This window comes from Serratia sarumanii (assembly GCF_029962605.1).
In the GTDB taxonomy this organism is placed as follows: Bacteria; Pseudomonadota; Gammaproteobacteria; order Enterobacterales; family Enterobacteriaceae; genus Serratia; species Serratia sarumanii.
On record NZ_CP124750.1, the window covers coordinates 4,317,744 to 4,373,363 of the forward strand.

General features: G+C 60.7%; 57 protein-coding genes, 1 tRNA gene and 1 riboswitch (1 of these 59 cut by a window edge). Of the genes, 15 read left to right on the forward strand and 43 right to left on the reverse strand.

The genetic code is table 11. From position 1 onward, the window contains the following. Positions 1-15 precede the first annotated feature (15 nt). Positions 16-2,289 (reverse strand): DNA topoisomerase IV subunit A, encoded by a 2,274-nt coding sequence (parC, locus tag SSARUM_RS20440; protein ID WP_039569308.1) that lies wholly within the window; start codon positions 2,287-2,289, stop codon positions 16-18. Between the two features lie 315 nt (positions 2,290-2,604). Here parC and SSARUM_RS20445 point away from each other — a divergent pair, with 315 nt between their 5' ends. Together SSARUM_RS20445 and SSARUM_RS20450 are read left to right on the forward strand one after the other, a co-directional pair. Further along, on the forward strand, positions 2,605-3,186 hold the full coding sequence (locus SSARUM_RS20445) for an NAD(P)H-dependent oxidoreductase (RefSeq protein ID WP_039569311.1): 582 nt from the start codon (positions 2,605-2,607) through the stop codon (positions 3,184-3,186). Positions 3,187-3,219: 33 nt separating this feature from the next. Continuing rightward, on the forward strand, positions 3,220-3,528 hold the full coding sequence (locus SSARUM_RS20450) for a putative quinol monooxygenase (RefSeq protein ID WP_033638602.1): 309 nt from the start codon (positions 3,220-3,222) through the stop codon (positions 3,526-3,528). 5 nt (positions 3,529-3,533) lie between these two features. On the opposite strand, the gene SSARUM_RS20455 is transcribed toward SSARUM_RS20450, so the two are convergent. The 6 genes from SSARUM_RS20455 to nudF all read right to left on the reverse strand — a co-directional run bounded on the left by SSARUM_RS20455 (position 3,534) and on the right by nudF (position 8,970). Further along, positions 3,534-4,448, reverse strand: coding sequence for a LysR substrate-binding domain-containing protein (locus tag SSARUM_RS20455; RefSeq protein ID WP_039569315.1), 915 nt, complete (start codon positions 4,446-4,448; stop codon positions 3,534-3,536). A gap of 83 nt (positions 4,449-4,531) precedes the next feature. Continuing rightward, positions 4,532-6,427, reverse strand: a complete 1,896-nt coding sequence (parE, locus tag SSARUM_RS20460) for a DNA topoisomerase IV subunit B (RefSeq protein ID WP_025304305.1) — start codon at positions 6,425-6,427, stop codon at positions 4,532-4,534. Positions 6,428-6,473: 46 nt separating this feature from the next. Then, a complete protein-coding gene (gene yqiA / locus SSARUM_RS20465) occupies positions 6,474-7,058 on the reverse strand; it encodes an esterase YqiA (protein ID WP_025304306.1) in 585 nt (194 codons plus the stop codon). Continuing rightward, entirely contained in the window at positions 7,058-7,885 is an 828-nt protein-coding gene (gene cpdA, locus SSARUM_RS20470; RefSeq protein WP_033636061.1) for a 3',5'-cyclic-AMP phosphodiesterase, read from the reverse strand. The genes yqiA and cpdA overlap by 1 nt, the downstream gene beginning before the upstream one ends. A 27-nt stretch (positions 7,886-7,912) precedes the next feature. Beyond that, the gene (locus tag SSARUM_RS20475; RefSeq protein ID WP_004937244.1) at positions 7,913-8,338 is read right to left on the reverse strand and encodes a DUF1249 family protein; all 426 of its coding nucleotides are present in this window, start codon (positions 8,336-8,338) and stop codon (positions 7,913-7,915) included. Then, complete coding sequence (gene nudF / locus SSARUM_RS20480; protein ID WP_060430982.1) at positions 8,338-8,970, reverse strand: ADP-ribose diphosphatase; 633 nt, start codon at positions 8,968-8,970, stop codon at positions 8,338-8,340. The genes SSARUM_RS20475 and nudF overlap by 1 nt, the downstream gene beginning before the upstream one ends. 347 nt (positions 8,971-9,317) lie before the next feature. On the opposite strand from nudF, the gene hasF reads away from it, so the two are divergent. Next, positions 9,318-10,835, forward strand: a complete 1,518-nt coding sequence (gene hasF, locus SSARUM_RS20485; RefSeq protein ID WP_060430980.1) for a multidrug efflux transporter outer membrane subunit HasF — start codon at positions 9,318-9,320, stop codon at positions 10,833-10,835. 150 nt (positions 10,836-10,985) lie between these two features. Further along, complete coding sequence (dhaR, locus tag SSARUM_RS20490; protein ID WP_060430978.1) at positions 10,986-12,935, forward strand: dihydroxyacetone kinase operon transcriptional regulator DhaR; 1,950 nt, start codon at positions 10,986-10,988, stop codon at positions 12,933-12,935. Here dhaR and dhaM read toward each other — a convergent pair. From dhaM to SSARUM_RS20510, 4 genes are read right to left on the reverse strand one after another with little or no spacing between them, the layout of a single operon-like run. Next, entirely contained in the window at positions 12,932-14,362 is a 1,431-nt protein-coding gene (gene dhaM, locus SSARUM_RS20495) for a dihydroxyacetone kinase phosphoryl donor subunit DhaM (protein ID WP_060430976.1), read from the reverse strand. The two genes, dhaR and dhaM, sit on opposite strands and share 4 nt — an antisense overlap. Before the next feature lie 11 nt (positions 14,363-14,373). Continuing rightward, positions 14,374-15,006, reverse strand: a complete 633-nt coding sequence (gene dhaL / locus SSARUM_RS20500; protein ID WP_033636066.1) for a dihydroxyacetone kinase subunit DhaL — start codon at positions 15,004-15,006, stop codon at positions 14,374-14,376. A 9-nt stretch (positions 15,007-15,015) separates the two neighbouring features. Further along, positions 15,016-16,086 carry a dihydroxyacetone kinase subunit DhaK gene (dhaK, locus tag SSARUM_RS20505; protein WP_033649064.1) on the reverse strand — a complete coding sequence of 357 codons (1,071 nt, stop codon included), beginning with the start codon at positions 16,084-16,086 and terminating at the stop codon, positions 15,016-15,018. Positions 16,087-16,137: 51 nt separating this feature from the next. Next, entirely contained in the window at positions 16,138-17,238 is a 1,101-nt protein-coding gene (locus tag SSARUM_RS20510) for a glycerol dehydrogenase (protein WP_033649063.1), read from the reverse strand. 353 nt (positions 17,239-17,591) lie between these two features. Between SSARUM_RS20510 and SSARUM_RS20515 the strand changes: the two genes are divergently transcribed. After that, positions 17,592-18,254 carry a DUF1190 family protein gene (locus tag SSARUM_RS20515; RefSeq protein ID WP_015379087.1) on the forward strand — a complete coding sequence of 221 codons (663 nt, stop codon included), beginning with the start codon at positions 17,592-17,594 and terminating at the stop codon, positions 18,252-18,254. 3 nt (positions 18,255-18,257) lie between these two features. Next, positions 18,258-19,418, forward strand: a complete 1,161-nt coding sequence (locus tag SSARUM_RS20520; protein ID WP_033649062.1) for a glutathionylspermidine synthase family protein — start codon at positions 18,258-18,260, stop codon at positions 19,416-19,418. Between the two features lie 46 nt (positions 19,419-19,464). On the opposite strand, the gene ygiD is transcribed toward SSARUM_RS20520, so the two are convergent. Next, a complete protein-coding gene (gene ygiD, locus SSARUM_RS20525) occupies positions 19,465-20,247 on the reverse strand; it encodes a 4,5-DOPA-extradiol-dioxygenase (protein ID WP_033636069.1) in 783 nt (260 codons plus the stop codon). Positions 20,248-20,570: 323 nt separating this feature from the next. Between ygiD and SSARUM_RS20530 the strand changes: the two genes are divergently transcribed. Continuing rightward, a complete protein-coding gene (locus tag SSARUM_RS20530; RefSeq protein WP_043148023.1) occupies positions 20,571-22,103 on the forward strand; it encodes an alkaline phosphatase in 1,533 nt (510 codons plus the stop codon). Positions 22,104-22,156: 53 nt separating this feature from the next. On the opposite strand, the gene ribB is transcribed toward SSARUM_RS20530, so the two are convergent. Next, complete coding sequence (gene ribB / locus SSARUM_RS20535) at positions 22,157-22,810, reverse strand: 3,4-dihydroxy-2-butanone-4-phosphate synthase (protein ID WP_033636071.1); 654 nt, start codon at positions 22,808-22,810, stop codon at positions 22,157-22,159. A gap of 109 nt (positions 22,811-22,919) precedes the next feature. Then, positions 22,920-23,080, reverse strand: a riboswitch (FMN riboswitch). A 147-nt stretch (positions 23,081-23,227) separates the two neighbouring features. Here ribB and ubiK point away from each other — a divergent pair. Continuing rightward, on the forward strand, positions 23,228-23,503 hold the full coding sequence (gene ubiK, locus SSARUM_RS20540) for a ubiquinone biosynthesis accessory factor UbiK (RefSeq protein WP_033654817.1): 276 nt from the start codon (positions 23,228-23,230) through the stop codon (positions 23,501-23,503). A 58-nt stretch (positions 23,504-23,561) separates the two neighbouring features. Here the strand turns inward: ubiK and hldE are convergent, their stop codons facing one another. From hldE to SSARUM_RS20555, 3 genes are all read right to left on the reverse strand, one after another. Beyond that, positions 23,562-24,992, reverse strand: coding sequence for a bifunctional D-glycero-beta-D-manno-heptose-7-phosphate kinase/D-glycero-beta-D-manno-heptose 1-phosphate adenylyltransferase HldE (gene hldE / locus SSARUM_RS20545; RefSeq protein WP_060388244.1), 1,431 nt, complete (start codon positions 24,990-24,992; stop codon positions 23,562-23,564). 77 nt (positions 24,993-25,069) lie between these two features. Next, entirely contained in the window at positions 25,070-27,907 is a 2,838-nt protein-coding gene (gene glnE, locus SSARUM_RS20550) for a bifunctional [glutamate--ammonia ligase]-adenylyl-L-tyrosine phosphorylase/[glutamate--ammonia-ligase] adenylyltransferase (RefSeq protein ID WP_060388245.1), read from the reverse strand. Between the two features lie 45 nt (positions 27,908-27,952). Further along, the gene (locus tag SSARUM_RS20555) at positions 27,953-29,260 is read right to left on the reverse strand and encodes a CYTH domain-containing protein (protein ID WP_060430974.1); all 1,308 of its coding nucleotides are present in this window, start codon (positions 29,258-29,260) and stop codon (positions 27,953-27,955) included. A gap of 278 nt (positions 29,261-29,538) precedes the next feature. Between SSARUM_RS20555 and SSARUM_RS20560 the strand changes: the two genes are divergently transcribed. Both SSARUM_RS20560 and SSARUM_RS20565 read left to right on the forward strand, forming a co-directional pair. Then, complete coding sequence (locus SSARUM_RS20560; RefSeq protein WP_019453078.1) at positions 29,539-30,159, forward strand: TIGR04211 family SH3 domain-containing protein; 621 nt, start codon at positions 29,539-29,541, stop codon at positions 30,157-30,159. A 122-nt stretch (positions 30,160-30,281) separates the two neighbouring features. After that, positions 30,282-31,526 (forward strand): multifunctional CCA addition/repair protein, encoded by a 1,245-nt coding sequence (locus SSARUM_RS20565; RefSeq protein WP_033649056.1) that lies wholly within the window; start codon positions 30,282-30,284, stop codon positions 31,524-31,526. Between the two features lie 39 nt (positions 31,527-31,565). On the opposite strand, the gene bacA is transcribed toward SSARUM_RS20565, so the two are convergent. Both bacA and folB read right to left on the reverse strand, forming a co-directional pair. After that, positions 31,566-32,390, reverse strand: a complete 825-nt coding sequence (gene bacA, locus SSARUM_RS20570; protein ID WP_033649055.1) for an undecaprenyl-diphosphate phosphatase — start codon at positions 32,388-32,390, stop codon at positions 31,566-31,568. 136 nt (positions 32,391-32,526) lie between these two features. Next, positions 32,527-32,886, reverse strand: coding sequence for a bifunctional dihydroneopterin aldolase/7,8-dihydroneopterin epimerase (gene folB / locus SSARUM_RS20575; RefSeq protein WP_033636077.1), 360 nt, complete (start codon positions 32,884-32,886; stop codon positions 32,527-32,529). A 107-nt stretch (positions 32,887-32,993) separates the two neighbouring features. Between folB and plsY the strand changes: the two genes are divergently transcribed. After that, complete coding sequence (gene plsY, locus SSARUM_RS20580) at positions 32,994-33,632, forward strand: glycerol-3-phosphate 1-O-acyltransferase PlsY (protein ID WP_033636078.1); 639 nt, start codon at positions 32,994-32,996, stop codon at positions 33,630-33,632. Positions 33,633-33,662: 30 nt separating this feature from the next. Here the strand turns inward: plsY and tsaD are convergent, their stop codons facing one another. Beyond that, positions 33,663-34,676 carry a tRNA (adenosine(37)-N6)-threonylcarbamoyltransferase complex transferase subunit TsaD gene (gene tsaD, locus SSARUM_RS20585; protein ID WP_033654813.1) on the reverse strand — a complete coding sequence of 338 codons (1,014 nt, stop codon included), beginning with the start codon at positions 34,674-34,676 and terminating at the stop codon, positions 33,663-33,665. A gap of 325 nt (positions 34,677-35,001) precedes the next feature. Between tsaD and rpsU the strand changes: the two genes are divergently transcribed. From rpsU to rpoD, 3 genes are all read left to right on the forward strand, one after another. Further along, a complete protein-coding gene (gene rpsU / locus SSARUM_RS20590) occupies positions 35,002-35,217 on the forward strand; it encodes a 30S ribosomal protein S21 (protein ID WP_001144069.1) in 216 nt (71 codons plus the stop codon). Positions 35,218-35,353: 136 nt separating this feature from the next. Next, complete coding sequence (gene dnaG, locus SSARUM_RS20595) at positions 35,354-37,102, forward strand: DNA primase (RefSeq protein ID WP_025304325.1); 1,749 nt, start codon at positions 35,354-35,356, stop codon at positions 37,100-37,102. A gap of 157 nt (positions 37,103-37,259) precedes the next feature. Beyond that, positions 37,260-39,101 (forward strand): RNA polymerase sigma factor RpoD, encoded by a 1,842-nt coding sequence (gene rpoD, locus SSARUM_RS20600; RefSeq protein WP_033636080.1) that lies wholly within the window; start codon positions 37,260-37,262, stop codon positions 39,099-39,101. Between the two features lie 74 nt (positions 39,102-39,175). On the opposite strand, the gene mug is transcribed toward rpoD, so the two are convergent. Beyond that, positions 39,176-39,664: a G/U mismatch-specific DNA glycosylase gene (gene mug / locus SSARUM_RS20605; RefSeq protein WP_049234205.1), complete on the reverse strand. Its 489-nt coding sequence runs from the start codon at positions 39,662-39,664 to the stop codon at positions 39,176-39,178. Positions 39,665-39,810: 146 nt separating this feature from the next. Here mug and SSARUM_RS20610 point away from each other — a divergent pair. Then, positions 39,811-39,886: transfer RNA gene (locus tag SSARUM_RS20610), tRNA-Ile, on the forward strand. Positions 39,887-40,044: 158 nt separating this feature from the next. Here SSARUM_RS20610 and SSARUM_RS20615 read toward each other — a convergent pair. From SSARUM_RS20615 to SSARUM_RS20725, 23 genes are all read right to left on the reverse strand, one after another. Continuing rightward, positions 40,045-40,275 carry a DNA-binding transcriptional regulator gene (locus tag SSARUM_RS20615; protein ID WP_071998163.1) on the reverse strand — a complete coding sequence of 77 codons (231 nt, stop codon included), beginning with the start codon at positions 40,273-40,275 and terminating at the stop codon, positions 40,045-40,047. Positions 40,276-40,365: 90 nt separating this feature from the next. After that, positions 40,366-41,514, reverse strand: a complete 1,149-nt coding sequence (locus tag SSARUM_RS20620) for a phage late control D family protein (RefSeq protein ID WP_140926690.1) — start codon at positions 41,512-41,514, stop codon at positions 40,366-40,368. Beyond that, positions 41,511-41,996, reverse strand: coding sequence for a phage tail protein (locus SSARUM_RS20625; RefSeq protein WP_015379102.1), 486 nt, complete (start codon positions 41,994-41,996; stop codon positions 41,511-41,513). Before SSARUM_RS20625 ends, SSARUM_RS20620 begins: the two co-directional genes overlap by 4 nt. A gap of 4 nt (positions 41,997-42,000) precedes the next feature. Continuing rightward, entirely contained in the window at positions 42,001-44,847 is a 2,847-nt protein-coding gene (locus SSARUM_RS20630; protein ID WP_033649050.1) for a phage tail tape measure protein, read from the reverse strand. Beyond that, positions 44,840-44,962 carry a GpE family phage tail protein gene (locus tag SSARUM_RS20635; RefSeq protein WP_023456045.1) on the reverse strand — a complete coding sequence of 41 codons (123 nt, stop codon included), beginning with the start codon at positions 44,960-44,962 and terminating at the stop codon, positions 44,840-44,842. Before SSARUM_RS20635 ends, SSARUM_RS20630 begins: the two co-directional genes overlap by 8 nt. A gap of 32 nt (positions 44,963-44,994) precedes the next feature. After that, positions 44,995-45,276 (reverse strand): phage tail assembly protein, encoded by a 282-nt coding sequence (locus tag SSARUM_RS20640; RefSeq protein ID WP_033639350.1) that lies wholly within the window; start codon positions 45,274-45,276, stop codon positions 44,995-44,997. Between the two features lie 55 nt (positions 45,277-45,331). Continuing rightward, positions 45,332-45,841: a phage major tail tube protein gene (locus SSARUM_RS20645; RefSeq protein WP_023447563.1), complete on the reverse strand. Its 510-nt coding sequence runs from the start codon at positions 45,839-45,841 to the stop codon at positions 45,332-45,334. 15 nt (positions 45,842-45,856) lie between these two features. After that, positions 45,857-47,026, reverse strand: a complete 1,170-nt coding sequence (locus SSARUM_RS20650) for a phage tail sheath protein (protein ID WP_140926691.1) — start codon at positions 47,024-47,026, stop codon at positions 45,857-45,859. 276 nt (positions 47,027-47,302) lie between these two features. Then, entirely contained in the window at positions 47,303-47,848 is a 546-nt protein-coding gene (locus SSARUM_RS20655) for a tail fiber assembly protein (protein WP_033649048.1), read from the reverse strand. Position 47,849: 1 nt separating this feature from the next. After that, the gene (locus SSARUM_RS20660; protein ID WP_050438975.1) at positions 47,850-50,468 is read right to left on the reverse strand and encodes a phage tail protein; all 2,619 of its coding nucleotides are present in this window, start codon (positions 50,466-50,468) and stop codon (positions 47,850-47,852) included. Between the two features lie 9 nt (positions 50,469-50,477). After that, positions 50,478-51,011 carry a phage tail protein I gene (locus SSARUM_RS20665; RefSeq protein WP_033649047.1) on the reverse strand — a complete coding sequence of 178 codons (534 nt, stop codon included), beginning with the start codon at positions 51,009-51,011 and terminating at the stop codon, positions 50,478-50,480. Beyond that, positions 51,004-51,912 carry a baseplate assembly protein gene (locus SSARUM_RS20670; protein WP_033649046.1) on the reverse strand — a complete coding sequence of 303 codons (909 nt, stop codon included), beginning with the start codon at positions 51,910-51,912 and terminating at the stop codon, positions 51,004-51,006. The genes SSARUM_RS20665 and SSARUM_RS20670 overlap by 8 nt, the downstream gene beginning before the upstream one ends. Positions 51,913-51,916: 4 nt before the next feature. Then, the gene (locus tag SSARUM_RS20675; RefSeq protein ID WP_033649045.1) at positions 51,917-52,267 is read right to left on the reverse strand and encodes a GPW/gp25 family protein; all 351 of its coding nucleotides are present in this window, start codon (positions 52,265-52,267) and stop codon (positions 51,917-51,919) included. Further along, the gene (locus SSARUM_RS20680) at positions 52,264-52,404 is read right to left on the reverse strand and encodes a hypothetical protein (RefSeq protein ID WP_154231760.1); all 141 of its coding nucleotides are present in this window, start codon (positions 52,402-52,404) and stop codon (positions 52,264-52,266) included. Before SSARUM_RS20680 ends, SSARUM_RS20675 begins: the two co-directional genes overlap by 4 nt. Positions 52,405-52,414: 10 nt before the next feature. Next, positions 52,415-53,044, reverse strand: coding sequence for a phage baseplate assembly protein V (locus SSARUM_RS20685; RefSeq protein WP_033649044.1), 630 nt, complete (start codon positions 53,042-53,044; stop codon positions 52,415-52,417). Positions 53,045-53,116: 72 nt separating this feature from the next. Next, positions 53,117-53,563: a phage virion morphogenesis protein gene (locus SSARUM_RS20690; RefSeq protein WP_033649043.1), complete on the reverse strand. Its 447-nt coding sequence runs from the start codon at positions 53,561-53,563 to the stop codon at positions 53,117-53,119. Continuing rightward, on the reverse strand, positions 53,550-54,023 hold the full coding sequence (locus SSARUM_RS20695; RefSeq protein WP_033649042.1) for a phage tail protein: 474 nt from the start codon (positions 54,021-54,023) through the stop codon (positions 53,550-53,552). Before SSARUM_RS20695 ends, SSARUM_RS20690 begins: the two co-directional genes overlap by 14 nt. Then, positions 53,995-54,225: an Rz1-like lysis system protein LysC gene (lysC, locus tag SSARUM_RS20700; RefSeq protein WP_230199994.1), complete on the reverse strand. Its 231-nt coding sequence runs from the start codon at positions 54,223-54,225 to the stop codon at positions 53,995-53,997. Before lysC ends, SSARUM_RS20695 begins: the two co-directional genes overlap by 29 nt. Then, the gene (gene lysB, locus SSARUM_RS20705; RefSeq protein WP_033649041.1) at positions 54,119-54,547 is read right to left on the reverse strand and encodes an Rz-like lysis system protein LysB; all 429 of its coding nucleotides are present in this window, start codon (positions 54,545-54,547) and stop codon (positions 54,119-54,121) included. The genes lysC and lysB overlap by 107 nt, the downstream gene beginning before the upstream one ends. Further along, on the reverse strand, positions 54,544-55,056 hold the full coding sequence (locus tag SSARUM_RS20710) for a lysozyme (RefSeq protein ID WP_033649040.1): 513 nt from the start codon (positions 55,054-55,056) through the stop codon (positions 54,544-54,546). Before SSARUM_RS20710 ends, lysB begins: the two co-directional genes overlap by 4 nt. Next, complete coding sequence (locus tag SSARUM_RS20715; RefSeq protein ID WP_031231709.1) at positions 55,040-55,249, reverse strand: HP1 family phage holin; 210 nt, start codon at positions 55,247-55,249, stop codon at positions 55,040-55,042. The genes SSARUM_RS20710 and SSARUM_RS20715 overlap by 17 nt, the downstream gene beginning before the upstream one ends. 4 nt (positions 55,250-55,253) lie before the next feature. Continuing rightward, the gene (locus SSARUM_RS20720) at positions 55,254-55,457 is read right to left on the reverse strand and encodes a tail protein X (protein ID WP_015379118.1); all 204 of its coding nucleotides are present in this window, start codon (positions 55,455-55,457) and stop codon (positions 55,254-55,256) included. Next, on the reverse strand, positions 55,457-55,620 hold the 3' end of the coding sequence (locus SSARUM_RS20725) for a head completion/stabilization protein (protein WP_033639340.1). Its footprint extends 325 nt past the window's final position; the window shows 164 of its 489 coding nt (coding positions 326-489); the start codon falls outside the window, past its right edge; it ends in the stop codon at positions 55,457-55,459. Before SSARUM_RS20725 ends, SSARUM_RS20720 begins: the two co-directional genes overlap by 1 nt.

Genomic DNA, 55,620 nt, shown 5'->3' on the forward strand with positions numbered 1-55,620 from the left:
CGCTGGCGCCAACGCTTACTCTTCGCTGTCGCCGCCCGACGCCCGCATCGGCGCATCCACTTCGACGCGATCGATGCGCTGCAGGCCGCGCGGCAGCTGAGTGCCCTTGCGCCCGCGCTCGGCGCGGAATTTCTGCAAATCCTCCGGCCGCAGCGTCAGCTTGCGTTTGCCGACGTGCAGCGTGACGGACGCCTGCGGCGGCAGCACGAACAGCCAGGCCAGCTTGTCGTCACCGGCCGCCGCCTGGGCTGCCGGAATGGAGACGATCTTGTTGCCTTTGCCCTTCGACAGCTGCGGCAGATCGGCGACCGGGAACATCAGCATGCGCCCGGCGGCGGTGATCGACAGCAGCATGTCGTCTGCGCCGTGGATTTCCATCGGCGGCAGCGCCCTGGCGTTGTCCGGCAGCGTGATCATCACCTTGCCGGCGCGGTTGCGCGCCACCAAATCGTTGAAGGTGCAAACGAAGCCGTAACCGGCATCGGACGCCATCAGCAGCTTCTGATCGTCGGCCGCCATCAGCACCTGCTCAATAGTGGCGCCCGGCGGCGGCGTCAGCTTGCCGGTCAGCGGCTCGCCCTGCCCGCGCGCCGAAGGCAGCGTCATCGGATCGAGCGCATAGCTGCGCCCGGTGGAGTCGATGAATACCACCGGCTGGTTGCTCTTGCCGCGCGCCGCGCCGCGGAAGCTGTCGCCGGCCTTGTAGCTCAGGCCGGCCGGATCGATGTCGTGGCCCTTGGCGCTGCGCACCCAGCCCATTTCAGACAGCACGATGGTCACCGGCTCAGACGGCACGAAGTCGTGCTCGCTCATCGCCTTGGCTTCCGCACGCTCGGTCAGCGGCGAACGGCGATCGTCGCCGTAGGTCTGCGCATCGGCCTGGATCTCTTTCTTGATCAGCGTGTTCAGCTTGCGTTCGGACGCCAGCAGCGCCTGCAGCTGATCGCGCTCTTTCGCCAACTCATCCTGCTCACCGCGGATCTTGACCTCTTCCAGCTTGGCCAGGTGACGCAGTTTCAGCTCGAGGATCGCTTCCGCCTGGGTATCGGAGATGCCGAAACGCTGCATCAGCACCGGCTTCGGCTCATCTTCGCTGCGGATGATGTGGATCACCTCGTCGATATTGAGGAACGCCACCAGCAAACCTTCGAGGATATGCAGGCGTTTCAGCACTTTCTCGAGGCGGTAGTTCAGGCGGCGGCGCACCGTGTCGCGACGGTAGGCCAGCCATTCGGTGAGGATCTCCACCAGCCCTTTGACCTGCGGGCGGTTATCCAGACCGATCATGTTCATGTTGATGCGGTAGCTGCGTTCCAGATCGGTGGTGGCGAACAGGTGGTTCATCACCTGTTCCAGATCGATACGGTTGGAGCGTGGCACGATCACCAGACGCGTCGGGTTTTCGTGGTCGGACTCATCGCGCAGATCTTCGACCATCGGCAGTTTCTTGGCGCGCATCTGGCTGGCGATCTGCTCCAGCACCTTGGCGCCGGACACCTGGTGCGGCAAGGCGGTGATCACCGCGCTGCCGTCTTCTTTCTTCCACACGGCGCGCATGCGCACCGAGCCGCGGCCGCTCTGGTAAATTTTGCGGATTTCATCGCGCGGGGTGATGATCTCGGCTTCGGTCGGGAAGTCCGGCCCCTGCACGAATTCGAGCAGATCGTCGAGCGAGGCGCCCGGCTTGTCGAGCAGCGCCACCGCCGCGGCGGCGACTTCGCGCACGTTGTGCGGCGGAATGTCGGTCGCCATGCCGACGGCGATACCGGTGGTGCCGTTCAGCAGGATGTTCGGCAGGCGCGCCGGCAACATCTTCGGCTCTTGCAGCGTGCCGTCAAAGTTCGGGATCCAGTCGACGGTGCCCTGCCCCAGCTCGGCCAGCAAGACTTCGGCATATTTGGAGAGGCGGGATTCGGTATAACGCATCGCCGCGAACGACTTGGGATCGTCCGGCGCCCCCCAGTTCCCCTGGCCGTCCACCAGCGGATAGCGATACGAGAACGGCTGCGCCATCAGCACCATGGCTTCATAACACGCGCTGTCGCCGTGCGGGTGGTATTTACCCAGCACGTCGCCCACGGTGCGGGCGGATTTCTTGAATTTGGCGCTGTTGTTCAGCCCCAGCTCAGACATGGCGTAGATGATGCGGCGTTGTACCGGCTTCAAACCGTCGCCAATGTACGGCAACGCCCGATCCATGATGACGTACATGGAATAGTTCAGATAGGCGTTTTCAGTGAATGTGTGCAGCGGTAAACGCTCTACACCATCATGAGTCAGATCACTCATTACTCAATTATCCTCAGACCGTGGCTTGGCAATCCCTGGACGACAATAAGGCATCGCTTGTCGATTCTGCCCGCGATAGTAACCCATCTGCGGGGTGGCTGTCACAGTTGGCGCAAGGATCGCCGGCCGAAGGCGCTGCCGCCGGGACGTTTAGGCAAAATTCCATCGCGATTGTTGATTAAGAATCAATACTGTTGTGTCTGTCGTCACGTTTTTACTTGCCTGGCCAGCGATTACACTCTCGTTCAGCAAGCTGTTTTTGCGCACCGCAGCGGAAAACGGCATCTATCTTAACTCTGACGGGAGACGCAAAAGATGAGCAATATCCTGATTATCAACGCTAAAAAGCAATTCGGCCATTCCAACGGCGAACTCAACCAAACCCTGAGCGACGTGGCGGAAAGCTTCCTGCGCGATCTGCAGCACGAGGTGCAGGTCACGGTGGTCGACGACGGCTATGACATCGAAGCCGAAGTGCAGAAATACCTGTGGGCCGATGCGGTCATCTATCAGATGCCGGGTTGGTGGATGGGCGAGCCGTGGATCCTGAAAAAATACATCGACGAAGTGTTCACCGCCGGCCACGGCAGCCTGTACGCCAGCGATGGCCGCACCCGCTCCGACGCCGCCAAGAAGTACGGCTCCGGCGGCCTGATTCAGGGCAAAAAATACCTGCTGAGCCTGACCTGGAACGCCCCGCTCGAAGCCTTCACCGATCCGAACCAGTTCTTCCACGGCGTCGGCGTCGACGGCGTTTACCTGCACTTCCACAAGGCCAACCAGTTCCTGGGGATGGAAGCCTTGCCGACCTTTATCTGCAATGACGTGATAAAACAACCGGATATCGAAACGGACATCGCACGTTATCGCGAGCACCTGGCGGGAATTTTTGCTTAACTGGCAGCGAAGGGCTTAACCAACGAGGTAATGATGATCACCGTAATCGCAGAAATCAAAGTCAAACCCGGCCACCGCGCCACCGTGTTACAAGCCATTGAAAAACTGGTGCCACTGGTGCTGGCGGAAGAAGGCTGCGGCGAATACACGCCGATGGTAGACAGCCACACCCAGGCCCCCTGGCAGAAACTGTCGCCGGACTCGGTGTTTATGCTGGAAAAATGGCAAAGCCAGGCGCATCTGGAAAAACACCTGCAGATCGACCATATGCTCAAGCACCGCGAGACCATCAAGGACTACGTGCTGGGCACCGAGATCTACGTGCTGGAAAACGCGCTGTAATCCCTTCAGAGGCCCTCTGCGGCCTCTGGCGGCTCTCCCTCAAGGCGGGCGCTGACGTAGTCGAGAAAACAGGTGAGGCGCGCCGCCAGCTGGGCGTCGTGGTAATACACCGCGTTGATCGGCTGGCGCACGTCCAGCGTCTCCCGCACCAGCAGCGGTACCAGCCGGCCCGCTTCCCGATCGCGGCGGGTCATGAAGTCCGCCAGTTGGACAATGCCCGCCCCGCGCAACGCCAACTCACGCAGCGTCTCCCCGCTGGAGGCCGAGATCGTCGGTTCGATGGCGAAATACCGCGCCTGCCGGTAACGCAGCGGCCACTGGTTCAGCGATTCTGGGTAGGTGAATCCCAACAGGCAATGGCGGTGCAGATCTTCCACGCCGCGCGGTTCGCCATGCCGTTGCAGGTAATCCGGGCTGGCGAGGATGCGCAACCGGCTGTGCCCCAGCAGGCGCGCATGAAGCGTGGAGTCACGCAGCGCGCCGATGCGGATCGCGATATCGGCGCGTTTCTCCAACAGGTCGATATTGCGATCGTCGGTGTCCAGCTCCAGCTCAATCTGCGGATAACGACGGCGGAACTCCGCCACCATCGGCACCAGCACGTGCGCCATGAAAGGGGCGGCGGCGTTGACCCGCAGCCGACCGGCGGGCAGCTGGCGCCGCAGCGCCATCAGTTCTTCGGCCTGATCCACCGAACGCAGTATTTCGCGCGCAGGCGCCAGGAAGCTCTGCCCTTCTTCGGTCAGGCTCAGGCGACGCGTGGTGCGGCGCAAGAGCGTAGCGTCGAGTTTCGTTTCCAGGCGGCTGAGTGCGCGGCTGACGCCGGAGGTGGTTTGGCCGAGCCGATCGGCGGCGGCGGTGACCGAACCGCTGTCGACCACCGCCGTGAACGCCAGCAGCTCTTCGAGGGTGATCTTCACGCGGTTCGCCCCAGGTTGACGGGCGCCGCATGCAACGCCCTGCGGGAAAGCAGGCCCGGCGTTTCACCGGGCCAGGGTCAGGCTCAGACCGCCAATTCGGCCATGTCGCCCTTGTCTTGCAGCCAGTTGCGGCGATCTTCCGAACGCTTCTTGGCCAACAGCATGTCCATCACCGCCAGCGTCTGATCGACGTCATCCTCTGCCACCGTCAGTTGCACCAGACGGCGGGTGTTCGGATCGAGGGTGGTTTCGCGCAGCTGCAGCGGGTTCATCTCGCCCAGCCCTTTAAAGCGCTGTACGTTCGGCTTGCCCTTCTTGCGCTTCAGCTGTTCCAGCACGCCGGCTTTCTCTTCTTCATCCAGCGCGTAGAACACCTCTTTACCGAGATCGATACGGTACAGCGGCGGCATGGCGACATAGACGTGGCCGCCTTTCACCAGCGAACGGAAGTGGCGCACGAACAGCGCGCACAGCAGCGTGGCGATGTGCAGGCCGTCGGAGTCCGCATCCGCCAGGATGCAGATTTTGCCGTAGCGCAGCTGGCTGAGATCTTCGCTGTCCGGATCGATGCCGATCGCCACGGAAATGTCGTGCACTTCCTGCGAGGCCAGCACTTCGTCCGAGGAGACTTCCCAGGTATTCAGGATCTTGCCCTTGAGCGGCATGATCGCCTGATATTCGCGATCGCGTGCCTGCTTGGCCGATCCGCCCGCCGAGTCCCCTTCCACCAGGAACAGTTCGGTCATGGCCAGATCCTGCGAGGTGCAGTCCGCCAGCTTGCCCGGCAGCGCCGGCCCGCTGGTCAACTTCTTGCGCACCACTTTCTTGGCGGCGCGCAGACGGCGCTGGGCGCTGGAGATCGCCAGCTCGGCCAGCTGTTCCGCCGCCTGAACGTTCTGGTTCAGCCACAGGCTGAAGGCGTCTTTCACCACGCCGGAAACGAAGGCCGCGCACTGGCGCGAGGAGAGACGCTCTTTGGTCTGCCCGGCGAACTGCGGATCCTGCATCTTCACCGACAGCACGTAGGCGCAGCGATCCCAGATATCCTCCGCCGACAGCTTCACGCCGCGCGGCAGAATATTGCGGAATTCGCAGAACTCGCGCATCGCGTCCAGCAGCCCCTGGCGCAGGCCGTTGACGTGGGTGCCGCCCTGCATGGTCGGGATCAGGTTGACGTAGCTTTCGGTCAGCAGCTCACCGCCTTCCGGCAGCCACAGCAGCGCCCAGTCCACCGCTTCGGTGTCACCGGCGAAATTGCCGACGAACGGCGCTTCCGGCAGGGTAATCAGGCCGTTGACCGCTTCCATCAGGTAGTCGGTCAGGCCGTCCTGGTAGCACCAGCGCTGCTCGGTGTTGTTCACCTTGTCGATGAAATAGATCTCGACGCCGGGGCACAGCACCGCCTTGGCTTTCAGCAGGTGAGTCAAGCGCGATACCGAGAAGCGCGGGCTGTCGAAGAACTGCTCATCCGGCCAGAAGTGCACGCTGGTGCCGGTGTTGCGTTTGCCGCAGGTGCCGGTCACCGTCAGATCTTGCACCTTGTCGCCGTTTTCGAAGGCGATGCCGTAGACGTTGCCGTCGCGGCGCACGTTGACTTCCACCCGCTTCGACAGGGCGTTGACCACCGAGATCCCCACGCCGTGCAGGCCGCCGGAGAACTGGTAGTTTTTATTCGAGAATTTACCGCCGGCGTGCAGCCGGCACAGGATCAACTCAACCGCCGGCACGCCCTCTTCCGGGTGGATGTCCACCGGCATGCCGCGGCCGTCGTCGATCACTTCCAGCGACTGATCGGCGTGCAAAATCACGTCGATGCGCTTGGCGTGACCGGCCAACGCTTCGTCGACGCTGTTATCGATCACCTCTTGGCCGAGGTGGTTTGGGCGCGTCGTGTCGGTATACATGCCGGGACGACGGCGCACTGGTTCTAGACCGCTGAGTACTTCAATGGCATCAGCGTTATAGCTGGATTGAGTCATCGTTGATTATTTTTTCGTGGTTAAAGGGAGGTGCCGGAACGGTCCGTCAGACCGCGTTTAGCCCTAAAAAATCCACAATCTGGGGGAAGTAGTGCTCGAAACCGACGAAGGCGTGGTTTCCACCCGACTCCACCGTTTGCCGACACGCGGTGTAATACGCCACGGCCTGGCCGTAATCGAGAATTTCATCGCCCGTTTGCTGCAGCAGCCAGATTAAATCCGGCGACTCCAAGGGATCGATCTGCATCACTTTCAGATCGTAAACGTGCCGAGACTCTAACACATATTGCTGGCCGGTGTAGGGGTTCTCGTTGGCGCCGAGATAGTCGACCAGCAGCTCAAACGGCTTGACCGCCGGGTTGACCACCACCGCCGGCAGCGAAAAACACTGCGACAGCCAGGTGGCGTAATAGCCGCCCAGCGATGAACCGACCAGCCCGAGCGTTTGGCCGGCGCGCTCCAGCACCATATTCTCCAGCATTTCGGCGGCCTCCGCCGGAAAGGCCGGCAGCTGCGGCACCAGCATCTCGATATCGGGATGGTGCTCGGCCAGCCAGGCCTTGAAGGCCACCGCCTTGGCCGACTGCGGCGAACTGTTGAAACCGTGCAGGTAGAGCAGTGTCGAAGGCATCAGTATCCATCCGAGTCCATATCGGGGCGGAAATCGTCGTTTTCCAGGCGGAACACCTGGGTCTCGACGCGGCCGTCCGGCAGCAGATCGAGGTAGCGCCAGCCGGGGGAGACGTCGTCAATGGTGAAGTTCGTGCAGTGCGGCTTGAATTGCACGCAGGTGGACGGCGTCGCCAACAGGCGTCGGCCCTGCCATTCCAGATCCAGATCCTGGTGAATGTGCCCGCACACCACGGTATTCACTTTCGGATAACGCAGCAGGATCGCGCCCAGCATATGCGGGTTGCGCAGGCTGTGCTGATCGAGCCAGGTGCAGCCGGAAGGCAGCGGATGATGGTGCAGCAGCAACAGCGTATAGCGCTCGGGGTGAGCCTGCAGGCAGCGCTCCATCCACTCGAGTTGGTATTCGCTCAATTCGCCGTGCGGCACGCCGAACACCTGGCTGTCCAGCATCAGCACCTGCCAGCTGTCGCCCAGCAGCACCTGTTTGGAAGGCGCGATGCCGGCGGCGGCCAACGCATCGACCATCGCCGGTTGAAAATCATGGTTGCCCGGCAGCCACACGCAGGGAGCCGGCAATTGCGCGATGCCGGCGGCGAAGTGGCGGTAGGCCTCTTGCGAATGATCCTGCGCCAAATCTCCCGTGGCGACGATCAAATCGACGTCGCGGCGCTGCGCCTGGATGGCGTCCAGCACCGCGTGATAGCTGCGATAGGTATTGATGCCGAGCAACGTCTCGTGTTCGCCGGCAAAAAGGTGGGTATCTGTTATTTGTAGAATCCTGACCGCGGCCCCACTCGCCACGGGCAGTTTAAACAGGCTTTCCAAATGGTGTCCTTTGTTATTTCAGTCTGTCTAACAAACCGGAACCGCCATCGCTCCATGCGCCAAACAGTAGCGCAGCCAATCAGCAAGAAACTGGTTAATTTGATGCTTTTCGTCGCGTTGATGCAACTTTTTATTAGGATAATCATAACGCGCTTTAAAGCGATAGATCTGCTGACTGGAACACACTTCCGCAACCATGGCGTCATGGTACAGCCGCACCGTCATCGCGGGCAGGCTCCAGTAGCTGACCGCCGGAAAGATCTGCTCGATCTCCACCAGCGACGTGTAACGCGTGGACTCAACGATGGTCAAACGATAGCCGGCGCCGTTCACCTGATAAGTCACCGTTTCGCCCGCTTCGTCGTTGCGCGGCAGCAAGCGGCGCAATTGCGCGAAGTTGGTTTCGCACAATCTCATCATTTCGGGGAAATCAGGGGTATAGCGCTGTTTCATTAGTTGGCCCACTCTTTTCTCAACGATTCATGGTGCAACGCCAGCCATTGCAATGCAATCACTGATGCGGCGTTATCGATCGCGCCCTCCTCCACCCAGCGGTAAGCCTGCTCGCGGCTGACCACGTGGACGCGGATATCTTCATGTTCTTCCGCCAGGCCGTGAATGCCCTCGGCGGTGCCGGCGTCCACCTCGCCGACCATGATCGACAGACGTTCACTGGTGCCGCCGGGGCTGGCCAGGTAGCTCAGCACCGGCTTGCAGCGCCCGACCATCACGCCGGCCTCCTCCTGCGCTTCGCGGCGGCACACGTCCTCGACGCTTTCGCCGGTCTCGATCATACCCGCCACCATTTCCAGCAGCCAGGGCGAATGGCTGGTATCAACCGCGGCGATGCGCAGTTGTTCAATCAGCACAACCTCGTCGCGCACCGGATCGTAGGGCAGCAGCACCGCCGCATGGCCGCGTTCGAAAATTTCACGCGTGATTACAGGGCTCATTTCGCCATTGAACAACCGATGGCGAAACCGGTATAAATTGAGTGAAAAAAAACCACGGTACAGCGTCTCGCGTGCAATAATTTCTACATCTTTTTTCTCGAAAGTAACGGGCGACGGCTGCGAACGGTTCATGCGCGAATTCTCCTGCTTGAGTATGCCGATAAAATAATCGGTTTTGATGACAGAAACAGCGGGACTCTCCGCCGCGGCTTTATGTTAGGCTGTTTTCCGCCGCCGGATGCGGCACGTTTGTGCGCTCGCAGGTAATAGCGGGAAACAATCCGGATTGTCAGCCATAATATCAGCTGCAGTCGACCCGGGCAGTACGCCAAGGTAAATGGGCGGTCTGAAAGGTAAAAGTTACGTGAGATGGCACATTCAGCCACCTGATGCGTACCCCAGACTCTGCTAGAATCGGCAACTATTTCGTCTATCGTCAGCGCTAACATAGCAATATTGCTGCACAACAAGGAATGCAAATGAAGAAACTGCTCCCCCTTCTTATCGGACTGAGCCTGGGCGGCTTCAGTGCAATGAGCCAGGCAGAGAACCTGCTGCAGGTCTACAAACAGGCCAGGGAAAGTAACCCGGATCTGCGCAAAAGTGCTGCTGACCGCGACGCCGCATTCGAAAAGATCAATGAAGCGCGCAGCCCGTTGCTGCCGCAGCTCGGTTTAACCGCAGGTTACGATTACACCAACGGTTATCGTGACAGCAATGGCGTTAACAGCAACGTGACCAGCGGTTCGTTGGCGCTGACGCAAACTATTTTCGACATGTCGAAATGGCGCCAGCTGACGCTGCAGGAAAAGACCGCCGGCATCTCCGACGTCACCTTCCAGACCGCTGAGCAGTCGCTGATTCTCAACACCGCCACCGCCTACTTCAACGTGCTGAAGGCGATCGACACGCTGTCCTATACCCAGGCGCAGAAAGATGCGGTATACCGCACGCTGGATCAAACCACCCAGCGCTTCAACGTGGGCCTGGTGGCGATCACCGACGTGCAGAACGCCCGCTCGAACTATGACACCGTGCTGGCGGCGGAAGTCTCCGCCCGCAACGATCTGGATAACGCGCTGGAAACGCTGCGCCAGGTGACCGGGGCCTTCTACCCGGAGCTGGCCTCGTTGAATACCGATCGCTTCAGTACCCAGCGCCCGGAAGCGGTGAACAACCTGCTGAAAGAAGCGGAAGCGCGCAACCTGAGCCTGCTGTCCGCCCGTCTGAGCCAGGACCTGGCGCGCGAGCAAATCCGCGCAGCCCAAACCGGCTATATGCCGACGATTGACGTCAGCGCATCAACCGGCATCAGCAATACCAAATACAACGGCTCCAACACCGGCGGCGCGAATGCCGCACGCTACAGCGACTCCGATGCGGGCCAAAATAAGGTCGGCATCAGCTTCAACCTGCCGCTGTACAGCGGCGGCGCGACCAACTCACAGGTCAAGCAAGCGCAGTACGGCTTCGTCGGCGCCAGCGAGCAGTTGGAAAGCTCACACCGCAGCGTGGTGCAGACCGTGCGTTCGTCGTTCAACAACGTTAACGCCTCGATCAGCAGCATCAACGCCTACAAACAGGCGGTGATCTCCGCGCAAAGCTCCCTGGACGCGATGGAAGCCGGTTATCAGGTCGGTACCCGCACCATCGTCGACGTGCTGGACGCCACCACCACGCTGTATAACGCCAAACGTCAGCTGTCCGACGCGCGTTATACCTATCTGATCAACCAGTTGAACATCAAGTCGGCGCTCGGCACGCTGAACCAGAACGATTTGCTGCTGCTGAACGGCGCGTTGGGCAAACCGGTGTCGACCGCACCTGACGCCGTGGCGCCGCAGAATCGCGCGCAGGACGCCTATGCAGACGGCTATCAGGACAATGCGCCGATGCAGCAAACCGCGGCGCCGGTACCGGCGGCCACTCGCGCATCCGCGCCGGCCGCGGCCACCAGCCAACCGGCTCGCAACAGCGGCAACCCATTCCGCAACTGATGCGCGCACATTGATAAACACGGGGTTCGGCCTGCGCCGCGCCCCGTTTTTTTTGCCTCGATTTCACCACTTCTGCCCGCCGTCTCACAGCCGCCGCCACGTCAGGTGGTATCATCGTCACTCTCGTTTTCGCAGTCTGGATGAGGTTCGATGGACAACGATTCACGCTGGCAACGGCTGATTAACGACGGCGAACTGCCGCCGCCGCTGCGCCCGGCACAGGCGGTTTACGCCTCCTGGCTGCGCTGCCGCAGCCTGATGCAGCCCGACGTCTGGCAAGCACCGCACCGCGCTCAGGGCGCCACCTTCGAATCGATTTGCCGCCGCAAGAACGATCTGCTGACGCTCGGCCAGGCGGCGCTGGAAGACGCCTGCGAGTACATGGAGCCACGTCGTTGTCTGTTGATGATCCTCGACGAGAGCGGCTGCATGCTGTGGCGCTGCGGCGACGCCCAAACCTGGGAGCATTTACAGCAACTGGGGTTCGCCCCCGGCGCTTACTGGGCCGAAGGGCAGATCGGCACCAATGCCCCGGCGCTGGCGGCAACGGAAGGCCACCCGGTGCGGGTGAGCGGCGGGGAGCACGTGCGCCGGGCGCTGCACGGCTGGTCGTTCTGCGCTACGCCGGTCTACGACAACAGCGGCCGCCAGCGCGGTTCGATCGCGCTGGGCTGCCTGCTGGCCGACTGCGCCGCCGGCGATCTGTCGCTGACGCTGGCCATCGCTCGCGAAATCGGCAATTCGCTGAACGCCGACGGCCTGCTGGCGGAATCCAACCGCCATCTTAACCAGCTTTACGGCCTGCTGGACGGCGTGGACGACGGCGTGATGGCCTGGGATCACCGTGGCTACCTGCAATATATCAACCAGCGCGCCGCCGCCCTGCTGAAGCTGGACGAGCAGCAGAGCCAGGGCAAACCGCTGGCGCAGCTGCTGACGCTGCCCGCCCTGCTCAAGCGCGCCATCGCCGACCGGCAGCCGCTGCAACACGTCGAAGTCACCTTCGAAAGCCAGCGGCAGTTTATCGCTGCCTTGCTGACGCTCAAGCCGATTTTCGACGGCGATCGCTGCAGTTTCATCGCCCTGCTGCACCCGCTCGAGCGGCTGCGCCAGTATGTCAGCAGCCAGTTGGGGCGCGTCAGCCACAGCTTCGAGCAAATGCCCTCCGCCTCGCTGGATATGCGGCGGCTGATCCGTTACGGGCAGCAGGCGGCCAAGGGCCAGCATCCAATCCTGCTGCGCGGGGAGGAAGGGGTCGGCAAAGAGCTGCTCAGCCAGGCTATCCACAACGCCGGCGAACGCGCCGCCGGGCCGTATATCGCCCTCAACTGCCAGCTGTTGCCGCAGGCACAGGGGCTGCGTGAACTGCTGGGCAGCGACGCCAGCGAAGAAGAGGCGGGCCAGCTGAGCAAATTCGAATTGGCCAACGGCGGCACGCTGTATCTCGAACAGATCGAATACCTGCCGGCGGAGATGCAGTCGGCGTTGCTGCAGGTGCTGAAAACCGGCGTGGTGATCCGCCTCAATTCCAGCCGAGTGATCCCCGTCGATGTGCGGGTGATCGCCGGCAGCGCCGCCGATCTGCCGCTGCTGGTGCAACAAAACCGCTTCCGCCGCCAGCTGTTTTACAGCCTGCAAGCCTTCGAGATCCAGATCCCGCCGCTGCGCCAGCGGCTGAGCGATATTCCGCTGCTGGTCAAACACCATCTGCGCGCGCTGGAGCAACACTTTCAGTGTCGCTTTCGGGTGGATGACGAAGTGATGGCCCAACTGGCGCTCTACCTGTGGCCGGGCAACGATTTGGAACTGAAAGGGGTGGTGGAGCGCGCGGCGATGATTTGCCACGGCCACCACATCCAGTTAGCAGATTTGCCGGCACACCTGCTCGGCCAGCCGTCGCTGCTGGAGAGCGATCCGCAGCCCGGCGCGCCGCTGTTGACGCTGACGGACATGGAGCGCCAGGCGATCCTGCGCGCGGCGACCGTCAGCCGTGGTCAGTTGACGGAGATGGCGCAGCTGCTGGGCATCGGCCGCACCACCCTGTGGCGGAAGATCAAACAGCATGGGATCGACATCCGCCAGTTCAAGCTGCGCGCCTAGTGGCTGAGCTGCAACACCCCGCGCGCGGCGTCCAGCATCGCCTTTTGCCCGCTGCGGGTTTTGCTCAGGCAATCCTGCATGCCGACCACCATCGGAATGCCCATCGCCTTCGCCAGAATGGCGCTGTGCGACAGGGCATTGCCACCGCTCAGGCAGATGCCGAGCACCAGCCGCCTGTCGAGCATCACCACCTCAGAAGGCATCAGCTCGTCCATCACCAGTATCGACGGCTCTGCCAGCGCGATGGCCGGCAGCGGCAGCCCCTGCAGATGGCACAGCGTGCGGCGCAGCATGTCGCGCACGTCCAGTTCACGCGCCCGCATGTAGTCGTCATCCAGCTCGCGGTACTCTTCGGCGATCGCTTCCAGCACCTGCCGCCAGGCCTGTTCGGCACTGCACAACTGCTGCGCGATGCGGGTGTACGCCGCCTGCTGCAGATCCGGATCGTCCAGCAGCATGCTGTGGGCGCCGAAGATCGCCGCCTGCGGCTTGCCGATCAGCGTGCCGGTGCGTTCCGCCAGCCGGTTCAGATCGCTCAGGGTGTGCTGCAGCGCCTCACGCAGGCGTTGCTGTTCGCCCAACACCTCGTCCGCGCCAATCCGTCGATCGGCGGTTGGCGGCCAGAAGCTGTGGGCCTGGAACACCGGCCCGCTGGTGACGCTTTCCGCCACCGGGATACCGTGCAGCGAAGGCTGCTGCCGCTCGGAAACCGTCTCGCCGAAATGCTGTTCCGCCAGCGCGTTGAACGCCGCCAGCGCCTCGTCCGCCTGCGCGCCGTCGGCGATCAGGCGAATAGTATCGCCGTGGCGCACCTGCAGCAGCGCCAGCTGATTGAGGCTGCGCGGATCGACGCACTGCCCCTGCTTTTCCAGCACCAGCTCGGCCTTGAACGGCGCCAGCGTCTCGACCAGCCGCGCCGCCGGGCGCGCGTGCAGCCCGTGCGGGTTCTGCACCGTCCAGGTTGCGCTTTTGCCCTGCGCCAGCGGCAAAGCCGCGCTTTTCGCGGCCGGCGAGCCTTCGCCCAGCTGCGCCTGTTTGGCCTGCAGCGCGCCCTGCGCCTCCGCCACCACCTGCTCCAGCGAGGCACCGGAGTTGGCGGCCACCACCGCCGCCAGCGTGCCTTCGACCAGCGGCGCCGCACACAGCCGCACTTTGACAGCCACGTACGGGTCCAGCAGATCGAGCGCGGTTTCGGCACTGAGCAGCGCGCTGCCCAAATCCATCAGCACCAGAACGCCGTCACCGTCGGCGACCGCTTCGATCGCCTCCATCACTTTGACCGCGTCGGTGCCGATCGGGTGCTGCTCGTCATCCACGCCCGCCGCCAGCGCCAGCTTGCAACCGTCGCCGCGCATCATCTGCCGCGCCAACTGCTCAACGCCACGCGCCAGCAACGCGCTGTGCGAAACCACCACGATATTAATCATCTCGCCTCCTGCTAGCTGCCGGCGACCTCGGCCAGCGTTTTCATCATCAACATCACCGAAGTGGCGCCGGGATCCTGGTGGCCGATGCTGCGCTCGCCCAGGTAACTGGCCCGCCCCTTGCGCGCCTGCATGGTAATGGTGCTCTCCACCGCCCGCTCGGCGCTGTCGGCGGCGCGCTGCAGCGCCTCCGCCACGCTCAGGTTCTGCTGCGCGGACTGCCCGAGGCTTTCCACCACCGGCCACCAGACGTCGCACATGGTCTTGTCGCCCGGCTCCGCCTTACCGCGCATCACCACGCCTTCAACCCCCTCTTGCATCATTTGATGCAGCTCCGCCAGATCCAGGCTTTGCTTGGCGTTCGCCGCCTGCGCCGCGCGGATGAAGAAGGTGCCGAACAGCGGGCCGCTGGCGCCGCCCACGCTCGACAGCAGCGTCATGCCGGTGTTTTTCAGAATGAAACCGATATCTTTGTCCGCCACCGACGGCAGCTTTTCCACCACCTTGTTGAAACCGCGATTCATGTTCAAACCGTGGTCGGCATCGCCGATCTCGGTGTCCAGCCGGGTCAGAAAATCGCGCTCCCGGCTGAACACCTCGCCGCAACGCATCAGCCAATCGACAACCTGTTGTTTGGTCAACGCCATGATTCCTCCTCAGCAACCCCAACGCAGCGCAGGCGTTTTCACCGGCGCATCCCACAAGGACAACAGCTCGTCGTCCACGTTCAACAGCGTGATGGACACGCCCTGCATATCGAGCGAAGTGCAGTAAGAGCCCACCAGATTGCGCTCAATGATGATGCCCGCCTCGGCGCAGCGCTCCGCCAGCCGATGGTATACGCCGTACAGCTCCGACAGTGGCGTGGCGCCCAGGTTGTTGACCAGCGCGATCGCTCGATCGCCGCGCGTCAACGGCTGCTTGGTCTGCATCTCGTCGCGCCACTCGCCCTGCTGACGATCCCAGACGCGGATCGTGCGCTGATAGTGGCCGTGGTCGATCAGCGTATGGAACATGTCGTCCACCGCCGCGTTGAGCGTGGTGAACGGACGGCGCGCAATGCCCGGCTCGCCGTGAATGCCGACGCCGAACTCCATTTCGTTCTCCGCCAGGGTAAACGACGGCTTGCCGGCGGCCGGCACGGTGCAAGCCCCCAGCGCGATGCCGATTGAGTGCCCGTGGTTGTTGATGCGATGCCCTAACGTCACCACGCTGTCCAGATCGTCGCCGCGCGCCGCGGCGGCGCCCAGCAGTTTCTCCATCAGCACGGTGTTAGCCACCCCGCGCCGCCCGGCGGTAAACAGGCTGTCTTTGACCGCCACGTCGTCATCCACCAGCACCGTCGCCACCGCGACGCCGCTGTCGTGCAGCAGCTCGGTGGCGGTTTCGAAGTTGAGCACGTCGCCGGTGTAGTTCTTGATCAGCAGCAGCACCCCGGCGCCGCCGTCGATCGCCTGGCCGCACTCGTACATTTTATCCGGCGTCGGCGAGGTGAAAATCTCGCCCGGACAGGCGCCGTCGAGCATCCCTTCGCCGACGAAACCGCAGTGCATCGGCTCATGGCCGCTGCCGCCGCCGGACAGGATCGCCACCTTGCCCGCCACCGGCGCGTCGGCGCGGGTCACGAACAGCGGATCCGCGTGCACCAGCAGCTCGGGATGGGCCTCCGCCAGCCCCTGCAACTGCTCTTCCAACACCGACTCGACCTGATTAATCAGTTTTTTCACGATGGTTTCCTCTGTAAGAACAGGGGCGCGGCGCACCGCGCCCCAACGATATCAATGACGCTGCAGCCAGGCGGCGCCCAGCCGATCCGCAGTCAGGATCGCCGCCTGCACGCCCGCGGGTGTAACCTTGAACGGCATGTTGTGAATGGTTTCGCCGGCTGCGCAGCTGGCTTCGGCCACCGCCATCATCTTCGCCGCCGCATCGCCGGTGACGCCCATCTGCGCCAGCGTGATCGGCAGGCCGATGCCATGACAAAACGCCAGCACGGTTTCAATCTGCGCCATCGGGCTGTTCTGCAGTACCAGCTGCGCCAGGGTGCCGAACGCCACTTTCTCGCCGTGATACAGGTGGTGGCACTCTTCGAGCACGGTAAAACCGTTGTGAATGGCGTGCGCCGCCGCCAGCCCACTGCTCTCGAAGCCGATGCCGCTCAGATAGGTATTGGCCTCAATGATGCGTTCCACCGCTTCCGTCACCACGCCGGCCTCGACCGCCAGTTTGGCTTTCACCCCTTCCGCCAGCAGCGTGTCATAACACAGCCGCGCCAGGCTGAGCGCCGCCAGCGTCGATTTGCCGCCGGCCATGCTGGTGGCCTGGGCGTCGAAGCAGGCCTGCGCCTCGAAATAGGTGGAAAGCGCGTCGCCCATGCCGGCCACCAGCAGACGCACCGGCGCTTTGGCGATGATGGCGCTGTCCATCACCACCATGTCCGGGTTGCGCGGGTAAATCAGGTACTCGGCGAATTCGCCCTGTTCGGTGTAGAGAACCGACAGCGCGCTGGTCGGCGCATCGGTGGAGGCGATGGTGGGAATGAGCACCACCGGCAGCTGTTGGTAGTGCGCCACGGCCTTGGCGGTGTCGAGCGTCTTGCCGCCGCCGACGCCGATCACGCCGCGGCAGCCGTGAGCCTGCAGCTCATGGCCGAGCCGGTCTATCTCCTTGCGGCAGCATTCGCCGTTGAAGCGCGCCGCATGATGTTTCACGCCGTGCTGCTGCAGGCTGCCCATTAGGGTGTCGCCCGCCAGCTGCATCACGAAGTCGTCGGCGATCACCAGGTAATGATCGGCGAGGGATTTGGCGTATTCGCCGACGGCGGCCAGCGCATTGGCGCCCTGAATATATTTGCCTGGTGACTGGATGATTCTCAACATAACCGGATCCTTGTAGGGAGTTGGCGATGGTAACGTTCAGATATCAGGTGATGACGCGCCGACTTCGCCGCCGGCTTGTTGTTGTGCTTCGACTATGAGCGCCCGCCGCCCGCCTGGCGAGCCTCGCGATTTTTGTTCCATTATGGAACATCATCATAGCGACAACGTTTCATGATGAAACGCCAACGCGCGTTTTTTCGCCGCGAAAGCGAACTGGCGCACACCCCAACGTATAACTGCGTAAAGAGTCGATTCTGCGGGCGTTTCAGCTTTAATTTTGACCATGTTTCCCCTATCCTTAGCGCCACTACTGGGAAAGGGCGAAAACAGCCCGCATGATGGGATTGATAACGATGAAACGGACAAAAAACATCAACCAAGAGACGTTCCGCAAATCCTGGCGCAGCTACCGTGTCGCGCCCGTGGCTTTGGCGATCAGCGCCGTCTTTATGCTGGCCGGCTGTGAGAAGAGCGATGAAACGGTCTCCCTGTATCAGAATGCTGATGACTGTTCGCGCGCCAATCCTTCGATGAGCGAGCAGTGCACCACCTCCTACAACAATGCCCTGAAGGAAGCGGCGAAAACCGCGCCGAAATACGCCACCCGCGAAGACTGCGTCGCCGAGTTCGGCGAAGCGCAGTGCACCCAGGCGCCGGCACAAGCCGGCATGGCGGCGGAATCGCAAAGCAGCGGCAGCTTCTGGATGCCGCTGATGGCGGGCTACATGATGGGCCGCCTGATGGGCGGTTCCGGCTTCGCGCAGCAGCCGCTGTTCACCTCCAAGAACGCCGCCAGCCCGGCGAACGGCAAGTTTGTCGACGCCAGCGGCAAGAGCTACGGCCCGGCCACCGCCGGCGGCCGCACCATGACGGTGCCGAAAACCGCCATGGCGCCGAAGCCTGCAGTCACCAACACCGTGACCCGCGGCGGTTTCGGCGAGACCGTAGCCAAGCAGACCAGCATGCAGCGCAGCAGCGCCACCTCCAACTCCGGCTCCCGCAGCATGGGCGGTTGATGCATGAAACGTATTGCTATTACCGAGCGCCCGGACTGGCGTGAAAAAGCGACCGAGTTCGGTTTCCGTTTCCACACCATGTACGGCGAGCCGTACTGGTGTGAAGACGCCTATTACCAGTTCACGCTGGCGCAGATTGAAGAGATCGAAAGCGCCACCGCCGAGCTGCACCAGATGTGTCTGCAGGTGGTGGAAAAAGTGGTCGGCAGCGACGAGCTGATGGCCAAGTTCTGCATCCCGAAACACACCTGGGAGTTCGTGCGCAGTTCGTGGCGCACCAATCAGCCGTCGCTGTATTCGCGTCTCGATCTGGCCTACGACGGCGTTAACCCGCCGAAGCTGCTGGAGAACAACGCCGATACGCCAACCTCGCTGTATGAGGCGGCCTTCTTCCAGTGGCTGTGGCTGGAAGACCAGATCAACGCCGGCAAACTGGATCCGGAGTCGGATCAGTACAACAGCCTGCAGGAGAAGCTGATCGAGCGTTTCGCCGAGCTGAAAGCGCATCACGGTTTTGGCCTGTTGCACCTGGCCTGCTGCCAGGACAGCGAAGAAGATCGCGGCACGGTGCAATATCTGCAGGACTGCGCGCAGGAAGCCGGTCTGCCGACCGAGTTCCTGTTCATGGAAGAGATTGGCCTCGGCGAGAAAGGCCAGTTTACCGATCTGCAGGATCAGGTGATCGGCAACCTGTTCAAGCTCTACCCGTGGGAATTCATGCTGCGCGAGATGTTCTCCACCAAGCTGGAAGACGCCGGCGTGCGCTGGCTGGAGCCGGCCTGGAAGAGCATCATCTCCAACAAAGCGCTGCTGCCGCTGCTGTGGGAAATGTTCCCGAACCACCCGAATCTGTTGCCGGCTTATTTCGCGCAAGACGATCATCCGCCGATGGATCATTACGTCACCAAGCCGCTGTTCTCACGCGAAGGCGCGAACATTCAGATCGTCGAAAACGGTCAGGAAGTGGCGCGCGTCGATGGGCCATACGGCGAAGAGGGCATGATCGTGCAGCAGTTCCATCCGCTGCCGAAGTTCGAAGACAGCTACACGCTGATCGGCAGTTGGCTGGTGAACGATCAACCTTGCGGCATTGGCCTGCGCGAAGATCGCGAACTGATCACGCAGGATCTGTCGCGCTTCTATCCGCACACCATCCTCGGCTGATAGCCCCGCCGAGACCAAAACGCCAGTTTCTGACTGGCGTTTTTCTTTAGCCCACCTGCACCGACAGCATGCTCAGCGCTCCCATTTCGATACCGTCGATCGGCACGCTGATGGCCTCTTTGCCATCCCAGCCGCCAAGCACGTACAGCAACGGCAGATAGTGTTCCGGCGTCGGATTCGACAGCGCTGCCCCCTCATGGCGCATGAAATCCACCAGCGGATGGTTATCGCCCCGATAACGCAGGTTATCCCGGACAAAGTTATTGAACGATTCCGCCCACGGGTAGGCGCTGGTGTCGCCCTGCCATTTCACCATGCGCAGGTTGTGCACCACGTTGCCGCTGGCGACGATCATCACGCCCTCATCGCGCAGCGCCGCCAGTTTGCGCCCCAGCTCATAGTGATAGGCCGCCGGCTGCGTGCCGTCGACGCTGAGCTGCACCACCGGGATGTCAGCATTGGGATACATCTTGATCAAGACGCCCCAGGTTCCGTGATCCAACCCCCACTCACCGAGATCGGCCGTCACCGGCACCGGCGCCAGCATTTGCTGCAGCTGCGCAGCCAGCGCGGGAGAGCCCGGCGCGGGATAACGGGTATCAAACAGCGCCTGCGGGAACCCGCCGAAGTCGTGAATGGTTTTGGGTTTTTCCATCGCGGTGACCGCAGTGCCGCGGGTATACCAATGCGCGGAAACCGCCACGATCGCCTTCGGGCGCGGCAATGACTCACCCAACGCACGCCATGCCCGGGTGTAGCGGTTGTCTTCCAGCACGTTCATCGGGCTACCGTGGCCAAGAAACAGTGCCGGCATACGAGAGGTGTTCATAGGGAGATCCTTAGTTCAAATTGTGCTATGCCGCTACATTACGCGCTTTGCCGCGCCAACACAGCCGGATAACCGTGATGAAGATATTCAATAAATTTGAATTAAAAGCGGAGGAATGCGCCGGCAGACAGAAAGATAAAAAATTAATATATTTCAATAGATTAATAAGATCAGTGAATGCCATGACATTACTGCCACACAGATCTAATTTGTGAATAATTTATGTATTTTTTGTTAACACGATCTATACACTCCTCCTCTGCCGACGGGTAGCAGGCAACCCCGCCGCGCGATGGGAATTACGTCTCACCAAGGAGGAATTCATGTTCAGACTCACACTGGCAACCCGCCTGGCGCTTTCCATATCCTTGCTCACCGGCTGGACGGCCACCGCCGGCGCGGCGGACAACGCGCAGCTGACGCAGCGCGAAGATCCTTACTTCCTTCAGGCGCAAGCTCAGCTGCAACAGCGGCTGAAACAGACGCCAAACACCAACCGCGCCAAAAACGTCATTCTGGTGGTCGGCGACGGCATGGGGTTTTCCACCGTGACCGCCGCCCGCATTTTTGAAGGGCAGCAGCGCGGCGTGGACGGCGAATCCAACGTGCTGGCCTGGGAGGCCTTCCCCTATCTGGCGGCGGCCAAAACCTACTCCGCCGACGCCCAAATCACCGACTCCGCGCCCAGCGCGGTGGCGATGACCACCGGCGTCAAAACCATCAACGATCTGATGGGCCTCAACCATACGGCCACCCTCAACAATTGCGAGGATCAGCAAACCAAGACCGTCACCACGCTGTGGGAGATGGCCGCAACGCTCGGCATGGCCACCGGCGCCGTGACGACCGCCACCATCACCCACGCCACGCCGGGCGCGACCTATGCCCATATCGCCAACCGCGATTGGGAATCCGACGCCAAAATGCCGGCAGCGGCTCTGGCCGCAGGCTGCCGCGATATCGCGCGCCAGCTGGTGGAAATGAAGTACGGCGACGGCCTTAACGTGGCAATGGGCGGCGGGCGCGCCAACTTCCTGCCCGATAGCGTGAGCGATCCGGAATACCCCGGCAAGAAAGGCGCCAGAAAGGATGGCCGCGATCTGACGCAGGCCTGGCTGCAACGCTATGGCGAGCGTGGGCAATACGTCTGGAATCAGGCGCAGTTCGACAAAATCGAACCGGGTAAGATCGATCATCTGCTGGCCCTGTTCGAGCCGTCGCACATGAACTTCGAGCACGATCGGCGGCAAGACGCGGCGGGAGAGCCTTCGCTGGCAGAAATGACCGGCAAGGCCATCGATATTCTGGCCAGGAATCCCGAAGGCTATCTGCTGTTGGTGGAGGGCGGACGCATCGATCACGGTAGCCACAACGGTAACGCCTACCGTACGCTGAGCGACGCGGTCGCCCTGAACGAGGCGGTGAAAACCATCGTCGACAAGGTCAACCTGGAGGAAACCCTGGTGATCGTGACCGGCGATCACAGCCACACATTGACCATCGCCGGCTATGCCAAGCGGGGTAATCCTATCCTCGGCATTTCCGTCGGCGTCGACGGCAAACCGCGGCTGGGCAGCGACGGCAAGCCTTACACCACCGTCGGCTTCGCCAATGGCCCCGGCGGCACGATCCCGCTGACCGAACGCCCGACATTGACCATGGAACAGGCCACCGCGCCCGACTTTATTCAGCCGGCGCTGGTGCCGCTGAAAAGCGAGACCCACGGCGGGGAAGATCTCGGCATCTACGCCATCGGCCCCTGGGCCCATCTGTTCCAGGGTACGGTGGAAGAGAACTACACCTTCCACGTGATGAATTACGCCAGCCGCATCGGCGAACGCCTGTCAGAACGGTAGCCACAAAAAAGCCGCGTTACGCGGCTTTTTTTATCGTTGAAAGCGACCGGCTATCAGCTGGCCTTTTTCTCGTGCGCCTGGCGGTAGGCCACCAGATCCTCGATGGTCAGCACCACCATGTCGTGCTGTTTGGCGAAGGCGATCACTTCCGGCGCGTGCGCCATGCTGCCATCGTCGTTGGTCAGTTCACACAGCACGCCGGCAGGTTTGAAACCGGCCATGGAAACCAGATCGATGGTCGCTTCGGTGTGGCCGCGACGGCTCAGCACGCCGCCCGGCTGCGCGCGCAGCGGGAACACGTGGCCCGGACGGTTCAGGTCGCTCGGCTTGGCGCTGTCTGCCACCGCCGCACGGATGGTGGTCAGGCGATCGGAAGCGGAAACCCCGGTGGTCACGCCCTGCGCCGCTTCGATGGTCACGGTGAAGGCGGTCTGGAACTGGCTGGAGTTGTTGGTCACCATCATCGGCAGCTCAAGCTGCTGACGGCGTTCTTCGGTGATGCACAGGCACACGATACCGCTGCCGTGGCGAATGGTCAGCGCCATCTGCTCAACGGTCATGGTTTCCGCGGCGAAGATCATGTCACCTTCGTTTTCACGATTTTCATCATCGAGCACCATTACGCCGCGCCCATTGCGCAGTGCGTCAATCGCGCGTTCAACGCGTTCTGTCGGCGTGCCAAAGTCTGAAAGTAGCGTCTGATTCATGGTAAAAAACCTCATTAAAAATTATGGATTACCAGAACCAGGGCGATCTTGAGGAGTAGCTAGCAATAGCTAAAAAAATAACGCAAGCGGGCGCAAGCCCGGCAGATACCGTTACTCTCTCCCATCCGGACTATAACCGTCGGCCCCGGAATTGCACCGGATCTGCTGACCTCTAACCGGCCTTTACAGGCTGGCTGAGCGCTCGCGGGCTTTCACCGTAGAAGGTGATTTACCGCCGGTGGGGACTTTCACCCCGCCCTGAGAATAAGCAGGATGACTATAACGCTAATGGGTAGGCAGGGCAATTGGCAAAAGCACAATTCGGCCACGCGCGGCGAATGCGCTTAATGGTGTTTATCCGGCGGGCAACTCGCATTACACTAAGCGGCAGCAATTAAACTCTGAAAGGGATACGCCATGATTGACCCGAAAAAAATCGAACAAATCGCACGCCAGGTTCATGAGTCCATGCCTAAAGGCGTTCGTGAATTCGGGGAAGACGTTGAGAAAAAAATCCGTCAGGTGCTGCAGTCGCAGCTGACCCGCCTGGATTTGGTTAACCGCGAAGAGTTCGACGTGCAGACTCAGGTGCTGTTGCGCACCCGCGAGAAGCTGGCGCTGTTGGAACAGCGCCTGGCCGAGCTGGAAAGCAAGCTGAGCGCGGCACCGGCAGCCAAACAGGAAGACGAATAAATTCCCGCCAAGGGCGCGCACCTGAACCGCGCGCCCTTGTTCTTTCGGTCGCCCGGCGTTAGCCGCGCCCGTCTTTGATCGCTTTGATGATGTTGGTGGTCGACAGCCCGTCTTCAAAGTTCAACACTTTGACATCGCCGCCGTTGGCCCACACTTCCGCACTGCCGGCAATCTCTTCCGGTTTGTAATCACCGCCTTTCACCAGCAGATCCGGCAGAATGTCGGCGATCAAGCGCTGCGGCGTGTCCTCTTCGAACGGCACCACCCAATCCACCGCTTCCAGCGCGCCCAGCACGATCATGCGATTCTCCAGCGCGTTGACCGGGCGTGTTTCCCCTTTCAGGCGTTTGGTCGAGGCGTCGCTGTTCACCGCCACGATCAGGCGGTCGCCCAGCTTGCGGGCGTTGGCCAGATAGGAGACGTGGCCGGCGTGCAGAATGTCGAAAATGCCGTTGGTCATCACCACTTTCTCGCCGCGCTGACGCGCCTGAGCAACAGCGGTTTTCAACTGCGCTTCGGTCATCACGCCAAAGCCGGTTTCGGCCCGGCCGCGCACCGCGTTTTCCAGCTCGATGGGCGACACGGTGGAAGTACCGAGCTTGCCCACCACCACGCCGGCGGCGGCGTTGGCCAGGAAACAGGACTCTTCCAGCGAATTGCCGGCGGCCAGCGAGGCGGCCAGCACGCCGATCACGGTGTCGCCGGCGCCGGTCACATCAAACACTTCCTGCGCTTGGGTCGGCAGGTGCAGCGGCTCAACGCCCGGCTGCAGCAGCGTCATGCCGTGTTCGGAACGGGTGACCAACAGCGCCGACAGCTCGAAATCCGCCACCAGCTTCATGCCGCGCGCCACCAGTTCCGCCTCATCCTTGCAGTGGCCCACCACCGCTTCGAACTCGGACAGGTTCGGCGTCAGCAACGTCGCGCCGCGATAGCGCTCGAAGTCAGAGCCTTTCGGATCGATCAGCACCGGCACCTTGGCGGCGCGCGCCAGTTGGATCATGCCCTGCACCTGGCTGAGCGCGCCCTTGGCGTAATCGGACAGCACCAGCGCGCCGATCTGCGGCAGCGCCTGCTGAATGCGCTCAAGCATCGGCTGCGGATCGACGTTGGAGAAGCCTTCTTCGAAGTCGAGACGGATCAGTTGCTGGTTGCGCGACAGCACGCGCAGCTTGGTGATGGTCGGATGGGTCGGCACCGAGACGAAGTCGCAGCGCACGTTGACTTCATTCAGCTTGGCGCTCAGCGCCCGCGCCGCATCGTCGATGCCGGTCAGGCCCACCAGGCGGGAATTGGCGCCCAGCGAAGCGATGTTCATCGCCACGTTAGCCGCGCCGCCGGGACGCTCTTCGATGGTGTCGACCTTGACCACCGGCACCGGGGCTTCCGGTGAAATGCGGCTGGTCGGCCCATACCAATAGCGATCCAACATGACGTCACCGACCACCAGCACACCGGCGCGGCGAAAATCAGGCAGCGTAACTTTCATCCGATAACTCCAAAAAAGAACAAAATTTTAGTGGCGCAGATATTACCACAGACCGCCGGAATACCCGCAAAAAGGTATTAATCCAGCCATTTGGCCCAGCTGGCGCGCACCTGCTCGCGCTCGGCGGTGAACAGCTCGCTGCCGACCTTGCCGGAATGCTCCTGCAGCGCCAGATGGTGGATCTCGTCGCGCATGGTGACATAGGCCTGGGTCAGCGCGCGCGCTTCCTCTTCCGGCATGATGTCGTAATTGGCCATCAGCTCGAAGATGCGCACGTTGTCCGACCAACGCGTCAGCCGCGGTTCACCCGGCGCATAGCGTAAGACCAGATATTGGGCGATAAATTCGATGTCGGTAATGCCGCCCTCATCGGTTTTGATATCAAACAGATCGCGCTGTTTGTTGCCGAGATGGTTGCGCATCTTTTCGCGCATCTCGCGCACTTCGCGCTTCAGGGTCTCCGCATCACGCGTTTTGCACAGGATTTCGCGCCGAATCGCGTCGAACTGCTGGTGCAACGCCGGATCGCCGTGCACGATGCGCGCGCGCACCAGGGCCTGATGCTCCCAGGTCCAGGCTTCGTTTTGCTGGTAATCGGCGAACGCCTCGACGGTGCTGACCAGCATCCCCGCGGCGCCGGAAGGCCGCAGACGCGCGTCCACCTCATACAGAATGCCGGAGGAAGTGCGGGTGCTGAACAGATGCATCACCCGCTGCGCCAGCCGCAGGTAGAACTGGCGGCCGTCGATGCAGCGATCGCCGTCGGTCATCACCTCCGGCGGGCAATCCAGCAGGAACACCAGATCGAGATCGGAACTGTAACCCAGCTCCCAGCCGCCCAGCTTGCCGTAGCCGATCACCGCAAAGCCGCGCCCTTCGCGCTCCTGCAGATGGGTCGGCTGGCCGTAGCGCGCCACCATGTCGCTCCAGGCCTGTTGCACCACCGCGTCGATGATCGCCTCCGCCAGATAAGTCAGGTGGTCGCTCACTTTCATCACCGGCAGCGCGCCGGCGATATCCGCTGCGGCGATGCGCAGCTGCTGCGCCTGTTTGAACTGGCGCAGCGCCTCCAGCTTTTGCTCTTCGTCGTCTTCCGACACCCGCAGCAGGTACTGGCGCAGCTCGCTGCGGTAGGCGTCCAGCGCCACCGGCTGATACAGCGTGGCCGGATCCAGCAGTTCGTCCAGCAACAGCGGGTAGCGCGACAGCTGGTTGGCAACCATCGGCGAAGCGGCGCACAGACGGATCAGATGGCTGAGCGCCGCGTGGTACTCCACCAGCAGCTCGAGGTAAGTGGTGCGGGTGACGATGCTGAGCAGCAGCTGCGCCAGCCGCACCAGCGCGGTCGGCGCGTCCTGGCGCGGGCACACCTCCGCCAGCAGGCGCGGCATCAGCTGATCGAGCACGTCGCGGCCGCGCGGGCCGATGGTGCGCTTGTCGACATCATGGCGGAAATCGGCGATGGTGCGCAGCATCTGTCGGCGCCCCTCTTCGTCCAGGTGCGGCGTCAGCGGCGCCAGCTCGTTTTCCTCCAGCGCGTCCTGCCACAGGCTGTGATAGTGCTGGTAGTCGGGATCTTCGCCGATATCCGGGCTATCGTCGCCGATCAGATCGTCGAACACCGCCCGCACCGCCTGCATGTGCACCTCCAGCGTCGCCATCAGCGCCGGCCAATCCGCCAGCCCCATGCCGTAGGCCAGCCGCGCCTGGTCGAGCGCATCCTGCGGCAGCGTCTGGGTTTGCTGATCGCCGATCGCCTGCAGCAGATTCTCCAGCCGCCGCAGGAACAGGTAGGCGGCGCTCAGCGCCCGCACCTGCTCGGCCTCCAGCAGCCCCAGCTCACCCACCGCCTGCAGCGTCGGCAGCAGCGAACGCCCCTGCAGCGCCGGCTCACGGCCGCCGCGGATCAGCTGAAATACCTGGGTGATGAATTCGATTTCGCGAATGCCGCCGGCGCCCAGTTTGATGTTGTCCTTCAGGCCGCGCCGCCGCACTTCACGGGCGATCATGCCCTTCATGTTGCGCAAAGACTGGATGACGCTGAAATCGATATAGCGGCGGAACACGAACGGCCGCAGCGTTTTGCGCAGCTCCTGGCTGTAGGCGTCTTCCGCGCCGCCCATCAGGCGCGCCTTCACCATCGCATAGCGCTCCCAGTCGCGCCCCTGCTCCTGATAGTAGTCTTCCAGCGCCGCGAAGCTCATCACCAATGGGCCGCTGTCGCCGAACGGCCGCAGCCGCATGTCGACGCGATAGACGAAGCCGTCGATGGTCTGCTGATCCAGCGCCTTGATCAGCCGCTGGCCCAGGCGGGTGAAGAACTGGGCATTGTCCAGCTCGCGCCGCCCGCCCTGGGTCTGGCCGTTTTCCGGGTAGGCGAAGATCAGATCGATATCCGACGAGAAATTCAGCTCGCCGCCGCCCAGCTTGCCCATGCCGAGGATCAGCAGCGGCTGCGGTTCACCGGCGGCGTTGCACGGCGTGCCCCACTCGCGGCAACAGGTTTGGTACAGCCAGTCGCGCGCGCTGACGATCAGCGTCTCCGCCAGCCCGCTCAGCTGCAGTAGCGTTTCTTCGGTCGAACACAGCCCCTGCGCCTGCGCCCAGGCAATGCGCACCAGCGTTTCACGGCGAAACAGACGCAGCGTGCGCATCAGTTGCGCCTCATCGCGCACCTCTTCCAGCTCGTCCTGCAGCCAGGCGGCATAGTGTTGCCACTCACCGGGCGCCGGCGGCTGTTCGCGCAGCGTCGCCAGCCAGGCCGGCTGGGCGAGCAGTGCGTCGCTGACGAAGTCGCTCGACGCCAGCACCCACTGCTCCTGCTCGCTAAAGGCGCTGTCCGCGCCGTGAACTTCCTGAAAACGCTGCACAACCTGCTGTGCCTGAGCCTGTAACGCGGCTGAAAGTGGCGACATAGTGTATGACCCGTTCTGCGGCCCACGGCTGGCGGGCCGGCTTGATTAACGAAGCGCGCCGTTTAACCAGAATGGCGCATGCGATAAGGCCTGTTTGCGGCTGGCTTCATACCAGCCCTGACGGCGCTCGCTCAGCGCCGCCTGCAGTTCGCGCCAGGCCTCGATGTAAGGCCCGGTCTGCTCGTCGGGGTAAGCGCCCGACAGCAGGACCAGCGCCGAAATCTGACGCGTCAGGCGCGGCAATTGTTCCTGATATTCATCTTCGTTCAGCGTACGGCTGAAGGCCTCTTTCAACTCCGCGCCGCTGCGCCCCAGCATGATGTCGCTGAAGCGTTTGAAAGAACCGTCCAGCTTGGCCTGCCCTTTGGCGTCAATAAACGGCCGCCAGGCGCCGCTCACCAGCCATGATGTGAGCGCCAACTTACATTGCAGGTAGGCTGCGCTGTAGCACAGGCTCTCTGGTTGCGCGGCTTTGTCCGCCAACAGCGGCTCGAGCTCGGTCAGGCGGGCGCGCAGATCGGCGCTGGCCTTGCGCGGCACCAGGCCGCCGAAGATCACCAGCGCCTGGCGGATCGTGCCGACCGCCTCAATCACCGAAGCGCGCGCCTGCGCGTCGCCGCGCAGCCACAGCTCTTCATGGTACTGCCAGTGGCTCAGCGCCAGCTCGAAGGCGGCGATCATCCCCTGTTCAACGCTCGCCTTCGCCGCCGGCTTCAGCACCTGCAGCGGGCGCACCTCGCGCGGCGGATTGCCCTGCGCCAGGTGATAACCGCGCGCCGCCTTGCTTAGACTGCCCTGGCGCAGCCCGTCGTGCGCCGCCAGCTCACCGGCCAACGCCAGCAGATCGGCGGTATTGCCTTTCAGCAGCTCCAGCTCGATCTCGCTCAAGGCTTCGCTGAGATCACCGGCGCGCACCTCGCCCTGATCCAGGCCAATCTCTATCTCGCTTTGGCCGTAAGTAACCACCCACTTCTCACGCACGAAATCGGTACGGAACAGCGGTTGCAACGCCTGCTGCAACGCTGCGATATCGCAATCCTGCGGCCAAATGTCGGCAGGAAACTGCGCCAGCGCCAGCTGCGGCTCGGCGATAGCGACATTGTATTCCGGGCGCTGGTGCAGGCCGCCCACCACTTTACCGGCGGTTTTGATGGTCATCTCATAGCGATCGTCGAAACCGCGAATGCGCAGCCCCATGTCGTGACGGCGCAGGAAGTTGTCGGCCGTTTCGAAGTAAATGTTGGTCAGTTTTTGCGGCGCGGAATGCTGATGCGGCCAGGCGGCGAGCCAGTGTGGCAGAGCGGCCACTGCTTGCGGCGCGGCGATGAATTTCAGTTCAATTTCAACGGTCATAATTCTTTAACACCAATAAGTTATGCATTCACGTCGGTTTCAGCGCGGCGCGTTCGGCCCGCCGTATGCTGCCCACTGACGCACAGTTGCCGTTATCTTACCGCGATTCCCGGCACCTTAACCCTGCTAACTGTAGAAAAAACCTGTTACGTTATAAAACACTGCGCAACTCACAGAATCAGCCACAGTAAGATAGTTCTCATTCCGGTTTTGGCGTTGCGTCGTCAGACTGAACCCTCTACTATCGTTCCATAAATTCACCCAGAAACGATGAACTAATGCAGAAATTACGCCTGATTTGCCTTGCCGCGCTGAGCTTCAGCATCACTTGGGCCGCACATGCCGAAGATAAACGCTATATCTCCGATGAGTTAAGCACTTACGTCCATAGCGGCCCAGGTAATCAGTACCGTATTGTCGGCACTCTCAACGCCGGTGAAGAAGTGACCCTGCTGAGCGTCAACGACAGCACCAACTACGGCCAGATCCGCGATCCGAAAGGCCGCACCACCTGGATCCCGCTCGACCAGCTCAGCCAGACGCCAAGCCTGCGCACCCGCGTGCCCGAGCTGGAACAGCAGGTGAAAACCCTGACCGACAAGCTGGCCAACATCGACAACACCTGGAACCAGCGTACCTCGGAAATGCAGGAAAAAGTCGCGGGCAGCGACAGCACCATCAGCAGCCTGCAGAAGGAAAACCAGGATCTGAAAAACCAGCTGGTGGTCGCGCAGAAGAAGGTCAACGCCGTTAACCTGCAGCTCGACGACAAGCAGCGCACCATTATCCTGCAGTGGTTCATGTACGGCGGCGGCGTCGCCGGCGTCGGTTTGCTGCTGGGCCTGCTGTTGCCGCACCTGATCCCGCGCCGCAAGAACAACAACCGCTGGATGAACTGATCTCAGTATCGTTCAGTTTGAGTATGGGCGCCTGCGGGCGCCCTTTTCATTGGCGCCGACATCCCGCGGCCAATTCATGTAATCTGATAGACAGAGCCTTACACGATATTCAGGAGTCAACAGTGCAGATTTATCTGGTCGGCGGCGCCGTTCGCGACAGCCTGCTCAATATTCCGGTGGTCGATCATGATTGGGTGGTGGTGGGCGCCACGCCGGCAGAGCTGCTGGCGTTGGGCTACCAGCAGGTCGGTAAAGATTTTCCGGTGTTCCTCAACCCCGACTCCCACGAGGAGTACGCGCTGGCGCGCACCGAGCGCAAATCCGGCCAGGGGTACACCGGTTTTACCTGCTATGCCGCGCCGGACGTGACGCTGGAAGAAGATCTGCTGCGGCGCGATCTGACCATCAACGCCATCGCCCGCTCCGCCGAAGGAGAGCTGATTGATCCTTACGGCGGCGTGGCCGATCTGCAGGCGCGCGTGCTACGCCACGTTTCCGACGCGTTCGGCGAAGATCCGCTGCGCGTACTGCGCGTGGCGCGATTCAATGCCCGCTTCGCCCATCTGGGTTTTCGCATCGCCGACGAAACGCTCGCCCTGATGCGCCAGATGGCGCACAGCGGTGAACTGGCCGCGCTGACCGCCGAACGCGTCTGGAAGGAAACCGAAAAGGCGCTGCAAAGCCAGAGCCCGCAGGTCTATTTTCAGGTGCTGCGCGATTGCGGTGCGCTGGCGGTGCTGTTCCCGGAAATCGACGCGCTGTTCGGCGTGCCGGCTCCCGCCAAGTGGCACCCGGAGATCGACACCGGCGTACACACGCTGATGGCGTTGGCGATTGCCGCCCGCCTCACGCCGGAGGTGGACGTGCGCTTCGCCACTCTGTGCCACGATCTCGGCAAAGGGTTGACGCCGAAAGAGTTCTGGCCGCATCACCACGGCCACGGCCCGGCGGGCGTGCGGCTGGTCGAAGCGCTGTGCCAGCGGCTGCGGGTGCCCAACCCGGTACGGGATTTGAGCAAGCTGGTGGCCGAGTACCATGATTTGATCCACACCGTGAACAAGCTGCGTCCGGAGACCCTGTTGAAGCTGTTCGACGCCATCGACGTCTGGCGCAAACCGCAACGGCTGGAGCAGATGATCCTGACCAGCGAAGCGGATGCGCGCGGCCGTACCGGCTTTGAGGAGAATCCTTATCCGCAGGGCGACTATCTGCGCCAGGCGTATCAGGTGGCGAACGCGGTATCTATTAAAGAAGTGGTAGCCAGCGGGCTGCAGGGCACCGCGATCCGCGACGAGCTCAAACGCCGTCGCCAGCAGGCGCTGGCCGACTGGAAACTCAACCAAACCATCCTCAACGATCAGGCATAAAAAAACCCCGCAGAGCGGGGTTTTTTCCTGGCATCGGGCTTACAGGAATACCATGTAAACCACGGCCGCCACGATAAAGCGGTAGATGGCGAACGGCACGAACGAGATGCGTTTGATCAGCGACAGGAAGGTCTTGATCGCAATCAGCGCCACCACGAAGGCAGTAACGAAACCGACGGCGAACATCGGCAGGTCGCCCCAGGTCAGGAAGTGCAGGCTCTTATACAGATCCAGACCGCTGGCGCCTATCATCATCGGCACCGCCAGGATGAATGAAAATTCGGACGCCGCATAGCGGTTTACGCCCACCAGCATGCCACCGGCGATGGTCGCTCCCGAACGGGAGAAGCCCGGCCACAGCGCCAGGCACTGGAAGCAACCGATCAAAAACGCCTGCCGGTAGGTGATGTCATCCAGCCCTTCCGCACGCGGCTTCTTCGGCTTCAGCCATTCCGCCGTCAACAGCAGCAGGCCGCCGACCACCAACGCGTACATCACGTTTTTCGGCGCGAACAGCGATTTAATGACATCGTGGAATATCAACCCCAGCACCACCGCCGGGATCATCCCCAACAGGATGTGCCCCAGCTTCAGCCGGCCGTGGGTTTTGCCCTCGTGCTCCACCGGCTTGCCGCCGAAATGGATGCCGATCAGGCCGAACAGCCGGCGCCAGAACATCACTACCACCGCCAGGATCGACCCCAGTTGGATGATGACTTCAAAGGTCTTGGCTTTGTCGCCGGTAAAGCCCAGCCACTCGCCAACGATGATCATATGCCCGGTGGAAGACACCGGCAGAAATTCGGTTAATCCCTCGACAACCCCAAGAACAAACGCAATAAACAGTGAATGCATGTCCGTCATGTGCTTCGCTCACCCCATAAATTTGCGACTAACATAAACATAAAAAAGCGGCAGTGCTTAAAGACAATGCCGCTAAAACAATTCTCAGGATTAAGACCAGCTTAACGGTCTTTCGTTGCAAGCAGATGACATAAAATCATGCGGGACGAGTGCCGCGCTCAATGATCACGCCGACCCGATTGGCATGTGCTACAGCGCCCGGTTTGCTGACCTTAATACGGACCCATGGGGAATTGAAGCGCTGAAGCAAAATTTCGGATATTTCCTCCGCCACGCGTTCCACCAGCGCGAACCGGTTCGATTCAACGTGCCGGATCACGGCGTCGCTGACGTCGGCATAGCTCAGACAGTCAGTTACGTCGTCGCTGGCGGCGGCCGGCCGGTTATCCCAGCCCATTTCGATATCGAACACCAGCTTCTGACGAATGCCCTGTTCCCACTCATAAACGCCAATGGTGGTAATTACGGTAAGCTCTTCAATAAATACGATATCCATCACGTCATTCTCTGTTTTTGGCCTTGCCGGATACCACTTCCAGCGGAATGTGCGTATTATCCATGGATGTTGCGAGTAAAACGACCATTATTAAACGGAACCGCGTTATGAGTGCTACCGCGCTTGGCATGATTATCTTCGCGTATCTGTGCGGCTCGATTTCCAGTGCGATCCTGGTTTGCCGGATCGCCAGGCTGCCGGATCCGCGTGAACATGGCTCAGGAAACCCCGGGGCGACCAACGTCCTGCGCATCGGCGGCCGGCTGGCGGCGGCGGCGGTGCTGGTGTTCGATATTCTGAAAGGGATGCTGCCGGTCTGGCTGGCCTACAAACTCGATGTGCCGCCGCTGTACCTCGGCCTGACGGCGATCGCCGCCTGTCTGGGGCACATCTATCCGGTGTTCTTCCACTTCCGCGGCGGTAAAGGCGTGGCGACGGCATTTGGCGCCATCGCGCCTATCGGCTGGGATCTGACCGGCCTGATGACCGGTACCTGGCTGTTGACGGTGCTGCTCAGCGGTTACTCTTCGCTCGGCGCCATCGTCAGCGCGCTGATCGCCCCGTTCTACGTCTGGTGGTTCAAACCGCAGTTCACCTTCCCGGTGGCGATGCTCTCCTGCCTGATCCTGATGCGGCATCACGACAATATTCAGCGCCTGTGGCGCGGCCAGGAAGGCAAGATCTGGGGCAAGCTGCGCAAGAAGAAAAACGACGCGGATAACGGCGACCAGCCGAAAGACGAATAGCAGAAGGGCCGGATAATCCGGCCCTTTGTTTTATACCGCAGGCAATTCCGCCAGCGGCCAGCGCGGCCGCACCGAAACGCTCAGCTCCGGGTTGGCGCCGCTCTTCAGGCGCACCATGCCGGCATAGGCGATCATCGCGCCGTTGTCGGTGCAAAATTCCGGGCGGGCATAGAATACCTCCCCACCGCGCTTGTGCATCATCTCCGCCAGTTTGGCGCGCAGCGTGCGGTTGGCGCTTACGCCGCCGGCCATCACCAGGCGCTTGAAGCCGGTCTGCTCCAGCGCGCGTTTGCATTTGATCGCCAGCGTATCCACCACCGCATCCTCGAAGGCGCGGGCGATGTCGGCACGCGTCTGATCGTCGTTGCCGTTGGAGCGGATGGTGTTGGCGGCGAAGGTTTTCAGCCCGGAGAAACTGAAGTCCAGCCCCGGACGATCGGTCATCGGCCGCGGGAAGGTGAAGCGCCCCGCCGTGCCCTGCTGCGCCATCTTCGACAGCATCGGCCCGCCGGGATAATCCAGGCCGAGCAGCTTGGCGGTCTTGTCGAACGCTTCGCCGGCCGCGTCGTCGATCGACTCGCCCAGCAGCTCATACTCACCGATGCCGGTGACGCTGATCAGCTGGGTGTGGCCGCCGGAGACCAGCAGCGCGACGAACGGGAATGCCGGCGGATTGTCTTCCAGCATCGGTGCCAGCAGGTGGCCTTCCATATGGTGCACCGGCACCGCCGGCACGTTCCAGGCGAACGCCAGCGCGCGCCCGACGGTCGCGCCGACCAGCAGCGCCCCCACCAGGCCCGGCCCGGCGGTGTAGGCCACGCCGTCGATGTCGGCCGGGGTCAGGTTGGCCTCTTTCAGCGCCGCCTGAATCAGCGGCACGGTTTTGCGCACGTGATCGCGGGAGGCCAGTTCCGGCACCACGCCGCCGTAGTCGGCGTGCAGCTTCACCTGGCTGTATAATTGGTTGGCCAACAAACCGGTTTGATCGTCATACACTGCAATTCCGGTTTCATCGCAGGACGTTTCTATACCCAGTACTCGCATTACATTTCCCATCATTCACGTGCGGCCGCCAGTCTACCACATTCCGCCGTATTTACCGCCAGCGCGGCGCATCTTGTCACCGGCTCGCACCTATGTCGATGATTCATCCAGAAAATGCCCAGGCGATTAAACACGAGCATTTTTTTCTGATTAGTCTATAATCAGCGCCCGGTGCAAAATTGCGCACGTTGCGGCAGAGCGACGCGGGTTTCAATTTGCTGCGGTGCTTTACAAAGCAGCATCCATTGGAGTAAAATTCCGCACCATTTTGAAAAGGCTGGCGCTTGGCCAGCAGCAAACCGAATTTTATTGAGGTGAGAGGCACATGCCGGTAATTAAAGTACGTGAAAACGAGCCATTTGACGTTGCTCTGCGTCGTTTCAAACGCTCTTGCGAAAAAGCGGGTGTTTTAGCTGAAGTTCGTCGTCGTGAGTTTTATGAAAAACCAACTACCGAACGTAAACGCGCTAAAGCTTCTGCTGTGAAACGTCACGCGAAGAAACTGGCTCGCGAAAACGCACGCCGCACTCGTCTGTATTAATTCTTCGGGGGCAACCCCACCGCGTGAATTTCTGATTTTCAAAATCGCGCAGACCGAGTAGTTGCATACGAAGGCCGTGCTTTCCGAAAGGAATGCGCGGCTTGTTCTCGTTTATAGGCTAATGAAGTAAGGGCTTATGGCTGGACGAATTCCGCGCGTATTTATCAATGACTTGCTGGCTCGCACCGACATCGTCGATCTGATCGACGCCCGCGTGAAGCTCAAGAAGCAAGGCAAGAACTACCACGCGTGCTGTCCGTTCCACCACGAAAAGACGCCTTCATTTACCGTTAATGGCGAAAAGCAGTTTTATCACTGTTTTGGGTGTGGTGCGCACGGCAACGCCGTCGACTTTTTGATGAATTACGACCGGCTCGAGTTTGTCGAAACCATCGAAGAGCTGGCGACCATGCACGGGCTGGAAGTGCCTTACGAAGCGGGCACCGGGCCAACCCAGATCGAACGCCATCAGCGCCAGAGCCTGTACCAACTGATGGAGCAGCTCAGCGCGTTCTATCAACAGTCACTGCAGCAGTCCTCCGGGGCACCGGCGCGCAGCTATTTGCAGCAGCGCGGATTAAGTGACGACGTTATTCGCCATTTCGCCATCGGCTTCGCGCCGGCGGGATGGGACAACGCCCTGAAGCGTTTCGGCCGCGACGCCGACTCGCGCCGCGCATTGAACGATGCCGGCATGCTGGTGACTAACGATCAGGGGCGTTCGTACGACCGTTTCCGCGAACGGGTGATGTTCCCCATCCGCGACAAGCGCGGGCGCGTGATCGCCTTCGGCGGCCGCGTATTGGGCGATGGCATGCCGAAGTACCTGAACTCGCCGGAAACCGAAGTTTTCCATAAGGGCCGCCAGCTTTATGGCCTGTATGAAGCACAGCAGAACCACCCTACCCTGCAGCGGCTGCTGGTGGTGGAAGGGTATATGGACGTGGTGGCGTTGGCGCAATTCGGCATCGATTATGCCGTCGCCTCGCTCGGAACCTCGACGACGGCTGAACACATTCAGCTGCTGTTCCGCGCCACCGACAACGTCGTCTGCTGTTACGACGGCGACCGCGCCGGCCGCGAAGCGGCATGGCGGGCGTTGGAAACCGCGCTGCCGTACCTGAACGACGGGCGCCAGCTGCGGTTCATGTTTTTGCCCGACGGCGAAGACCCGGACACCTTGGTGCGCAAGGAAGGTAAAGAAGCCTTCGAACAGCGAATGGAGCAGGCGCAGCCGCTGTCCACGTTCCTGTTCGAAAGCCTGCTGCCGCAGGTGGATCTGAGCAGCCCGGACGGGCGCGCCAAGCTGAGCACGCTGGCGCTGCCGCTGATTACTCAGGTGCCGGGCGAAACGTTGCGCTTGTACCTGCGCCAGGAGCTCGGCAACAAGCTGGGGCTGCTGGACGACAGCCAGCTCGACAAGCTGATGCCCAAGCAGGCGGAAAATGCGAATCCTTATCAGGCGCCCCAGCTAAAACGCACAACCATGCGTATACTGATAGGGCTACTGGTGCAAAATCCGCAGTTGGCTACACTTATCCCTTCGCTTGAAGGGCTGGAGCAGACCAAACAGGCAGGATTGCCGCTGTTCGTCGAACTGGTGCAGACCTGTTTGGCGCAGCCGGGTCTGACGACCGGGCAATTGCTGGAGCTGTATCGCGACAACAAATTCAGCCAGCAGCTTGAAACCTTGGCGACCTGGAACCATATGATCGTTGAGGATATGGTCGAGCAGACCTTTTTGGATACGTTGGCCAGCCTGTACGACTCGGTGCTCGAGCAACGGCTGGAAACGCTTATCGCCCAGGCCAGAACGCGCGGCCTGAGCCCGGAGGAACGTGAAGAAGTCCGTTCCCTCAACCAGGTTTTAGCGAAGAAAAACTGAATACCAAACGGCTTAAGTGCCGATAATTGCGAGGGCAGAGCCCTGCACAGTGCCGCCATAGTGGGCCGCGGCGATAACGAAAACGCCCCAAATGCTATTGTTGGCGGTTTCGCCGACCGACACCAACCTAAATACTCTGAAGTGTGGATACCGTCTTATGGAGCAAAACCCGCAGTCACAGCTGAAGCTACTTGTCACCCGTGGTAAGGAGCAAGGCTATCTGACCTATGCTGAGGTCAATGACCATCTGCCGGAAGATATCGTCGACTCCGATCAGATCGAAGACATCATCCAGATGATTAACGACATGGGCATCCAGGTGATGGAAGAAGCACCGGACGCCGATGACCTGCTGCTCGCCGAAAACTCGAACAGCACGGACGAAGATGCGGAAGAAGCCGCCGCACAGGTTCTGTCCAGCGTGGAATCCGAAATCGGCCGCACCACCGACCCGGTGCGCATGTACATGCGCGAAATGGGTACCGTCGAACTGCTGACGCGCGAAGGCGAAATCGACATCGCCAAGCGCATCGAAGACGGCATCAACCAGGTGCAGTGCTCGGTTGCCGAATACCCGGAAGCCATTACCTACCTGCTTGAACAGTACGATCGCGTCGAAGCGGGCGAAGCGCGCCTGTCCGACCTGATCACCGGCTTCGTCGATCCTAACGCGGAAGAGGACATCGCCCCAACCGCCACCCACATCGGTTCCGAACTGTCGAGCGAAGAGCAAGACGACGACGAAGAAGATGAGGATGCCGAAGAGGACGACACCGAAGACGACAACAGCATCGATCCTGAGCTGGCGCGTCAGAAGTTCGCCGAGCTGCGCGATCAGTATGAAGCGACGCGCTTGGTGATCAAGAAGAATGGCCGCAGCCACGCCAGCGCCGCGGACGAGATCCTGAAGCTGTCTGAAGTGTTCAAGCAGTTCCGCCTGGTGCCGAAGCAGTTCGACTTCCTGGTCAACAGCATGCGCACCATGATGGATCGCGTTCGCACCCAGGAACGCATCATCATGAAGCTGTGCGTTGAACAGTGCAAAATGCCGAAGAAAAACTTCGTCACCTTGTTCGCCGGAAACGAAACCAGCGATTCCTGGTTCGAAGCCGCGCTGGCGATGGCCAAGCCATGGTCGGAAAAGCTGAAAGACGTGGCTGAAGACGTGCAGCGCAGCCTGCAGAAACTGCGTCAGATCGAAGAAGAAACCGGCCTGACCATTGAGCAGGTCAAAGACATCAACCGTCGCATGTCGATCGGTGAAGCGAAAGCGCGCCGCGCGAAGAAAGAAATGGTTGAGGCCAACCTGCGTCTGGTTATTTCCATCGCCAAGAAATACACCAACCGCGGCCTGCAGTTCCTGGATCTGATTCAGGAAGGCAACATCGGCCTGATGAAAGCGGTAGACAAGTTCGAATACCGCCGCGGCTACAAGTTCTCGACGTACGCCACCTGGTGGATCCGTCAGGCTATCACCCGCTCCATCGCCGACCAGGCGCGCACCATCCGTATTCCGGTGCATATGATTGAGACCATCAACAAGCTCAACCGTATTTCGCGCCAGATGCTGCAAGAGATGGGCCGCGAGCCGACGCCGGAAGAGCTGGCCGAGCGCATGCTGATGCCGGAAGACAAGATCCGCAAGGTGCTGAAGATCGCCAAAGAGCCAATCTCGATGGAAACGCCGATCGGCGACGACGAAGATTCGCATCTGGGCGACTTCATCGAGGATACCACCCTCGAGCTGCCGCTGGATTCCGCGACCTCGGAAAGCCTGCGTTCCGCCACCCACGACGTGCTAGCCGGCCTGACCGCGCGCGAAGCGAAAGTGCTGCGCATGCGTTTCGGTATCGACATGAACACCGACCACACGCTGGAAGAGGTAGGCAAGCAGTTTGACGTTACCCGTGAGCGTATCCGTCAGATCGAAGCCAAGGCACTGCGCAAGCTGCGTCACCCAAGCCGCTCCGAAGTGCTGCGCAGCTTCCTGGACGACTAAGTCCGGCTGCCGCAGCAAAAACAAAAACCCCGGCCTGCCGGGGTTTTTTTATGCCCTGAATACGCCTCGCCGCATCATTGCAGCGCCAGGAACAGCTCGCGATAGCTGGCGGTGAGCTGCTCCAGGGTGGCGCGGTTCAATCCGCTGGGGTTGGGCAATACCCACACCTCAGTTTCCCCCAACGTCAGCGTCTGCTTGCCCCAGGGCGCATTTTTCACCCCGAAGGCGGTGGTGAACGCCTGCTTGCCCAAAATCGCCAGCGCGTGCGGCTGATAGCGCAGGATCTTCTCTTGCAGCGCCTCACCGCCGCTACGCAGCTCGTCGCGCGACAGCTCGCTGGCCGCCACCGTCGGGCGCGCCACCAGCGCGGTAATGCCGCAGCCGTTGTCCTTCAACTGCTGCCACTGCTCCGGCGCCAGCTGGCTCTCGGTAAAGCCGGCCTGATGGATCACCTTCCAGAAGCGATTGCTGCCGTTGGCGAAAGGATAGCCCTGATGGGCGGAAGAAAGACCGGGGTTGATGCCGCAAAACACCACCCGCAGATTGGGCGCCAGAAGTTCCATGAGTGTCGTGAGTCCATTGCAGGGATTTACTGCGGTTATCGCAAAATCCGCCAGCAATTACAACAGGCTAGAACTGTGCAGAAAAGCAACATACGGGCGAGTAACAGTAGACCGCCGCTTAAGGATTCCCTATAATCTCGCGGCTTGGCCCCTTAGCTCAGTGGTTAGAGCAGGCGACTCATAATCGCTTGGTCGTTGGTTCAAACCCAACAGGGGCCACCAAATTTTAGCTTTAAAATCATATAGTTAAGCCACCTCTTGAGGTGGCTTTTTTATTATCACAAATCACAGTGGCGATGAAATGGCGATGGGTTTTTGCCGCCACTTTGCTTTAGACATAAAAAAGCCCGCACTAAGCGGGCTATTTTTCTATGGGCTGATTACATCCACATAACCTGTTGCTGTCCTGCCACACTGGCACCGACCGGATGCGGCGGCACTGCATCTACCTGCCCCGGCGTCATGATCGCGCTATCATAGGTTTCCATCGTTTTAAACGTGTGACCGCAGTTAATATTTTGGCACTGATGATAACGCTCTTTCGTGTGTTGGCTCAGGTAACGACTAGTGCGGGCATGTGCCGCTGTTCTGCATAACGGGCAATGAAACATGATTAATTCCTCGTCACTAACACTGTTGCCGCCGATAATACCTCTCAGGACTAGAAACAGAATAAACTTTAAGTGAATTTACAATTCACTTTATGTGACTTCATAATTCACATCCGACAGCAAAACCTCAAACTCCAGCGCCGTCGTAAAACCGCCGTTACTCAAATTGTGCGTAACTTTGCTCACTATCCAGTCTTGCGCATCGATCGCCGCTTTAAACCCGCTGACGCGTACCGGCGTCTCTGGGGTGATGTTAGCCCGCCCCATGGCGAGCGACAGAGAGAACTCAGCCACACCGCGCTGAAGCTTTTCCCACTTGGCCTGTGCGGCGCGCATCGCGGCGGCCTTGGTGGCGTAAATTTTGGTGATCGCAAACACGTTATCGTCAGCCCCCACCAGATAGTCGCCTTTCGCCGCCTCCGCCGGTTTCCCCGGTTTTTTACTGCTGCCCGGCTTCGCCTTCGGGTGTTGCAGCGCACGCAAATGCTGCTCTTTTGGCTTGCGCTGCAGCTTCACTTTCTTCGGCTTCGGCTGTTTTGTGTTAAGCCAGCTCGCCGTCACGCCGGTGTAGGCATCCCGATCGGCAATGCTGAAACTGTGCTGATCGCCATCCTGCCGGGTGATGGTATACACCGGCAATGGCTTCCCGCCTACCGTGGCGCCGTTCCCCGGTCGCAACAACAGCAGAACGCCATTTTTCACCGCCGCCACCGCGCCGTTGAGCGTTGCCAGCCGGGTAATAAATGCCGCGTCCGTCTCCTGCGTCTGGTCAATATGGCTGATTTTGATGGTGCCCAGACCGGCGGCCAGCGAGGCTTTCAGCTTATTGCGCGCAGCCACCTTCAGCACAATGTCGCCCAGGGTGGTGTCGTGGTAGGACTCATCGCGCCGGGTGTTCAGCGAGCCGCGAAAATCCGCACTACGCGCGCGAATAGTCAGCGTGTCCGGCGCGCCCCGGTGTTCGACTTCATCGACCGTAAACTGGCCCTTTGGCGTCAATGGCGAGCCTTGCCAGCCGAGCGCCAGCGACAGTACCGCATTGCGCTGAGGCATCGCCATAAGTCCGTCGCTGTCGTCCAGCTCGATGTCGAGCTGGTCGGCCTCAAAGCCCCGGTTATCCGTCAGCGACAGCGAAATCAGCCGCTTGCGGATGTTCTGCGTGATGTTGTTATCCTGCAGCAACAGCGAAAAATCCGGGGCAACTCGCGCCCCCGCTGGCAGGCTTACGCCGCTTTTCATGATAACAACCCTCCCATAGCACCGGCGGCCTTCCCGGCCATCTCTCCGGCTTTATCGTACAGCTCCCCGGCCTGCTGGCGCAGATCGCCAAACATCGCAGACAGGGATTCATCGACCCGCTTCAGGTTGAGCGTGAACTCTGTGCGGCGCGGGCTGCCGTCGGCGAAAAACTCGGAATGCGTTTCAGAAATCGACTCGATCACAAACATGCCGTAAATCGTGCCGGTGCCTTCAATCAGCGGCCACGCCCGGCCCTGCTCGGCCATCAGTTGCAGCGTCAGCAGTGACCAGCGGCCGCCGGTGATCTCCGGCAGCAGCACCCCGGACAGCGTGATTTTTTCCTCATCCATCCCCAGAAATTGCGCCGCCGGGCGCAGGCCAACGCGGGCGTTGCTCGGCCAGCGATATTCCGCGTTGCGGCTCATGGACTGATACGGCAGCGTCTGCAGCATAAAAACAAACAGGCCCAGCGTTAACATCATGGTTTTACCCTTCGTAGTTCATGCGGCTGCGCGCGGCAGCCGCGTGTTTGCGTCGTTCGGCCTCAAGCTGGCGCGAGACTTCGCGCGCAATAGATGCCGCGTCTTGACCGGGGGCGCCGTACACCTGAATCGTGATCGGGGCTGGCGCCGTAGCGGATGCGGCAGCCGGGGCCGACGCCATCACCGGCGTTGACAGCGATAACATCGCCGCCGACAGCGCCGCCGTTTTCCGGCGCCCGGTGACGTTGGCCGGGCCGTTGACAATCTCCGGGCCACGCTCGCCGACGATGCCGAACTGGCCGCGCGGGATGATGCCGCCCTTGTCGAATGCCCCCGCATAGCCCGGCCCCGGCATCAGCTCAGGCGCCGGGCGATTGTATGAAATCGACGGGTTAACCTCCGCCTCATCGTCGCCAAATTTCATCCAGTCCGGCAGCATATCCGTGAGGCTGGAAAACTTGTCTTTCAGCGCCTGCCAGCGCTCGCTAATGCCGTCAATGACCCCGTTAATCATGTTCATCCCGGCTTCTTTGAACTGCCCCGGCAGCGCTTTAGCCCCATTTACCAGCCCCTCCCATTTGCCATTAAGCCAGCCAGTCAGCCGATCCCATGCCTGAACCGTGGCGGCGCTCAGCGCCAGCCATGCCGCGTTAACACGCTCGCCGATGGTGTCCCAGACGGCGGCGGCACGCTCCGCGATACCGCTCGCAACGCCCCAGATGCCGGTCAGCAGGCCGGGCAATCCGCCCAACAGCTGCAGCGGCAGGCTCAATCCGGCCGCGATCCACTCACCAAACATGCGGCCATAGCGCGCGGCGGTCTGAAGTTCGGCCTGTGAGGATTTCACCGGCTCGATCAGCTTGCCGAACCACTGCCACACGTTGCGCACCATGCTAAGCAGCGGCGTAAATGCGCCTGCCAGCGGGACAAGCGCGGCGCGCATCGGCGCGAAAGCGGCGCTGAAGCCTTCGCCGATGCCCGTCAAAAAGGCGCTGATAGGCTCCCAATATTTACGGATAGTCAACGCCACACCGGCAATCACCGCCGCCGCCGCAACCACCGGCAAGGTGATCACACTGAATGCGGCCGCAATCCCGGCGCCGACGGTGGTAAAGACCGTTCCCAGCAGCCCGGCCCCGGCGATCAACATATTGACCCCGGCCATCACCGGCCATGCAATAAGGCCCAGCGCAGCGAGGCCACCGATCAGGGCCGTAACGCCCGCCGTGACTTTCACCAGCGTGCCGACCAGCTCAGGATTAGCCTTCACCCATGCCCCGGCCTTGGTCAGCCATTCAGTGGCGGAAACCGTGAGTTTGCGCAGCGCTGAATTCTGGCCGTCGAACACCTCAATGCGAACATCTTCCCACGCCGAAAACAGGTTTTTCAGGTCGCCGTCGAGGTTGTCCACCTTCACTCGGGCAATCTGGGCCGTAGCCCCTTTTGACTGGGTGACGGTGCTGTGTTTTTCGCTCAGCTTGCCGTTACCGGCGGCATCAATCAGCTTGATAGCGCCTTTCATCGCCTCTTCGCCGAAAATGACTTTCAGGTATTCGGCCTGCTGCGCGGTGCCGAGCTTGTTGGTTTTAAACGAGCCGTTAATTTTCTTGAGGATGTTCGCGATCGGCAGCATGTTCCCTTTGCCGTCCTTTGTTTTTACGCCCAATTCTGACAACGCATCAGCCGCCTGCCCGACGGGCGCCTGTAACCGCGTAAACATCGCACTGGCCGCCGTACCGGCCATAGACCCCTTGATGCCGTTATCAGCCAACACGCCCAGCAAGGCGGTGGTGTCCTCGATACTGGCCCCGGCAGCCTCGGCGATCGGCGCGACGTACTTCATCGCTTCGCCAAAATCCATCAGGTTGCTGTTCGAGCTGGTGAAACCTTTGGTCATCACGTCCGCGACGCGCTGGATCTCGTCTATCGGCATGTTAAACGCCGATTGCATGTTGGTGATGATGTCGGCCGCGTCGGCGATGTCCAGATCAGAGGCCAGCGCCAAATTTACCGTTGATTCGGTCGATTTCAGAATGGCATCGCCGTTAAAGCCGGATTTTGCCAATACGGATTGCGTGCGGGCGACGTCCGTCGGCGAAAACGCAGTGGTGGCGCCAATATCCCGCGCCTGCTGGCGAATGGCGGCCAGTTGCTGGTCATCCTTCGCCAGCCCTAACGTGGCTTGCGTGTCTGACATCTGCCTGTCGAACTGCACCCCCGGCGCAATAAACGCCCCTTCAGCGACCAGCCCGGCGGTAGCGATACCCAGCCCGGCCGCGCTGGTATTACGGACAGCCGCGGTTGCCGATTGCCCGGCACGGTAACGCGCACTGACGCGGTTAACCTGCTCTTGCTTCTTGCTCAGGCGATCCAGCTCGCCGCGCTGGCGGCCCAGCGCTGTCGTGGCTTCGCTGGCGCTGGCCTTCAACCGGCGCTGTTCGGCGCTCAGGTTCCGGGTAGCGATGCCGTCAGCGTTGAGCGCGTCACGCTGGCGCTGCACCGACTGGCGCAGACCGTTGTATTTCGTCTGCAGCTCGGCGGCGGCGCGCTTTGATGCTTCCAGCAAGCGCGCTTGCTGCGCCGTGGGCTTTTCCGTCGCCTTGAACTGGACGGCCAGCGCCGCCGCTTCAGCCTTGGCGTTTTTCAGGGCCCGTCCGGTAACAGCGAGCTGGCCCTGCGCCTTGCGAAACCCGTCAATCCGGGCGCTTTGCGCGTCCAGAGCCTTGAGGGTTTGCTGCGTGGTTTTGATGTCACCGGCAAGCTGTTTGCTTGCCTGTTGGATACTCTTTAGCGGGCGGGTGGCTTGGTCTACGGCCTTCAGCAGCACCTGTAGCTGCAGGCTTTTACTCATCGTGATTAACTCCGCTGCGTTGCAGTGCCAAATGGCGCCAGTTCAACAGCTCCGTGAGCGTCATTCCGGCCATTTCAGACGGCGGCCAGTGGAAGATCACCGCGATGTCCGCCATCAGGTCATCAACGCCCAGCCGGGCGTCGGGGATTACGCCGCCGAGTTCGGCGACAAAAAACCGACCACTTTCCCGGCCAGCGCCACCAAATCCGGCAGCTCAAGGCGCGCGCATTCTTCTTTTGTCAGGTTCGGCACGGTCACACGCGGCAGCACAACCAGCAGCGCGTCAACGTCGGCGTTGGCGATCGCCGCCAGCCCGACGCCGCGCAGCGCGCCCGCGTTAGGTTTAATCACCTGCACCTCGGTGATGGTGGTTTCACCGCGCTGGATCGGGGTTTCGAGGGTAACGGTATTTTCTTTTGCGTCTTTCATGGTGTTCTCTCAAATCAGGGGGGAAAAGGGCCAGCCCGGCGGGCTGGCGCAAAAATTACAGGCCGATCGCCTTGCGATGCTCGGCCAGCCGGTCAACGCCGTTGACCTTTTCGACCATGTTCACGGTATCGACTTCGATCAGCTCTTTGCCGTCCACGGTCAGCTTGAAGTAAGTACACTCGGTAGATACCTTGGTTTCGGTATCCTCGCCCTGCTTGTACTCGCCAAAGTCAATTTCCTTGTGGCGGCCGCGCATCACCACTTCCACAGCGGACACCTCGCCGGTGTCGTCACGCTGGAAGGAACCGGCAAAGCGCAGCGGCACAGCATCGACGGCGCCCCACTGCTTCAACACCAGCTCATCAATGCCGCCCATCGACCATTCAACGGCCAGCGCGTCATCGTCCAGCCCCATATCGATGGAGGCCGCACCGTTCATGCCGCCGCCCCGGTATTTCTCCAGCTTGCGGGTGAGCTTCGGCAGCGTCAGCGAGGACACGACGCCCATATAGCTGTAGCCGTCGTTGAACAGGTTCAGGTATTTCAGTTTTTTCGGCAGTGCCATGTTCTAACGTCTCCTTTAGCGGTTCACGGATGCCGCAAACGTCGCCAGATAGCGATCGGTGATACGCTGGCGCAGGGTTAAATCTTCCAGCGGAGGCACCGGCGTGTAGTCGTAATCGATAAACAGCTTGCCCGCCTTCAGGGTTTCCTTGGTGTTGGCGCTTTCGTCGTACCAGCAAGTACCGTCGATAATCAGCCCTGCGGATTTCAGCTCGCGGAATTTCGCGTTGATGCCGTCAATCATGTCGCGCACCAGCGTAGGCGTTACCGGGCGGTCAACGGCCCATAGGTGCGCCTCGGCCATTGTATCGGCCAGCACCTGCGCGGTGCGGGTGTAGTTCTCGAACAGGAACAACGGATCATCAGAGCAGGTGCGGGAACCCCAGAATTTAAAGCCGTCTTTGCGGATCAACGTAGTGACGCACGCTTGGTTTAACAGGTCAGCATCGGTGCCAGGCGCCTGCAAATCCCAGAACACGCTGGCGGTGATGCCGGTCACGCCGTTAACGCCGACGTTTGAAAGCGTCTTATGCCAGCCGGTTTCCGTGTCAATTTTGGCACGCAGGCCCAGCGCGCGGGCGGTGGCGTAGGCGATGTCGCTCTGGTTGGCGGTGGTGTTCCAGTTGACAAAATCCGGCCAGATCAGCATCAGCTCGCGCTGGCTGAAATTGTCGCGGTACTTTGTAGCCTCCTGCACGGTTTTGCAGCCGTGGGCGCTGATATAGCCGAACGCGCGCAACTGCTGGCAAATCCCGGCGAGCGCCGTCGCGACCTCCTGATTATCCAGCCCCGGCACGCCGAGGATGCGCGGCTTAACGCCCAGCTCAGCCTGTGCAGATAACAGCGCTTTCATGCCGGTGTAACGGCCTTCAGCGTTCGCGCCGCCGATGATATTGGAGGTGGTTTCCGCCGCGTCTTTGCCGGTGGCAACGCGGACAACTACCGTGACCGGCTTCGCCTGTTCGGCGATCGCCCGCAGCGACGCCGCCAGCGTGCCTTTTTTACCGGCCTTGCCGGAGGCGGCCAGCACGTCAGTAATCAGTACCGGGGTATCAAGCGGGAAAACCGACGCGTCGGCATCCTCCGCCGTGCAGACCATGCCGACGATTGCCGTCGATACGGTGGAAATAACGCGGGTGCCGTCGTTGATTTCGACGACGCGCACGCCGTGATGATAATCGCCCATTAATTTGCTCCGGGTGGTGAGTAGGTGCAGGCATGATGACGCCCGGCGCGCCGGGCCGCACGCGGTGGGTGCTGGAAGGCCGACCAGACAACAGGCCGGGACGGATTGGGGATTTTTGAGGGAATGACGATCGTTTGCGCCGATCAATAACGCCTTATTGATCTATGCAATCAATTGGACGGATTTTAGCCGGGCGGGGTAAGGTCGAAAGGCAAAGACGCGGCAACATCAGGGAAAGCCGCAAACACAAAGCCCGCATCGCTGCGGGCTTTTTTCTTAGGCGCCGGGCGCCACCGGCCAGTCAATTTCCGGGGCCGACGTCATATCAAGACGATTTAGCATCACACGGTATTTTTTCCAGTCCGCCAACAGCGCTTTTTCTTCCTCGGTCGCCATGTCCAAATCAACCGCATCCTGTAATGGCGCGATATGCCGCGCCACCGCCGCAATGCGGGCAACCCGTTCCTTTTTCGCTTGTTCCTGATATTCGTCAGGCGAATAACTGCGTTTAACAATGGCTTTCCCATCAAATACCCAACCACCGGAAATATCGGCCCGGCGATTGGCGGTTGTGTTTGCCACTTCCGCGACGCTTAACCCGACAGGCCACAACGTAGAAATATCGTTGTTGGCGGCAATGCTGCGGATAATCCCTTTTTCATCGTAGGCAACTTTTATCGTATCCTCCGCAAAATCTTTCTGGCAGTGATACCACTCATTACCATCTTCAGAGAAAAGGAACATGGCATTATGCTGATTGCGTAATTTTAATTGCTCCGGTGTTTTTGGCTCGCCGAGCTGAAAGTTTTTAATATTCTTCATGTTATCGTCCTACTGTGATCCACTGACCATTTTTATAAATTTGGATGTAGCTCCAAAACAGCTCTTCAGCAGAGTAATCGCCGTCTTTGTTATTGAAACCGGTTAGTACGGTATTATCGTGATAGGTATAAATCCCGGTCGCGCCGACATGCATTTCCGCGCTGTATCTGACATTTTGAATAAAGTTCTGATTAACCCAGTCAATTGTCGCTCTGGCGCCCACATGCTGATTAAAGGAGGGCCAGTCAACCCGACCATTCAACCCATTGTTAACCCATGCCTGACTGGCGAACTCGCCCATTTTCCCACTAATAATGCCGCCAGTTTGAGTATTAAACTGCCAAATACTTTCCACTCCATCACCAAGCGCATGAATAACGGGGTGAGCATGCATATTCTCGCCCGGCATCAAATAGCCATAGCTAACTGCGGTCGGCCAGCCCTTGCCCTTACGCGTCGATTTACCTTTCACCAGTGGCACATAAATCGCGCCGCTGTTTGCTTCCCACTGAAAATCAGTCTGGTAAAAAGGCGCGCGCGTGCCAAGCTGATTGCTGTACGCTCCGGCGCCTTCCGGGGCTTTATTCGTGTTATCGCCGGTGCCGTGATAATCCGATGTCAGCGCCGCAGCAGATACCCAGGAGCTTGACGATACCCCGCCCGTAATATTGCCGCCGGTTTTAGCCAAATAGCGGCCATCCGCTTCTGTCTTATTCCACGCGTTAACGTCACCGGCCAACAAATTCACATCAGCGGACAGTGGCTTACCGTTCACCTTGATGGATCGGAGTGCGTATTTTTGGACGGCCTGCGCGTCAGTCAGGGCGCCAACATCGGCCGCCGTTGGTTTGTAGTCCGTCGTATAAACTCGCGCCCAGCGGAGCGAAGCCGCACTGTCTTTTCGCATCGAGCGCAAATAAAACGCCATATCGCCGGAGCCTACGGCAAATTGCACATTGCGGAACTCGTTCACTTTCCCAGTAAACAACACCCCCATGCCGCCCGGCACGGGATAGCCTTTATTGGTAGTGGCAACCAATGACTCAACGGTAAAGCCATTTTCGCGATTTAAGTCATCGTCAGCATTGGCGGTATTTTCGTTCGGGAATACGATACGCGGCAGAGTTAACGCCCCTTTCATCGTGTCGCCGGTCTGTTTTACATAGCGGCCATCCGCTTCGGTTTTGTTCCATGCCTTGACATCACCGGCCAACAGATTGACATCGCCGCTCAGCGGCTTACCGTTGACTTTGATAGAGCGCAGCGCGTATTTCTGCACGGCCTGCGCATCCGTCAACGCCCCTGTTTCTTGGGCGGTCGGTGGCTTCGCCGTCGTATAAATGCGCGGGTTCGACGCCTGATTAGCTTCAGCCCCCCAGTGCAACTCGTCATCAGCCCCAACACCAAGTCGCATTAACGCCTTTCCGGCGACTTGGAAGCCGATAGATAAATTTCCCTGAGCAGAAAGACGGCTCATCACTAAGGGCGTATGCTGATTTCCCTCAATATTGAGTGTGCTCCCCTCTGTTTCCGCGTTGCCGGACTTAATCGCCAGTTTTTTTACTGTGCCGCCGGAAAGCATCAGAAAACGGCCATCGGCTTCTGTTTTGCTCCATGCCCCGACGTCTGCCGCAGTCGGCTTAAATTTGGTGGTGTAAGCCTGAAACCAAGTCACACCGTTTTCCGCGATATTTGAACGGCCAAAGAATGCGTTTCCGTTGTTTTGTACTGCCATATACGCGCCCGACGGGCCACCGTCGCAGGGCAAACTCAGCACGCCATAAACATCGCCGCCCGGTGCATTCTTTGATGAGCCATTAACCCGATAGATTTCCCCCTGATTACAATAAGCATCTTCCCGGTGGCGTGAGCCGCTTCCCAATCCAAACGCACCGACCTCCATCAACTGCCCGCCAGCCACCCCGACGTTTTTCGTCGCGGCCGTACCTAACGCCAGATTGCCACGCGCGGCGGCCTTATCGGGCAAGTCGGACAGATTGGCGGCCTTTTTCATGCTGGCATCGCTGACAGTTTTAAGCGCCTTCGGGGTGCTGGCTTTCGTTTCATCGGTGCTGGTCGTCGCGCTGCTCAGTTGCACCAGCCCTTTCGCCGTGGTGCTGGCGTCCGGGTGGTTTCGGGTTTTCTCATGCGCGGCGATCGCGTCGGCCACAAAATCCTTGGTCGCCAGCACGGTGTCGCCACCGGCGATCACCTGCACCGCCTCGGTGCTGCTGACAATCAGGATCATGCGCAGCGTCTGCGTGCGGCCGCTGCCCTCTTCCAGCTTCGGCTTGTAGCTCTCCGCCATGTTGCTGACGGCAATCAGCGTCCCGGCCTCGTCATAGAGGCCCATTTCACGCAACCACCACCCGCCGATGTTCGCCGGAATAATCATCTCGGCCAGAATGTGATTTTTCAGCGCCTTATCGATAGTCAGCCCGTTGAGTGCGGCGCGGTATTTCTCGTTGACCAGCTTGGTCTGGGCCGGGTTAGGTGTCGGCAGCGTGCCGTTCCCGTCACCGACGGCCATACGGACAATTTTCAACTGCGTGCCGCCCGCGCTGGCGGCGGCAATCTTAGCCGCCCCGGCGGTGGTAATAATCGCTTTGTATTTGTTCATGATTTTCTCTTACCCGGGGTAAACGGTAATGACATCGCCATCAATGGCGGCCGCGCCGGTGTAAATCCGGCCGGGGATGTCCTGCAAAACGTTGAGGCCGATCAGGTGGCGGCTCAGGGGCTTGGCGTCGGCGATCAGTCGCTCCATTTCCTGATACATTTCTTCGGTGATGCCGGTTTCCAGCACGCCAATATCCAGCCGGAAGGTGCCGGGCGGATCGGCGCCGTCGGTATGGAACCACTCGATAACGTTGATCAGGTAGCCAAGCGGCTCCACAACGCGGCGCACGGCGCCGATGGTGCCCTTGTGCCGGTGGATATAGAACGCGGCCGAAACCACGCCCCGCTTGACGTCCTCCGGCCACGCCTCATCCCAGCGATCGACAGAGAACGCCCACGCAAGATAGGGCAGCAGATGCACCGGGCAGGTTTTCGGGTTCCACAAATCACGCAGAGGAACCGGCACGCGCTCCAGCTCGGCACACGCGGCGGCGGCGGCAACTTCCAGCGGTGATGAGCCGACAGGCAATAGACGGTTAGTCATCGGCGCGCCCTGGGGTAATGTTCACGCCAGTGCAGTAACCCGCCTGCGTTTTATCCAGCACGATGTCGGTGGCCGGTTGAGCAACCTCAACACGTTCAACACCTTCCACGGTCAGCGCCGCAATGATGCCGGAGCGCCGGATACTGCGGCCTAAGCGGCGCATGGTCAGTACATAATTTTGCAAACGTTGTTTGGCCTCCGTGAGGATCGGCGCAACCTCCGGGCCGGGATAGAGAAACAGCGTGGCAACAATGCCATAGCGGGTTATTTTTGCCGCTTGCACGATGACGCGATCGGCAACCGGGCGCACGTCCTCATCATTCAGCGCATCGCGGACAACCTGCAGCAGTTCGGGGCTGGCGGTGCCGTCGCCGTCTCGTGACAACACGGTGACGGTCACATTAGCCGGTGATGGGCTGATTGCCGTCACATCGGCCACCCGGCCATCAGCCGAGCGGGCGTGAAAACGGTAGGAACCGGCCGATCCCGCTGTGCTCATGCCTTCAAAAGCATCCTGCAGGCGCAGGCGGTAATCTTCATCCGCTTCCATGACTGCAGGTGTCGGCGGAATGGTGCTCTCATCCGCCGGGGCGATCACCAGTCGCGGCGTGTTGAAGTTGGCGCCGAGCTGGTCGAGGTCTTCGCCGGTGGAATACGCCAGCATCACCGCTTTCGCGGCATCGTTGACGCGCTGGCGTAGAATCACCTCGCGGTAGGCGTTTTCCTGCAACAGCTTAACGATCGGCTCCGACTCCAGCGCCAGCGTGCGCGCGACGGCCTCCCGCTGTTCCTCCGGGTAAAGCGAAATCAGCGTCGCCTTACGCTCTGCCAAAATGTCTTCATAATCCAGCACCTCAACGACGATCGGCGCGGGCAGCTGTGAAAGGTCAATCGTTGCCATGGTTTCAGCTCACAGGAACAGACAGCGACAGCGCGCCGGGGGCATCGGTGCGGGTGCCGGTGATGTCGATCACCATCTTGCCGTCAAAAGTGGTATTAAAAGCGATGCCGGTCAGCTTGACGCGTGGCTCCCACGCCAAAATCGCGCTATAGCAGGCGGCCATAATCTGCAGGCGCAGCGCGTCGTTCTGCGGCTGGTCGAGCAGCTCAGAGAGCAACGAGCCGTAAGCCCGGCGCATCGTGCGCGAACCCTGCGGCGTGATCAGGATGTCCGCCACGGACTGGCGAATATGCTCGATGTCCGTCAGCGTGCGGCCGGTGCCTCGGTTCATGCCGATATATTTAGCGCTGTTCATGACAGCAGCAGCCCGATAAACAAGAACCAGCCCCAGCCGGAGACTCCATTAAGTGCCAGCATGACAGCGCCCGATAAGGCAATCGCAGCACCCAATCGAGAAACAAGAGCGGCCAAAATTACTGATAGGGTTTTCATACTGGTGTCCTCATGAGGGTTTATCGGTTCTCCCGCCGCCGGTCTGGACGCCGCCGTGGGTGTGCATATCAACAACAACGCCGTTGGATAAGAACGAGCCGCCGCTGTGCTCAATGTTCCCGTGCATCGCCCCGCCTTTTTTCACTTCCAGCGTGCCGGTGGTGAGTTTGTTGGTGCAGACCACCTCCGGCGCATCGAGCGTGATTTTGTCAGCCGTAACGATCACCACTTTGGTGCTGGCGGTGATGGACTCCGACGCCTGCACGTCGGCGGTTTTAATCCCTGACACGCTCAGCGCGCCGGTTTCCGGTTCGTACTCGATAACCGCGCCATCAGGGAATGCGATATGCAGCGCATCCGCCGACGCAGACGGGGCCGGGAAGTCGTCAGAGAAAATGCCGCACAGCACAAACGCGGTATCGAGTTCGCCACCCAGCGCAAAGATCAGCACCTGCTCACCGACAGAAGGCGCCGACCAGCTGCGAGTACGCCCGGCGCGACAGGTTAGCCAGTTGAGCCAGTCGGTAAGATTGCCGCCGGTTTCGACGCGGCACAGGCCGTTATCAAGGTCAACGGTGCTCACGGTGCCGATGCGGATCAGGTTGCGCAGCAGGCGCAAAATGTCGTGTTGATTGTTCATGCTGGAAGGATGCCGCCCGGCGCGGGCGGCGACAACGCGATGAGGTTGGAAGATCGGAGGCACAACAGGGGGTTATTCTGCGAGGTGTTCTATCACGGCCGTTTCTATGATTTTGACGTCATCCGGGCCAAATCCCAGCAACGGACGGGCCTCATATTTTACCGCATCGCTGTGCGGCGTCGGCCGATCGCGCAGGCCAAAATGATGCACATTGACCATACGCTGAACCCGCCCGACAAACTCAACCACGGCCGCATCGCTGTTGCCCTGGGCTTTCAGGTAACGGGCCGTGCGCAGCTTGGAGAACATTGCCCGATCGCGCAGGCGCTTTTTGTTTCGAAGCCGAGTTTTGCGCGGCGCGTAGGGTGTGCCGTCCGGCGCCTGCTGGCGTTTGATGTGTTGCTGTTGACCGGCGCGCAGGCGCTTTGACACGGCAACGGCCAGCGACTTTCGCGACTGCGGCGACAGCTTGGCAATCAGCCCGGCAAGCCGGGTGTCAAAGGGATTAAGCTCGCTCATGCCATTCACTCACTAATTCACCGTGAACAAAGAGCTGCATCGGCCGCGTGATGTCCTCCGGTAACGGCGGCTCCGGCAGGTGCTTAACGTGTAGTGCTCCGTTCTGTTCGCTGACCACGACACGCTCGGTCAGCTGCAGCGATACGCTGAAATCGTAAGAGCCGTTGTTGTTGAAGTCACTCGCGAAGGTGATCCCGGTGCGGCGCTTTTCCTCGGTTGCCATGATGTCCGGCTGGTTCTCTCGTAGCCATGCCTGAATCGGCACCATGATTAAATCCAGATCGCCGGTGTAGTCCAAAAACAGCAGGTTAAGCGTATAGCGGTACTCATGGGACAGCGAGGCGGCAAGCGTGGCGGCCACATTGCCGCGTTCTACCCGCACTTGCAGATTTTCAGGGTTGCGCTGTAGCCACGGCAGGCAGCTTGTCAGCTCAGCGCGGAGCTGTTGCGGTTTTAACATCGTGTTGTTCCTGACAGTGTTTTATCGTTTCGACCTGCACCGCGCAGGCCGCCAAGGCGTTTTCAAGCTGGCGAATATCGGCGCTCAGATCGCCGTTAGTCGCCGGGCGGCTGGCCGGGATTTGGCACAGACTCACTTTCGGACAGCCAACGTAGATAATCCGCGGCGCCGGTGAAGCCGGGGCGCTGGTGCAGCCGGGCAACGTCAGCAGGCAAAGCAGTGTTAAACCAGTCCCGTAATTGCTGATTTTCATTGAGTAACCTCTGTATTTTCTGCTCGCGCGTCAGTGCCAGCCGGTGCGCGGCGGCGAGATCGTCCCTTAACTTTTCCTCTTCCTGCGCCAGCCGACCGGCCGCCGCCTGCAGCGTGTCGATCGCCGCGCGGGTATCCGTCAGCGCCGCCGCTATCCGGCCGTTTTCTTGCCGGGCGCTCTCCAGCCGTTCACCCAACGTGACAACCTGCCATTTCATCCAACCGGCGACGACCAGCGCCAGCACCAGAAACCACCCGATCGCGCGGCTCATGGCGCGGCCCCGATCAGGCAGTGGGCCAGCTCCGCCGCCCGGCGCCGCTCCAGCCCCGGCGATTTGACGCCGTTGACGAACACCCAGCGCGGCAACTGTTGGCAGGCGCTGCGCCAGTCCTGCCGCTTGATGAAACCGGCCAGCGTAGAGCCACAGGCGGCCGTGACGCCAACGTTAAAGGCAAAGGACACCACCGCGTCATAAACCGGCGGCGGCATCGTGACAGGCATACAGCGCCCTATGCCGCGCTCCACGCGATACACGTCGGCGATGAGGTTAACGGCAGCTTGGCGCTCGCTGATAACCTTGCCGGGCTTTACCCCGGCCGTGTGGCCAATGCCGCTTGTCCAGACGCCCGCCTGACACTGGTACGGCGATAAACGACAGCCCTCGAAATCGGCCAGCAGTCGCAACCCAGCCTCAGAGATCTGCAGCGCGCTGAATTGCGGCAGCAGCACCGCCAGCGCCAGCACGGCGGCCACACTGCAGCGTTTAGCGATTGAGTTCATCGTAAACCCTCCGGCTAACGCCTAGCTTGTTCAACAGCTGGTAGCTTTTGCGGCGGTAGTACCAGTTAACGAGAAATGTGCCGACACCGACGGCGGCGCCAACCATAAAAGCGATGTCCTGCGGCGAATATTTGCCGATCCACGCGAGGAACATCGCCACCGCGTAGGCTAAAAATGATGTGATGCGCTCCATGTTTTTAATCCCATAAATTGACGGTTTCACGCTGCGGTGCGGCGGTCACGTCCGGCAGCTCAACCGGGTGGCCGTGGGGCAAAATCGCCCCGGCAGCGGCCAGCCCTTCATTTAGCGAATAGACCTGCTCAACCACGCCCTGCGTGCGCCCGTAGTAGCGCCAACAAATCGCGTCAACGGTGTCGCCCTGCAGGGCGTAGACTCTCATCAGAGCAGCCCGATGATGCAGTGGCTACGCTCGGCCACGTTACTGATCGCGTTGCGGGCGTTGCGCCACAGCTCGCCGATCGAGGCTTCGACCACATCAGCCTTGCGGCCGCCGGTGGCGGTGGTGTCGAAACTGCGGTATTGCTCCGAGAGCGTCGCCATGG

Excerpts from the sequence above, each read along its gene's own strand:
- SSARUM_RS20445 (WP_039569311.1), top strand. The coding sequence starts at position 2,605 with ATGAGCAATATCCTGATTATCAACGCTAAAAAGCAATTCGGCCATTCC.
- SSARUM_RS20530 (WP_043148023.1), top strand. The coding sequence starts at position 20,571 with ATGTTCAGACTCACACTGGCAACCCGCCTGGCGCTTTCCATATCCTTG.
- ygiD (WP_033636069.1), bottom strand. The coding sequence starts at position 20,247 with ATGAACACCTCTCGTATGCCGGCACTGTTTCTTGGCCACGGTAGCCCG.
- bacA (WP_033649055.1), bottom strand. The coding sequence starts at position 32,390 with ATGACGGACATGCATTCACTGTTTATTGCGTTTGTTCTTGGGGTTGTC.
- SSARUM_RS20695 (WP_033649042.1), bottom strand. The coding sequence starts at position 54,023 with ATGTTAAAACCGCAACAGCTCCGCGCTGAGCTGACAAGCTGCCTGCCG.
- SSARUM_RS20650 (WP_140926691.1), bottom strand. The coding sequence starts at position 47,026 with ATGGGCGATTATCATCACGGCGTGCGCGTCGTCGAAATCAACGACGGC.
- SSARUM_RS20475 (WP_004937244.1), bottom strand. The coding sequence starts at position 8,338 with ATGAAACAGCGCTATACCCCTGATTTCCCCGAAATGATGAGATTGTGC.
- SSARUM_RS20685 (WP_033649044.1), bottom strand. The coding sequence starts at position 53,044 with ATGAACAATCAACACGACATTTTGCGCCTGCTGCGCAACCTGATCCGC.
- SSARUM_RS20720 (WP_015379118.1), bottom strand. The coding sequence starts at position 55,457 with ATGAGAGTCTACGCCCTGCAGGGCGACACCGTTGACGCGATTTGTTGG.
- glnE (WP_060388245.1), bottom strand. The coding sequence starts at position 27,907 with ATGTCGCCACTTTCAGCCGCGTTACAGGCTCAGGCACAGCAGGTTGTG.
- SSARUM_RS20515 (WP_015379087.1), top strand. The coding sequence starts at position 17,592 with ATGAAACGGACAAAAAACATCAACCAAGAGACGTTCCGCAAATCCTGG.
- mug (WP_049234205.1), bottom strand. The coding sequence starts at position 39,664 with ATGGAACTTCTGGCGCCCAATCTGCGGGTGGTGTTTTGCGGCATCAAC.
- SSARUM_RS20630 (WP_033649050.1), bottom strand. The coding sequence starts at position 44,847 with ATGAGTAAAAGCCTGCAGCTACAGGTGCTGCTGAAGGCCGTAGACCAA.
- dnaG (WP_025304325.1), top strand. The coding sequence starts at position 35,354 with ATGGCTGGACGAATTCCGCGCGTATTTATCAATGACTTGCTGGCTCGC.
- nudF (WP_060430982.1), bottom strand. The coding sequence starts at position 8,970 with ATGAACCGTTCGCAGCCGTCGCCCGTTACTTTCGAGAAAAAAGATGTA.
- ribB (WP_033636071.1), bottom strand. The coding sequence starts at position 22,810 with ATGAATCAGACGCTACTTTCAGACTTTGGCACGCCGACAGAACGCGTT.
- parC (WP_039569308.1), bottom strand. The coding sequence starts at position 2,289 with ATGAGTGATCTGACTCATGATGGTGTAGAGCGTTTACCGCTGCACACA.
- tsaD (WP_033654813.1), bottom strand. The coding sequence starts at position 34,676 with ATGCGAGTACTGGGTATAGAAACGTCCTGCGATGAAACCGGAATTGCA.
- parE (WP_025304305.1), bottom strand. The coding sequence starts at position 6,427 with ATGACTCAATCCAGCTATAACGCTGATGCCATTGAAGTACTCAGCGGT.
- SSARUM_RS20675 (WP_033649045.1), bottom strand. The coding sequence starts at position 52,267 with ATGAACAGCGCTAAATATATCGGCATGAACCGAGGCACCGGCCGCACG.
- plsY (WP_033636078.1), top strand. The coding sequence starts at position 32,994 with ATGAGTGCTACCGCGCTTGGCATGATTATCTTCGCGTATCTGTGCGGC.
- dhaL (WP_033636066.1), bottom strand. The coding sequence starts at position 15,006 with ATGGCGTTGACCAAACAACAGGTTGTCGATTGGCTGATGCGTTGCGGC.
- SSARUM_RS20640 (WP_033639350.1), bottom strand. The coding sequence starts at position 45,276 with ATGAAAGACGCAAAAGAAAATACCGTTACCCTCGAAACCCCGATCCAG.
- SSARUM_RS20690 (WP_033649043.1), bottom strand. The coding sequence starts at position 53,563 with ATGAGCGAGCTTAATCCCTTTGACACCCGGCTTGCCGGGCTGATTGCC.
- SSARUM_RS20710 (WP_033649040.1), bottom strand. The coding sequence starts at position 55,056 with ATGAACTCAATCGCTAAACGCTGCAGTGTGGCCGCCGTGCTGGCGCTG.
- folB (WP_033636077.1), bottom strand. The coding sequence starts at position 32,886 with ATGGATATCGTATTTATTGAAGAGCTTACCGTAATTACCACCATTGGC.
- SSARUM_RS20635 (WP_023456045.1), bottom strand. The coding sequence starts at position 44,962 with ATGGCGGACATCGCGGTGATCTTCCACTGGCCGCCGTCTGAAATGGCC.
- rpoD (WP_033636080.1), top strand. The coding sequence starts at position 37,260 with ATGGAGCAAAACCCGCAGTCACAGCTGAAGCTACTTGTCACCCGTGGT.
- SSARUM_RS20450 (WP_033638602.1), top strand. The coding sequence starts at position 3,220 with ATGATCACCGTAATCGCAGAAATCAAAGTCAAACCCGGCCACCGCGCC.
- SSARUM_RS20555 (WP_060430974.1), bottom strand. The coding sequence starts at position 29,260 with ATGACCGTTGAAATTGAACTGAAATTCATCGCCGCGCCGCAAGCAGTG.
- SSARUM_RS20510 (WP_033649063.1), bottom strand. The coding sequence starts at position 17,238 with ATGTTGAGAATCATCCAGTCACCAGGCAAATATATTCAGGGCGCCAAT.
- rpsU (WP_001144069.1), top strand. The coding sequence starts at position 35,002 with ATGCCGGTAATTAAAGTACGTGAAAACGAGCCATTTGACGTTGCTCTG.
- dhaR (WP_060430978.1), top strand. The coding sequence starts at position 10,986 with ATGGACAACGATTCACGCTGGCAACGGCTGATTAACGACGGCGAACTG.
- ubiK (WP_033654817.1), top strand. The coding sequence starts at position 23,228 with ATGATTGACCCGAAAAAAATCGAACAAATCGCACGCCAGGTTCATGAG.
- dhaM (WP_060430976.1), bottom strand. The coding sequence starts at position 14,362 with ATGATTAATATCGTGGTGGTTTCGCACAGCGCGTTGCTGGCGCGTGGC.
- hasF (WP_060430980.1), top strand. The coding sequence starts at position 9,318 with ATGAAGAAACTGCTCCCCCTTCTTATCGGACTGAGCCTGGGCGGCTTC.
- SSARUM_RS20680 (WP_154231760.1), bottom strand. The coding sequence starts at position 52,404 with ATGAAAACCCTATCAGTAATTTTGGCCGCTCTTGTTTCTCGATTGGGT.
- SSARUM_RS20625 (WP_015379102.1), bottom strand. The coding sequence starts at position 41,996 with ATGATGTTAACGCTGGGCCTGTTTGTTTTTATGCTGCAGACGCTGCCG.
- SSARUM_RS20520 (WP_033649062.1), top strand. The coding sequence starts at position 18,258 with ATGAAACGTATTGCTATTACCGAGCGCCCGGACTGGCGTGAAAAAGCG.
- SSARUM_RS20560 (WP_019453078.1), top strand. The coding sequence starts at position 29,539 with ATGCAGAAATTACGCCTGATTTGCCTTGCCGCGCTGAGCTTCAGCATC.
- SSARUM_RS20665 (WP_033649047.1), bottom strand. The coding sequence starts at position 51,011 with ATGACTAACCGTCTATTGCCTGTCGGCTCATCACCGCTGGAAGTTGCC.
- SSARUM_RS20655 (WP_033649048.1), bottom strand. The coding sequence starts at position 47,848 with ATGAAGAATATTAAAAACTTTCAGCTCGGCGAGCCAAAAACACCGGAG.
- hldE (WP_060388244.1), bottom strand. The coding sequence starts at position 24,992 with ATGAAAGTTACGCTGCCTGATTTTCGCCGCGCCGGTGTGCTGGTGGTC.
- SSARUM_RS20615 (WP_071998163.1), bottom strand. The coding sequence starts at position 40,275 with ATGTTTCATTGCCCGTTATGCAGAACAGCGGCACATGCCCGCACTAGT.
- SSARUM_RS20670 (WP_033649046.1), bottom strand. The coding sequence starts at position 51,912 with ATGGCAACGATTGACCTTTCACAGCTGCCCGCGCCGATCGTCGTTGAG.
- SSARUM_RS20660 (WP_050438975.1), bottom strand. The coding sequence starts at position 50,468 with ATGAACAAATACAAAGCGATTATTACCACCGCCGGGGCGGCTAAGATT.
- SSARUM_RS20715 (WP_031231709.1), bottom strand. The coding sequence starts at position 55,249 with ATGGAGCGCATCACATCATTTTTAGCCTACGCGGTGGCGATGTTCCTC.
- SSARUM_RS20620 (WP_140926690.1), bottom strand. The coding sequence starts at position 41,514 with ATGAAAAGCGGCGTAAGCCTGCCAGCGGGGGCGCGAGTTGCCCCGGAT.
- lysB (WP_033649041.1), bottom strand. The coding sequence starts at position 54,547 with ATGAGCCGCGCGATCGGGTGGTTTCTGGTGCTGGCGCTGGTCGTCGCC.
- SSARUM_RS20645 (WP_023447563.1), bottom strand. The coding sequence starts at position 45,841 with ATGGCACTGCCGAAAAAACTGAAATACCTGAACCTGTTCAACGACGGC.
- yqiA (WP_025304306.1), bottom strand. The coding sequence starts at position 7,058 with ATGCCTTCGACACTGCTCTACCTGCACGGTTTCAACAGTTCGCCGCAG.